This is a genomic window from Arthrobacter sp. Hb9-2 (genome assembly GCF_059091165.1).
Genome location: NZ_JBNHGJ010000034.1, coordinates 1 through 53,683, shown reverse-complemented (window position 1 = coordinate 53,683; position 53,683 = coordinate 1). Strand labels below are relative to the sequence as shown.

Annotated in this window: 53 protein-coding genes; 33 read left to right on the top strand and 20 right to left on the bottom strand. The window is 64.5% G+C overall.

All coding sequences use genetic code 11. The features are described 5' to 3' along the window. Positions 1–554, bottom strand: a 554-nt coding sequence (locus AC5RV1_RS17200) for an MFS transporter (protein WP_493995389.1), incomplete at its 3' end; no start/stop codon positions are given. A 110-nt stretch (positions 555–664) separates the two neighbouring features. Here AC5RV1_RS17200 and AC5RV1_RS17195 point away from each other — a divergent pair. Together AC5RV1_RS17195 and AC5RV1_RS17190 are read left to right on the top strand one after the other, a co-directional pair. Continuing rightward, positions 665–1,684 carry a LysR family transcriptional regulator gene (locus AC5RV1_RS17195; protein ID WP_493995388.1) on the top strand — a complete coding sequence of 340 codons (1,020 nt, stop codon included), beginning with the start codon at positions 665–667 and terminating at the stop codon, positions 1,682–1,684. Between the two features lie 16 nt (positions 1,685–1,700). Then, positions 1,701–2,648, top strand: a complete 948-nt coding sequence (locus AC5RV1_RS17190; RefSeq protein WP_493995387.1) for an N-acetylglucosamine kinase — start codon at positions 1,701–1,703, stop codon at positions 2,646–2,648. A gap of 42 nt (positions 2,649–2,690) precedes the next feature. On the opposite strand, the gene AC5RV1_RS17185 is transcribed toward AC5RV1_RS17190, so the two are convergent. Further along, positions 2,691–3,704: a pirin family protein gene (locus AC5RV1_RS17185; protein ID WP_493995386.1), complete on the bottom strand. Its 1,014-nt coding sequence runs from the start codon at positions 3,702–3,704 to the stop codon at positions 2,691–2,693. Positions 3,705–3,937: 233 nt separating this feature from the next. Between AC5RV1_RS17185 and AC5RV1_RS17180 the strand changes: the two genes are divergently transcribed. From AC5RV1_RS17180 to AC5RV1_RS17155, 6 genes are all read left to right on the top strand, one after another. Then, on the top strand, positions 3,938–5,035 hold the full coding sequence (locus tag AC5RV1_RS17180) for an ABC transporter ATP-binding protein (protein ID WP_493995385.1): 1,098 nt from the start codon (positions 3,938–3,940) through the stop codon (positions 5,033–5,035). Then, entirely contained in the window at positions 5,035–5,748 is a 714-nt protein-coding gene (locus tag AC5RV1_RS17175) for an ABC transporter permease (RefSeq protein ID WP_493995384.1), read from the top strand. Before AC5RV1_RS17180 ends, AC5RV1_RS17175 begins: the two co-directional genes overlap by 1 nt. Continuing rightward, complete coding sequence (locus AC5RV1_RS17170) at positions 5,745–6,491, top strand: ABC transporter permease (protein ID WP_493946716.1); 747 nt, start codon at positions 5,745–5,747, stop codon at positions 6,489–6,491. The genes AC5RV1_RS17175 and AC5RV1_RS17170 overlap by 4 nt, the downstream gene beginning before the upstream one ends. Continuing rightward, positions 6,488–7,450: an ABC transporter substrate-binding protein gene (locus AC5RV1_RS17165; protein WP_493995383.1), complete on the top strand. Its 963-nt coding sequence runs from the start codon at positions 6,488–6,490 to the stop codon at positions 7,448–7,450. Before AC5RV1_RS17170 ends, AC5RV1_RS17165 begins: the two co-directional genes overlap by 4 nt. Positions 7,451–7,612: 162 nt before the next feature. Continuing rightward, on the top strand, positions 7,613–8,833 hold the full coding sequence (locus AC5RV1_RS17160) for a pyridoxal phosphate-dependent aminotransferase (protein WP_493995382.1): 1,221 nt from the start codon (positions 7,613–7,615) through the stop codon (positions 8,831–8,833). Positions 8,834–8,885: 52 nt separating this feature from the next. Next, the gene (locus AC5RV1_RS17155) at positions 8,886–9,740 is read left to right on the top strand and encodes a PPK2 family polyphosphate kinase (protein WP_493946714.1); all 855 of its coding nucleotides are present in this window, start codon (positions 8,886–8,888) and stop codon (positions 9,738–9,740) included. Between the two features lie 4 nt (positions 9,741–9,744). On the opposite strand, the gene AC5RV1_RS17150 is transcribed toward AC5RV1_RS17155, so the two are convergent. Continuing rightward, on the bottom strand, positions 9,745–9,963 hold the full coding sequence (locus AC5RV1_RS17150; protein WP_493995381.1) for an exodeoxyribonuclease VII small subunit: 219 nt from the start codon (positions 9,961–9,963) through the stop codon (positions 9,745–9,747). Continuing rightward, complete coding sequence (gene xseA, locus AC5RV1_RS17145; protein WP_493995380.1) at positions 9,956–11,296, bottom strand: exodeoxyribonuclease VII large subunit; 1,341 nt, start codon at positions 11,294–11,296, stop codon at positions 9,956–9,958. The genes AC5RV1_RS17150 and xseA overlap by 8 nt, the downstream gene beginning before the upstream one ends. A 162-nt stretch (positions 11,297–11,458) precedes the next feature. Between xseA and AC5RV1_RS17140 the strand changes: the two genes are divergently transcribed. Both AC5RV1_RS17140 and AC5RV1_RS17135 read left to right on the top strand, forming a co-directional pair. Then, positions 11,459–12,310, top strand: a complete 852-nt coding sequence (locus AC5RV1_RS17140; protein WP_493995379.1) for a hypothetical protein — start codon at positions 11,459–11,461, stop codon at positions 12,308–12,310. A gap of 9 nt (positions 12,311–12,319) precedes the next feature. After that, positions 12,320–13,399 carry a 4-hydroxy-3-methylbut-2-enyl diphosphate reductase gene (locus tag AC5RV1_RS17135; RefSeq protein WP_163162106.1) on the top strand — a complete coding sequence of 360 codons (1,080 nt, stop codon included), beginning with the start codon at positions 12,320–12,322 and terminating at the stop codon, positions 13,397–13,399. A 128-nt stretch (positions 13,400–13,527) separates the two neighbouring features. Here the strand turns inward: AC5RV1_RS17135 and AC5RV1_RS17130 are convergent, their stop codons facing one another. After that, entirely contained in the window at positions 13,528–14,757 is a 1,230-nt protein-coding gene (locus AC5RV1_RS17130; RefSeq protein ID WP_493995378.1) for a DNA recombination protein RmuC, read from the bottom strand. A gap of 100 nt (positions 14,758–14,857) precedes the next feature. Between AC5RV1_RS17130 and ychF the strand changes: the two genes are divergently transcribed. From ychF to AC5RV1_RS17095, 7 genes are all read left to right on the top strand, one after another. Then, positions 14,858–15,943, top strand: coding sequence for a redox-regulated ATPase YchF (gene ychF / locus AC5RV1_RS17125; protein ID WP_163162110.1), 1,086 nt, complete (start codon positions 14,858–14,860; stop codon positions 15,941–15,943). Positions 15,944–16,076: 133 nt separating this feature from the next. Further along, positions 16,077–16,730, top strand: a complete 654-nt coding sequence (locus AC5RV1_RS17120) for an SDR family NAD(P)-dependent oxidoreductase (protein ID WP_493995377.1) — start codon at positions 16,077–16,079, stop codon at positions 16,728–16,730. A gap of 238 nt (positions 16,731–16,968) precedes the next feature. After that, a complete protein-coding gene (locus AC5RV1_RS17115; RefSeq protein WP_493995376.1) occupies positions 16,969–18,732 on the top strand; it encodes an ABC transporter family substrate-binding protein in 1,764 nt (587 codons plus the stop codon). Positions 18,733–19,012: 280 nt separating this feature from the next. Continuing rightward, positions 19,013–20,683: a peptide ABC transporter substrate-binding protein gene (locus AC5RV1_RS17110; protein WP_493995375.1), complete on the top strand. Its 1,671-nt coding sequence runs from the start codon at positions 19,013–19,015 to the stop codon at positions 20,681–20,683. Between the two features lie 129 nt (positions 20,684–20,812). Then, positions 20,813–21,742: an ABC transporter permease gene (locus AC5RV1_RS17105; protein ID WP_256248407.1), complete on the top strand. Its 930-nt coding sequence runs from the start codon at positions 20,813–20,815 to the stop codon at positions 21,740–21,742. Beyond that, on the top strand, positions 21,732–22,682 hold the full coding sequence (locus AC5RV1_RS17100) for an ABC transporter permease (protein ID WP_430225870.1): 951 nt from the start codon (positions 21,732–21,734) through the stop codon (positions 22,680–22,682). Before AC5RV1_RS17105 ends, AC5RV1_RS17100 begins: the two co-directional genes overlap by 11 nt. Positions 22,683–22,693: 11 nt before the next feature. Beyond that, positions 22,694–24,400 (top strand): dipeptide ABC transporter ATP-binding protein, encoded by a 1,707-nt coding sequence (locus tag AC5RV1_RS17095; protein WP_493946707.1) that lies wholly within the window; start codon positions 22,694–22,696, stop codon positions 24,398–24,400. Positions 24,401–24,409: 9 nt separating this feature from the next. Here the strand turns inward: AC5RV1_RS17095 and AC5RV1_RS17090 are convergent, their stop codons facing one another. Then, positions 24,410–25,285 carry an SGNH/GDSL hydrolase family protein gene (locus tag AC5RV1_RS17090; protein ID WP_493995374.1) on the bottom strand — a complete coding sequence of 292 codons (876 nt, stop codon included), beginning with the start codon at positions 25,283–25,285 and terminating at the stop codon, positions 24,410–24,412. Positions 25,286–25,555: 270 nt separating this feature from the next. Here AC5RV1_RS17090 and typA point away from each other — a divergent pair, with 270 nt between their 5' ends. Next, positions 25,556–27,484, top strand: a complete 1,929-nt coding sequence (gene typA, locus AC5RV1_RS17085) for a translational GTPase TypA (RefSeq protein WP_256248410.1) — start codon at positions 25,556–25,558, stop codon at positions 27,482–27,484. A 104-nt stretch (positions 27,485–27,588) separates the two neighbouring features. Here the strand turns inward: typA and AC5RV1_RS17080 are convergent, their stop codons facing one another. Then, a complete protein-coding gene (locus AC5RV1_RS17080) occupies positions 27,589–27,840 on the bottom strand; it encodes a putative acetyltransferase (protein ID WP_493995373.1) in 252 nt (83 codons plus the stop codon). A gap of 147 nt (positions 27,841–27,987) precedes the next feature. On the opposite strand from AC5RV1_RS17080, the gene fdxA reads away from it, so the two are divergent. The 3 genes from fdxA (at position 27,988) to AC5RV1_RS17065 (ending at position 30,992) form a co-directional block, all read left to right on the top strand. Continuing rightward, entirely contained in the window at positions 27,988–28,314 is a 327-nt protein-coding gene (gene fdxA, locus AC5RV1_RS17075) for a ferredoxin (protein ID WP_050685972.1), read from the top strand. A 14-nt stretch (positions 28,315–28,328) separates the two neighbouring features. Then, positions 28,329–29,477, top strand: a complete 1,149-nt coding sequence (gene dapC, locus AC5RV1_RS17070; protein ID WP_493995372.1) for a succinyldiaminopimelate transaminase — start codon at positions 28,329–28,331, stop codon at positions 29,475–29,477. A gap of 228 nt (positions 29,478–29,705) precedes the next feature. Continuing rightward, complete coding sequence (locus tag AC5RV1_RS17065) at positions 29,706–30,992, top strand: citrate synthase (protein WP_163162134.1); 1,287 nt, start codon at positions 29,706–29,708, stop codon at positions 30,990–30,992. An 80-nt stretch (positions 30,993–31,072) separates the two neighbouring features. Here the strand turns inward: AC5RV1_RS17065 and galE are convergent, their stop codons facing one another. Next, positions 31,073–32,086: a UDP-glucose 4-epimerase GalE gene (gene galE, locus AC5RV1_RS17060; RefSeq protein ID WP_493946703.1), complete on the bottom strand. Its 1,014-nt coding sequence runs from the start codon at positions 32,084–32,086 to the stop codon at positions 31,073–31,075. Positions 32,087–32,214: 128 nt separating this feature from the next. On the opposite strand from galE, the gene AC5RV1_RS17055 reads away from it, so the two are divergent. Next, positions 32,215–32,823: a TetR/AcrR family transcriptional regulator gene (locus AC5RV1_RS17055; RefSeq protein ID WP_493995371.1), complete on the top strand. Its 609-nt coding sequence runs from the start codon at positions 32,215–32,217 to the stop codon at positions 32,821–32,823. Between the two features lie 99 nt (positions 32,824–32,922). Next, on the top strand, positions 32,923–33,534 hold the full coding sequence (locus tag AC5RV1_RS17050; protein WP_493946701.1) for a hypothetical protein: 612 nt from the start codon (positions 32,923–32,925) through the stop codon (positions 33,532–33,534). Positions 33,535–33,548: 14 nt separating this feature from the next. Here AC5RV1_RS17050 and AC5RV1_RS17045 read toward each other — a convergent pair whose 3' ends face one another. Further along, positions 33,549–34,406 carry a transglycosylase SLT domain-containing protein gene (locus tag AC5RV1_RS17045; RefSeq protein ID WP_493995370.1) on the bottom strand — a complete coding sequence of 286 codons (858 nt, stop codon included), beginning with the start codon at positions 34,404–34,406 and terminating at the stop codon, positions 33,549–33,551. Between the two features lie 5 nt (positions 34,407–34,411). After that, a complete protein-coding gene (gene dapD, locus AC5RV1_RS17040; protein WP_493995369.1) occupies positions 34,412–35,449 on the bottom strand; it encodes a 2,3,4,5-tetrahydropyridine-2,6-dicarboxylate N-succinyltransferase in 1,038 nt (345 codons plus the stop codon). A 50-nt stretch (positions 35,450–35,499) separates the two neighbouring features. On the opposite strand from dapD, the gene dapE reads away from it, so the two are divergent. After that, positions 35,500–36,636: a succinyl-diaminopimelate desuccinylase gene (gene dapE, locus AC5RV1_RS17035; RefSeq protein ID WP_493995368.1), complete on the top strand. Its 1,137-nt coding sequence runs from the start codon at positions 35,500–35,502 to the stop codon at positions 36,634–36,636. Positions 36,637–36,689: 53 nt separating this feature from the next. On the opposite strand, the gene AC5RV1_RS17030 is transcribed toward dapE, so the two are convergent. The 4 genes from AC5RV1_RS17030 to AC5RV1_RS17015 form a co-directional block, all read right to left on the bottom strand. Then, positions 36,690–37,529, bottom strand: coding sequence for an amino acid ABC transporter permease (locus AC5RV1_RS17030; protein WP_493995367.1), 840 nt, complete (start codon positions 37,527–37,529; stop codon positions 36,690–36,692). Then, the gene (locus AC5RV1_RS17025) at positions 37,526–38,176 is read right to left on the bottom strand and encodes an amino acid ABC transporter permease (RefSeq protein ID WP_163162150.1); all 651 of its coding nucleotides are present in this window, start codon (positions 38,174–38,176) and stop codon (positions 37,526–37,528) included. Before AC5RV1_RS17025 ends, AC5RV1_RS17030 begins: the two co-directional genes overlap by 4 nt. 85 nt (positions 38,177–38,261) lie before the next feature. Then, the gene (locus AC5RV1_RS17020; RefSeq protein WP_493946696.1) at positions 38,262–39,149 is read right to left on the bottom strand and encodes a glutamate ABC transporter substrate-binding protein; all 888 of its coding nucleotides are present in this window, start codon (positions 39,147–39,149) and stop codon (positions 38,262–38,264) included. A 69-nt stretch (positions 39,150–39,218) separates the two neighbouring features. Beyond that, a complete protein-coding gene (locus AC5RV1_RS17015) occupies positions 39,219–39,974 on the bottom strand; it encodes an amino acid ABC transporter ATP-binding protein (protein WP_493946695.1) in 756 nt (251 codons plus the stop codon). Between the two features lie 104 nt (positions 39,975–40,078). Here AC5RV1_RS17015 and AC5RV1_RS17010 point away from each other — a divergent pair, with 104 nt between their 5' ends. The 4 genes from AC5RV1_RS17010 (at position 40,079) to AC5RV1_RS16995 (ending at position 42,984) form a co-directional block, all read left to right on the top strand. Further along, complete coding sequence (locus tag AC5RV1_RS17010; protein ID WP_493946694.1) at positions 40,079–40,861, top strand: LOG family protein; 783 nt, start codon at positions 40,079–40,081, stop codon at positions 40,859–40,861. A gap of 31 nt (positions 40,862–40,892) precedes the next feature. Further along, on the top strand, positions 40,893–41,339 hold the full coding sequence (locus tag AC5RV1_RS17005; protein WP_493995366.1) for a DivIVA domain-containing protein: 447 nt from the start codon (positions 40,893–40,895) through the stop codon (positions 41,337–41,339). After that, positions 41,336–42,583: a hypothetical protein gene (locus tag AC5RV1_RS17000; protein ID WP_493995365.1), complete on the top strand. Its 1,248-nt coding sequence runs from the start codon at positions 41,336–41,338 to the stop codon at positions 42,581–42,583. Before AC5RV1_RS17005 ends, AC5RV1_RS17000 begins: the two co-directional genes overlap by 4 nt. A 233-nt stretch (positions 42,584–42,816) precedes the next feature. Then, complete coding sequence (locus AC5RV1_RS16995) at positions 42,817–42,984, top strand: DUF3117 domain-containing protein (RefSeq protein ID WP_009357720.1); 168 nt, start codon at positions 42,817–42,819, stop codon at positions 42,982–42,984. A gap of 45 nt (positions 42,985–43,029) precedes the next feature. Here AC5RV1_RS16995 and AC5RV1_RS16990 read toward each other — a convergent pair whose 3' ends face one another. Beyond that, positions 43,030–43,662: an O-methyltransferase gene (locus AC5RV1_RS16990; RefSeq protein WP_493946691.1), complete on the bottom strand. Its 633-nt coding sequence runs from the start codon at positions 43,660–43,662 to the stop codon at positions 43,030–43,032. A 229-nt stretch (positions 43,663–43,891) separates the two neighbouring features. Here AC5RV1_RS16990 and sigE point away from each other — a divergent pair, with 229 nt between their 5' ends. The 3 genes from sigE to AC5RV1_RS16975 all read left to right on the top strand — a co-directional run bounded on the left by sigE (position 43,892) and on the right by AC5RV1_RS16975 (position 45,860). Next, positions 43,892–44,506: an RNA polymerase sigma factor SigE gene (sigE, locus tag AC5RV1_RS16985; protein WP_163162164.1), complete on the top strand. Its 615-nt coding sequence runs from the start codon at positions 43,892–43,894 to the stop codon at positions 44,504–44,506. A gap of 7 nt (positions 44,507–44,513) precedes the next feature. Beyond that, on the top strand, positions 44,514–45,380 hold the full coding sequence (locus AC5RV1_RS16980) for an anti-sigma factor (protein WP_493946690.1): 867 nt from the start codon (positions 44,514–44,516) through the stop codon (positions 45,378–45,380). Positions 45,381–45,449: 69 nt separating this feature from the next. After that, on the top strand, positions 45,450–45,860 hold the full coding sequence (locus AC5RV1_RS16975) for a twin-arginine translocase TatA/TatE family subunit (RefSeq protein WP_163162166.1): 411 nt from the start codon (positions 45,450–45,452) through the stop codon (positions 45,858–45,860). 31 nt (positions 45,861–45,891) lie between these two features. On the opposite strand, the gene AC5RV1_RS16970 is transcribed toward AC5RV1_RS16975, so the two are convergent. Genes AC5RV1_RS16970 through AC5RV1_RS16960 form a run of 3 tightly spaced genes read right to left on the bottom strand, consistent with a single transcriptional unit; the run spans position 45,892 to position 48,999 of the window. After that, positions 45,892–47,022: an Mrp/NBP35 family ATP-binding protein gene (locus tag AC5RV1_RS16970; RefSeq protein WP_493995390.1), complete on the bottom strand. Its 1,131-nt coding sequence runs from the start codon at positions 47,020–47,022 to the stop codon at positions 45,892–45,894. 11 nt (positions 47,023–47,033) lie between these two features. Next, positions 47,034–47,732, bottom strand: a complete 699-nt coding sequence (locus AC5RV1_RS16965) for a DUF1003 domain-containing protein (RefSeq protein WP_493995364.1) — start codon at positions 47,730–47,732, stop codon at positions 47,034–47,036. Beyond that, positions 47,716–48,999, bottom strand: coding sequence for a magnesium transporter MgtE N-terminal domain-containing protein (locus tag AC5RV1_RS16960; protein WP_493946688.1), 1,284 nt, complete (start codon positions 48,997–48,999; stop codon positions 47,716–47,718). Before AC5RV1_RS16960 ends, AC5RV1_RS16965 begins: the two co-directional genes overlap by 17 nt. A 77-nt stretch (positions 49,000–49,076) precedes the next feature. On the opposite strand from AC5RV1_RS16960, the gene AC5RV1_RS16955 reads away from it, so the two are divergent. Then, positions 49,077–50,015: a YflT domain-containing protein gene (locus AC5RV1_RS16955; RefSeq protein WP_493946687.1), complete on the top strand. Its 939-nt coding sequence runs from the start codon at positions 49,077–49,079 to the stop codon at positions 50,013–50,015. A 69-nt stretch (positions 50,016–50,084) separates the two neighbouring features. Here AC5RV1_RS16955 and AC5RV1_RS16950 read toward each other — a convergent pair whose 3' ends face one another. Beyond that, positions 50,085–51,665 carry an aminopeptidase P family protein gene (locus AC5RV1_RS16950; protein ID WP_493995363.1) on the bottom strand — a complete coding sequence of 527 codons (1,581 nt, stop codon included), beginning with the start codon at positions 51,663–51,665 and terminating at the stop codon, positions 50,085–50,087. 79 nt (positions 51,666–51,744) lie between these two features. On the opposite strand from AC5RV1_RS16950, the gene AC5RV1_RS16945 reads away from it, so the two are divergent. Next, positions 51,745–52,593, top strand: coding sequence for a PHP domain-containing protein (locus AC5RV1_RS16945; RefSeq protein WP_493995362.1), 849 nt, complete (start codon positions 51,745–51,747; stop codon positions 52,591–52,593). Between the two features lie 61 nt (positions 52,594–52,654). Here AC5RV1_RS16945 and AC5RV1_RS16940 read toward each other — a convergent pair whose 3' ends face one another. Beyond that, a complete protein-coding gene (locus AC5RV1_RS16940; protein ID WP_493946684.1) occupies positions 52,655–53,527 on the bottom strand; it encodes a DNA-methyltransferase in 873 nt (290 codons plus the stop codon). Between the last annotated feature and the right edge of the window lie 156 nt (positions 53,528–53,683).

Here is a 53,683-nt window from a genome sequence, read left to right as displayed (position 1 = left end):
GCGGCACGCCAGCCCCACAACTCCCCGGCAGGTCCGGCCACCAGGCGGCCGGCCAGGCCGCCAAGCGTGGTGCCTGCGACGTAACTTCCCGCTGCCACTGCGGCATGGGCCTTGGTAACCTCCTCGTTGAGGTAGGCGATGGCAATGGCCGGGATCCCTCCAAGCGCCATACCTTCGAGGAGCCGCAGGCCCAGCAGCATGGCGAAGCTGGTGGACAGGGGCACCAGCAGGCCCAGCACTGTTGCCACGGAGATTCCCCACATCATGGCCTTGACCCTGCCTATCCTGTCCGCAAGGAAGGACCACGGGATCACCGTTACGGCCAGTCCTACCGTAGCCAGGGAGATGGTCAGCGCGGCCTCTGCGGCGGTGACCCGCAAGTCCGAGGCAAGGATCGGCAGGACGGCCTGGGTGGAATACAGCTGGGCAAAAGTCGCTACCCCGGCGAAGGCCAGGCCGGCAATGATCCGGCCGTACGCCGTGGAGCCTTTCGCATGCCCCTCCCAGGTTGGCGGGGACGTCTGGTGACCCGGCAGCGGGAGATTGTGTGGCATGTGGCAAGCGTAGACCCGGCCCAATGACTGCCTCCAATGCATCTTTTATGCCAGACTCATATCAAATTTGGAACAATGTCCATCTCCCAGCTTTGGAACAGGAAGGACGCATGGAGCCCGACCACAAGCAGTTGGCGCAGCTTCTTCCGCTCTTGCCGCTGCTGGCTGAACTGGGCCGGACCGAACATGTCACCGAAACCGCCGAACTCCTTGGAGTACCCCAGTCCACGGTGAGCAGGGCACTGGCGCGGGCCAGCGCCGCCGTCGGAACCGAACTCCTGGTCAGGGACGGCAGGGGAGTGCGCCTCACCCCGGCCGCCCGGTCCCTGCTGCCCTACATCGAGCGGGCCTTGACGGAGTTCCAGGCCGGTCTGGACCTGGTCCGCAACGAGTCCGATGTTGTCCGCGGCAAAATCTCCGTCTCGTTCCAGCACACCTTTGGTGAGTCCACGCTCCCGCTCCTCATCAGTGCCTTCCGCAGCCGCCACCCGGGCGCCGTGTTTACGCTGAGCCAGGGAGCACGCGACTCCTGCCTGGCCGAGCTCGCGGCGGGCGGGTCCGACCTGGCGCTGACCGCGCCGGTGGCAACGCCCGGCAGGAACCTTCTCTCCGCCCCGCTCTACCGGGAACCCCTGCGCCTGGTGGTCCACCATACCCATGCGCTCGCGGGCAAAGCCGTGGCGTCCGTAGCGGACATCCGCTCCGAACCGTTTGTGGCACTCGGCCCCGGTTACGGCATGCGCTCGCTGACCGATGCCCTGTTCCGTGAGGCCGGATACCGTCCCCGCATCGCCTTCGAAAGCCAGGACTCCCATACCGTCAGGGGCCTCGTCTCGGCCGGACTCGGCGTCAGTATCCTGCCACCGGGCGGGGATGCCCCCGGGCGGGACGTCACCGCGGAAACGGGCAACCTGGGCTGGGTGGAAGTGCCCCTGGACTCGGCTTTGGCCTTCCGCGAGGTCGGACTGAGCTGGCGGCAGCGTAAAGCTGAGGTTGAACCGGCTGCCGTCCGGCTGTTCCGCGCCATGGTCCTCACGGACGGGCCGGAGCTCCTGGCCGGGCTGGTGGAACGGCGGTCCCGGCTGGCAACTCCCAGTGACGAAGGACCCGAAACGTCAATACCCCTGTGACCAGTACCCTTGTGACGTGACGAACGCCGAGAATCCCTCTGCCCTGCCCGCCAAGACGCTGAACCCGCCGACGAATCCGCCCGCTGGCGTCATCATCGGCCTGGACATCGGCGGCACGAAAACGCACGGCATCCGCTTTGAAAACGGGGTCCCGGTGGCCGACGAGTCTGCGGGGAGTTCGAACGTCCAAAACGTCACCCGTGATGAGGCTGCCCGCAACCTGGCCAGCCTCTTTGGCAGGATCGGCGGGGGAACGGTGTCCCACGTGTACGCCGGATCCGGCGGCATTGACACCGAAGAGGATGCCGCAGCCCTTGCCGGGCTGATCGAACCGCACGTTCCCGGCGCGCACATCACGGTGGTGCATGACTCCCGGCTGCTCCTCGCTGCAGGCCATGCCGGTACAGGCGTGGCGGTGATCGCCGGCACCGGTTCAGCAGCCTGGGGCAGGAACGCCGACGGCGCCGAGGCCAGGGCGGGAGGCTGGGGTTACCTGCTGGGTGACGAAGGCAGCGGTTATTGGCTGGGACGGGAGGCTGTGCGCTATAGCCTCCGGCGGATGAACCAGGGCCTTCCAGTGGACCAGCTGACGGCCGCCCTGCTGGCGTCCTGCGGAGTGGACCATCCGAACCGCCTCATCGCCCAGTTCCACTCACCGGACACCGGACGCCGTTTCTGGGCGCAGCAGGCCCGGCACGTAGTGGAGGCGGCAGCAGCGGGCCATCCGGCAAGCCAGGAACTGCTGCAGCAGGCAGGCCAGGACCTGGCCGGGTTGGCCGTGCAGGTGCTGCACCAGCTGGACATCCCAGGGCCGGTCATCCTGGGCGGCGGGCTGGGCATGAACGTGGTGCCCCTCCAGGACTCCTTCCGCCGGCACCTTGCGGAAGCCGGGGTGACCGATGTCCGGGTCCTGGACCAGGAACCCGTCTTCGGTGTGCTGCAGTTGCTAACAGAACGGGCCTGACGCGCAGCGCGAGCAGGGACACGCCCTCGCCGGATGGGGTCCCTACACAGACCGCTTCCGCGGAGTAAGCCGTACGGCCGGCAGCGGGGGAGCAGGGATGCGTCCGGCCTCCGGGCCGGCGTCAGGACCGTGCCCGGGGACCAGGCCGTAGCGGGCTTCTGCCATCTCCTCGTCAGGGAGAACTGCCTGCGCTTCCCAGGCGTCCCGGGCCTGCTCGACTTCATCGTGCGTACGTCCCACGAAGTTCCACCACATCAGCAGCTCCTCCTGGAAGGGCTCGCCGCCGATCAGGAGGAAACGCGTCCCGGGCTTCGCCTGGACCTGAAGTTCCCGCCGGCCGATGCCAAGGTAGCCCAGCGGCCCGGGAGGAAGTTCCTGCCCATCCAGCGTCAGCCCCCCGTCGAGCACCAGGATGCCGTGTTCGAAGTGCTCGTTGAGGGGGAGTACGGCACTGCCTTCGCAGGAAACATCCGCTCCCACAATCGGGGAATACATCGTTGCCGGCGAGACCGCACCGCCGAGTTCGCCCACCATCACGGTGGCGGTAAAACCTTCGCCGGCCGCTGTGGGAAGGTCGCGGTGCTGCTCGAACGCCGGCTGCCGGTGCCGTTCCCCATCCGGAAGGGCCACCCAGAGCTGAAGGCCGCGCTGCAGGGGCAGTTCGCCCCCCGGCGGAAGCACTGCGAACTCAGAATGGGAAACCCCGTGCCCCGCAGTCATGATGTTCAGCTCGCCGGGCCGCACCACCACATCGCTGCCCACACTGTCCCGGTGCCGGATGGTCCCGGCCAGCGGCCAGGTCACCGTTTGCAGCCCGATATGCGGGTGTGGAAGCACGGACATCGCGGTACGGTCCGGGCCGAAGCTGTCCAGGAAGCACCACGCGCCGATGGTTGGGAGCCCGCGCTGGGGCAGCGTCCGCTGGACATTCATGGCACGCACCCCACCCAGCGGTACTTCACGTTCAGGCCACAGCTGCAGGCAGGGGCCGGAGCTCCCTTCCGGCTTTGCCGGTGGGCACACTTCCTGTTGCGGGGAAACTTCCAAGTTGGTCACCTCCCCACTTTAGGCCCGGATACCACCCCGCGGTATGTCCATCCCCGCCCCGGCCCAACACCTACCCATCCGGCCGGGAACCGGTACCGAATGATTACAGTTAGGGATTCCTTTGCCGGAATTGGGGTGTACTGCAGGTGTTGCCGCGTCCGGTTTGGGCTACCGTAACTATCAGCGTGCTGTGACAATTCGCGTTGCTTTCCGAAGCCGTCCAACAGAACAGGTAAGTCCGCATGGACCAGGCCATGATCGAGTTTCAGAGCGTCACCAAGCAGTACCAGGGCGGGCAGCCGGCCGTGGACCAGCTCACCATGTCCATTAGCCCAGGTTCCATCACCGTATTTGTGGGGCCCTCCGGCTGCGGCAAGACCACGTCGCTGCGCATGATCAACCGCATGGTCGAGCCCACCTCAGGCGTCATCACGGTAGCGGGCAAGGACGTCACCACCGTCCCGGCGCCGGAACTCCGCCGTTCCATGGGGTATGTGATGCAGTCCTCCGGACTTTTGCCGCACCGCTCGGTGCTGGACAACATCGCCACCGTGCCCAGGCTCAACGGTGTCTCCAAGTCCGCCGCCAGGGAACGCGCCCAGGAACTGCTCGACGTCGTTGGCCTGGCCCCTTCCTTGGGGAAGCGCTACCCGTCACAGCTTTCGGGCGGCCAGCAACAGCGCGTGGGCGTAGCCCGGGCCCTCGCCGCAGACCCGCCTGTCCTCCTGATGGATGAACCGTTCAGCGCCGTGGATCCCGTGGTCCGTGACGAGCTTCAGCAGGAACTCCTGAGGCTCCAGAAAGACCTGGCCAAAACCATCGTCTTTGTTACCCACGACATCGACGAGGCCACAACACTGGGCGACAAGGTGGCCGTTTTCGCCACCGGCGGCAAGCTCGCGCAGTACGCCACTCCGGAGGAGATCCTGAGGGCGCCTGCGAACGACTTCGTGGCCTCCTTCGTGGGTCGCGACCGTGGTTTCCGCCACCTCGGATTTACGGCGTCCGACGGCGTCGCCGTCCATCAGGTGCCGACGGTGGTCCGCGATCCCGGCGGCAGCCTGGATTCCAATCCCGCCGCCGGCTGGCAGCTCGTGGTGGATGCCGACGGGCGTCCGCTCGGCTGGACGGGCCCCGGAACCGCTGCCGGACTGATTCCCGGCGGATCACTCTTCCGCCCCGGCGAGAGCCTTCGCCGCGCCCTTGATGCGGCCTTGTCCTCGCCGTCCGGCCTCGGCGTTGCCGTGGATTCGGACGGCCGGGTACTCGGCGTCGTCAGGGGTGGCGAAGTCCTGGCCCTCATCGAAGAGGCCCGCCAGGTACGGCAGGCTGCGCTCTGATGGAGTGGTTCCTGGCCAACAGCGGCATGGTCCTGGAACGGGCCGGCCAGCATATGGTGCTGGCCCTGGTGCCCATGGTGCTGGGACTGGTGGTGGCCATCCCGCTGGCCCAGCTGGCGCGGCAGCATCCAGTGCTTCGCTCGGTAGTGCTCACGGCGTCGTCGCTGCTCTACACCATTCCCTCGCTGGCCCTGTTTATCATTCTGCCCACGATCCTGGGGACCAGGATCCTGGATCCGCTCAACGTGGTGGTGGCCCTCACCATTTACGCGGTTGCCCTACTGGTGCGGGCTGCCCTTGATGCCTTCGACTCAGTGGACGGGGACGTCAGCCAAGCAGCCGTGGCCATGGGGTACAAGCCGCTTGCACGCTTCCTGCACGTGGACCTCCCGTTGTCCCTGCCCGTGCTCTTTGCCGGCCTGCGGGTTGTTTCCGTCAGCAATATCTCGCTTGTGAGTGTGGCCGCCCTGCTCGGAGTCGGCAACCTGGGCATGCTCTTCACCTCGGGGCTGCAGCGGGGCTTCGTGACGGAAATTGTGGTGGGCATCCTTGCCATCCTGGTCCTCGCACTGCTGATGGACGCCATCCTGGTCCTGCTGGAGCGGCTGCTGACACCGTGGGAGCGGGCCGGCCGGCGGGGCCACCGTGGGCGGAACACCACCGGCAGGACTGATCCCGGCAGGAGCCTTGCGCCAGCGGGAGGATCGACATGAGCAACGTCTTCTCCGAGACCTTCGCCTGGCTGGCCGACCCGCTGCGCTGGACCGGGAGCGCCGGCATTCCCGCACGGTTGGTCGAGCACCTGCAATACACGGGGCTCGTGATGCTGATCGCCACCGCAATCGCCGTCCCCGTCGGCCTCTACGTCGGCCACACCGGACGGGGGAGAGTGGCCATCGTGGCCCTTGCCGGTGCCCTGCGCGCCCTGCCCACACTCGGCCTGCTAACTTTGTTTGTCCTGCTTGCCGGAATCGGTCTGATGCCTCCCGTCTGGGCGCTGGTGATCCTCACCGTGCCGCCCCTGCTGGCCGGAACCTATGCCGGCATCTCCAGTGTGGACCGCAACGTGGTGGACGCCGCCCGCGCCATGGGAATGACCGAACTTCAGGTCCTGTTCCGGGCAGAACTGCCCAACGCCCTGACGGTGATGTTCGGCGGCTTCCGGACCGGTGTGCTCCAGGTGATCGCCACCGTCTCCGTGGTGGCCTACATCAACCTGGGCGGCCTGGGCCGGTACCTTTTCGACGGACTCGTCCTCAGTGACTTCCCGCAAATGCTGGGTGGATCGCTGCTGATCGCCGCGCTGGCCATCGGCGTCGATCTTGTCCTCGCCCTTATCCAGAGGCTGTTCCTGTCACCAGGGGCCTCGAAACAGTCCCACCGCGGTCAGCAGGCTGCGGTCGATCTCACCGTCCCCGTTGTTGCGGAGACTGTGGCACAAGGAGGTAAGTCATGAAAGAAAGCCGACCACAAGGCTTTGGCAGGCGGGCGTTCGGCGGCGTGGCCGCCGGAATCGGCCTGGCCATGGCCCTGTCCGCCTGTGGCGGATCGTCAGATCCGCTGAGCAACGCCCCGGCAACCAGCGGCACTGCGTCGGGGGGAGCCACCTCGCTGGTGATCGGTTCGGCGGACTTCCCGGAGAGCCAAATCATCGCTGAGCTGTATGCAGGGGCGCTCACGGCGGCCGGCGTCACCGCCACCACCAAGCCGAACATTGGCTCCCGCGAGGTGTATTTCACGGCCGTCCAGGACGGGTCGGTGGACGTAATTCCGGACTACACCGGCAACCTGCTGCTGCACGTGGACAAGGAGGCAAAGGAGGTCTCGGCGGAGGACATCGCCAAGGCCCTGCCGGAGAAGCTTCCGGACGGCCTCGCCGTCCTGGAGCCGGCCAAAGCCGAAAACAAGGACGCCATGGTGGTCACCAAGGCAACCGCGGAGAAGTACCAGCTGAAGTCCATCGAGGACCTGGCCAAGGTCTGCAGCGAGATTGTGGTGGGAGCCCCGGCCACCTTCGCTGAGCGCGCCTACGGGCTGCCGGGCCTGAAGAACAACTACAACTGCGAGCCCAAGAAGCTGGAACCCTTCAGCGACGGCGGTGGTCCGGTGACGCTCAAGGCCCTGCTCGAAGACCAGGTGCAGGTGGCGGACATCTACACCACCACCCCGTCCATCACGGACAACGACCTTGTGGTCCTGGAGGACCCGAAGAACAACTTCATTGCCCAGCAGGTTATCCCGCTGTACAACGAGGCCAAGATGACGGATAAGGCGAAAGAAGCACTTAACTCTGTGTCGCGGATCCTCACCACTGAGGACCTGATCAACCTCAACCGTGCTGTCAGCGGCGACCAGAAGCAGGGCGCCAAGGAGGCGGCCGAGGCCTGGCTCAAGGACAAGGGCATCGTCAAGTAGGAGCCTGCTTACCTGCTGTGCCAGTACGACGGCGGTTGCCGGACTTTTCCACGTCCGGCAGCCGCCGTCGTGATGCCTGGGTCATTTTCTGCCAACTACGCCCGACACGGGTGTGGCTGATGTCTCAGCGGAAGCGCATCCCTCCTGTGGCATATTTAGTGGATGGCAGAATTCAAGCAGTCCACGAAGCTCAACAACGTCCTTTACGACATCCGTGGACCGATCCTCCAGGCCGCCCAGCAGATGGAGGCGGAGGGGCACCGGATCCTGAAGCTGAACATCGGAAACCCGGCCCCGTTTGGATTCGAAGCGCCCGACGCCATCCTGGTGGACATGATTCGCCACCTGCCGCACGCCCAGGGCTACAGCGACTCCCGCGGCATATTTTCCGCCCGTACCGCCGTCTCGCAGTATTACCAGACCCGCGGGATCCAGAACATCCACGTCGACGATATTTACCTGGGCAACGGCGTCAGTGAACTCATCACCATGTCCTTGATGGCCTTGCTCAACGACGGTGACGAGGTCCTGATCCCCACGCCTGACTACCCCTTGTGGACCGCATCCGTGGCACTCGCCAGCGGTAAGCCGGTCCACTACCTCTGCGACGAGGATTCCGGCTGGCAGCCTGACCTTGAGGACATGGAAGCCAAAATTACGCCGCGGACCAAGGGCATCGTGGTCATCAACCCGAACAACCCCACCGGCGCCGTCTACCCTGACGAAACGCTGAAGAAGATTGTGGCCCTTGCCGAGAAGCACGGACTAGTGATTTTCGCGGACGAGATTTACGAGAAGATCCTGTACGAGGACGCAGTCCATGTGAACCTCGCCAAGCTCACTGGCGACCACGTCCTGTGCCTTACCTTCAGCGGCTTGTCCAAGGCTTACCGCGTGTGCGGCTACCGCGCAGGCTGGATGGCCATCTCCGGCCCCAAGAAGGACGCAGCCGATTACCTTGAGGGCATCAGCCTCCTGGCCAACATGCGCCTCTGCGCAAACGTGCCCGCCCAGCACGCCATCCAGACGGCGCTGGGCGGCTACCAGAGCATCAACGACCTGATCCTGCCGGGCGGGCGGCTGCTGGAGCAGCGCAACAAGGCCTACGACATGTTGAACGCCATCCCCGGCGTCAGTACCCAGCAGGCACGCGGCGCCCTTTACCTCTTCCCTCGGCTGGACCCCGAGGTCTACCACATCCGGGACGATGAGAAGTTTGTCCTGGACCTCCTTCGGGAGCAGAAGATCCTGGTTTCCCACGGCCGCGCCTTCAACTGGGTACGCCCGGACCATTTCCGGATGGTCACCCTGCCCAACGTCAAGGACATCGAAGAGGCAGTCGGGCGGATGGGGGACTTCCTAAGCAGGTATCAAGGGAACTAGCCTGTGGACACGGGCGATTCGGTCCCGTGAACCTTCGCGGAAAGGATTCCCCATGGCCGGCGTCGTCCAATTCGACCAGCACCCCTCCGAGACCCTTCGGGCGGGGGAGGGGTTCTCGCTGGCAAACGTTGATCCAGACTCCACGCCCGGCTACAGCGGCAGCAAGGTAGACGGAAAGGCCCTCCTGGCGGACCTGGATGACGAGCTGGGCGAGTTGCAGGAGAAGCTTTTCGCGGAGTCACGCTTTGGCGGACGGAAGCGGATCCTGCTGATCCTGCAGGCGATGGACACGGCAGGCAAGGGCGGAATCGTAAACCACGTCATGGCCGCCACCGACCCCCAGGGCATCCAGTTCAAGGCTTTCAAGGCTCCGACGGATGAGGAGAAGTCCTATGACTTCCTGTGGCGGATCCAGAAGGAAGTGCCAGCTGCCGGCATGATGGGCGTTTTCGACCGCTCCCATTATGAGGACGTGCTGATCCACCGCGTCCACGGCTGGGCCAGCCCCGACGAGATCAAACGCCGCTATGTGGCAATCAATGAGTTTGAGGGACGTCTTGCGGACTCGGGGACCAAAGTCGTCAAGGTGATGCTCCACATCAGCGGGGAAGAGCAGAAGGCGCGGCTGCTGGCCCGGCTGGACGACCCGGCCAAGCACTGGAAGTACAGCCGGGGCGACCTCGATGAGCGGGCGTTCTGGGAGGACTATATGGATGCGTACCAGGCGGCCATCGATGAAACGAGCACTCCGGACGCGCCCTGGCACGTGGTTCCGGCCAACAAGAAGTGGTACGCCCGGATCGCAGTGCAGCAGCTGCTCCTGGGGGCACTGGCCGGGCTGAACCTTGAGTGGCCCAAGGCCGAGTTCGACGTCGCAACCGAGCGGGAGCTGATCCTCCGTTCCTGAGGCTTTACAGCGGTTGGTCGCGGGCAGCGGCCAGCCGTTTCCTGGCGCCTTCCAGCCATTCCTCGCACCGTGCGGCCAACGCTTCGCCCCGCTCCCACAGCGCCAGGGATTCCTCCAGGCTGGCGCCACCTGCCTCGAGCCTGCCCACCACTGCGGTGAGCTGCTCGCGGGCTTCCTCATAGCTCAGCGCTGCGACGTCGTTTCCTGGCTTTTGCTCAGTCATTGGGTTCTCCGGTTTCCGATATGTGCTGTTCAAGCCTGCCCGTGGACGTGGCGCCGAAACGGCCTTCCGCCACCCGGACCGAGAGCGGCGTTCCCGCCGGCGCCTCCGCCGGGCGGCGCACCACGGCGTGCCCCGAGTTGGTGGAGCGTGCTGCCAGTGCATCGGCGAGTTCGACGACGGCGTACCCCCGGTCGAGCGTCTTCTGCGGAGACAGCGCACGTACCTGGGCCTTCAGGTGCTCCAGCTGGTCGGCAGCCCGCACCACGGTGGAGCTCACCGCCGCGGAGGACCTTCGGAGCAACCGCTCAATCTCCTCGGAGCGGTTGGTCACCATGCCTTCGGGTGCAGCCATCACGGGCCTTGAGTGAAGGGAAGCCAGGCGGTCCGATTCCCTGTCCACGAGGCGCTCCATGCACCGGCGCAGTTGCTCGCGGGCCTGGCGGACCCCTGCCAGTTCTTCGGAGACTTCCGGCACGATGCGCTTGGCGGCGTCTGTTGGAGTGGATGCGCGCAGGTCGGCAACATCATCCAGCAGGGGCCTGTCCGCCTCGTGGCCGATGGCACTCACCACGGGAGTGGAGGCCGCTGCCACAGCCCGGATCAGTTCTTCGCTGTTGAAGGGCAGGAGGTCTTCCAGGGCGCCCCCGCCGCGGGCGATGACAATAACGTCCACCACCGGTAAGGCGTCCAGGTCCCGCAACGCGCGCACCACTTGGGAGACAGCTGTATTTCCCTGGACGGCAACCTCCCGGATTTCAAACTCCACCGCGGGCCAGCGGAGGGCAGCGTTCCGGAGGATGTCCTTTTTGGCATCGGAGTCGCGGCCGGTGATGAGTCCTATGCGATGCGGCAACAGGGGCAGCGGCTTCTTGCGGGAGTCGGCAAAGAGGCCTTCGGCGGCGAGGGCCTGGCGAAGCCGCTCGATCCGGGCTAGGAGGTCGCCCAGGCCCACCGGCCTGATATCCCTGACCAGCATGTTCAGCCGGCCCGTTTTGATCCAGAACTCGGGCTTCAGCAGGGCCACCACGCGGGAACCGCGTTCCAGCGGCAGGTTCTGGCGTTCCAGCACTTTGGTCCACACCGAGGCCGGCAGCGAAACCTCCGCGTCAACATCCCGCAAGGTCAGGTACGCGTTGCTTCCGCGGCGGTTCAGTTCGATGACCTGGCCTTCGACCCAGGCCGACGGCGTGCGGTCGATGTGGGCTTTCAGCTTCTGCGAGAGGAGCTGCAGCGGCCATGGGTTGTCAGGGGTGGTTTCCGCTGCCGTCGCCGGAAGGGTGGTGGGTGCCGCCAGTTGCTGGCCGGGGACCGGGAGTGAGGCCTGTTCAGACATGCGAAGTCCCTTGCGGGGCTGGAGCTGAGGGCATGGGGTCCTTCGTCTGTTGTGCGGCGGTCATTCAACCTTATCCATAAGCTGTAGCATCCGGGACTGACAGTGGCCGGCCAGGATGCCCGCCTAGGATGGGTTGACCGCCATCGACCTGAAGGACCTGCTGTGCGCACTTTTGTTTCCGCTGCCGCCACCGTGCTGGCCGTACTGCTCGCTGCTGTGGCAGTTCCGGCCATCTGGCTGGACCGGAGCATTGTCCAGGAGCTAGGCTTCGTGGAACTGGCGGCGCCGCTGGGCAGGAATCCCGAGTTCCAGCAAGGACTGGCAGCGGCCGCCATTGGCACGATCGATACCAGCGCCGTCCCGGGCTTCCTCTCGGACCTCGTCCGGCCGGTCCTGGAAGACGCCGCCGCGTCCCTGACAGGTCTTCCCGGCTACCCCGCTGCCTGGGAAGAAGCACTCCGGAAAAGCCACCGCCTCAGTTTCGCGGGGACGGGCGACAACAGTCCTGAAGCTACCGCTGCCTCAACCCTGACCCTCGACGTCGCCCCACTTGTGGCGCTGGGTTCCGAGGAAATCTCACGTGCCACCAGGCTTCCCCTGGACCCGCCGGAGCAGACGCTGATTAACGTGGGCCAGCCGGAGCACAAGGAATGGATTGAGCGACTTAGCACCTATGCTCCCTCCGGCTACCTGCTGGCCGGGGGATCTGCGGTGGCGCTGCTCCTGGCGCTCGTTGCCGCCCGCCGGCGCTGGACGGTGCTGGTGGCCGCCGGAGTTGGCGCGTTATTGCTGGCAGCTCTCTGGACGTTGGGCGCGCAGGCAGGTTCCGCGGCGGTGTTGGCCACGGAAACCGGTAACGAGGTGGCCAACATTTTCAGGGATGAGTTCGTCGCGGCGGCCTCCGCCGACTTCCAGATATGGACCTGGGCAGCGGCAATCACCGGCGGGGTACTGGTGCTGGTGGGAATTGTGGCCGGCCTCATACCGAGAAAGCGGGCGCGGGCAACCCGGTAGAATCGAGTAATGACCCCCTCAGCTGTTTCCCTTTCGATGCCCACAATCCCGCGTAGGCGCCGCTCTCCCGAGGAAGTAGCTGCTGCAGCCCCCGTATCCGGAACCAAGAAGGTGCTGCTCGCTGCTCCCCGCGGATACTGCGCCGGTGTTGACCGTGCCGTCATCGCCGTTGAGAAGGCCCTGGAACACTATGGCCCTCCGGTGTATGTGCGGAAGCAGATTGTGCACAACGTCCATGTGGTCAGCTCCCTGGAGGAAAAAGGCGCCATCTTCGTTGACGAGACGGACGAAGTGCCGGAGGGCGCGCTGGTGATTTTTTCTGCCCACGGCGTATCGCCTGCGGTGGTCCAGTCCGCTGAGGACCGCGGCCTGCGCACCATTGACGCCACCTGCCCGCTGGTGACCAAGGTCCACAAGGAAGCCGTGCGGTTCGCGAAGGACGATTTCGACATCCTGTTGATCGGCCACGATGGCCACGAGGAAGTTGAAGGCACGGCAGGCGAAGCTCCGGAACACATCCAGATCATCAACGGTCCGCACGAAGTGGACAAGGTGACGGTGCGGGACCCGGAGAAGGTCATCTGGCTGTCACAGACCACCCTCAGCGTTGACGAGACCATGGAAACGGTCCGCCTGTTGAAGGATCGGTTTCCCACCCTGCAGGACCCGCCCAGCGACGACATCTGCTATGCCACCACCAACCGCCAGGTGGCGATCAAGAAGATTTCCCCCCAGGCAGACCTGGTAATCGTGGTGGGCTCGGCCAATTCCTCAAACTCCGTGAGGCTGGTGGAGGTTGCCCTCGAGTACGGTGCCAAGGCCTCCTACCGGGTGGATTTTGCCAATGAAGTTGATGAGGCCTGGTTTGAGGGCGTCGCAACGGTTGGCGTAACGTCCGGGGCCTCCGTACCTGAGGTGCTGGTGCAGGACGTGCTGCGCCTGCTGGCCGATTACGGCTACGGCACCGTTGAGGAAGTCGTCACGGCCGAAGAGGATCTCCTGTTCTCGTTGCCCAAGGAGCTTCGGGCGACCCTGAAGCAGGCCGGCGATGTCAGCCGTGCACTGGGCGGACGCCGGCCGCGGAGCTAAGAACGCCGGCGTCGAAGCTGGGAGCAAAGTGAGTGGGCCTGGCAGCTGCGGCTGCCAGGCCCTTTCCTTACCCCGGATTCCTGACCTCGGGAGTTCTTACCCCGTAGTTCTTGTCCCGAAGGCTGCCCTCAGGCGGCCTCGTCCTCGCTCTGGAGTTCGGGGGCGGCCAGGGCGCGCGGTGTGACCTCCACAACCGGAGGGGTCTTCAGGCCCGATTCCTCCAGGCTGTTCAACTTCCTGGCAGTGGGAAGGATGCGCGCTTCCAGCGTGCCCACCATGGAGTTGTAGCGGTCCACGGATGACTTCAGCGAAGACCCCAGCTTGCTGACATTTTCGCCCAAAGTTCCCATCCGGTCGTACAGCTGCCTCGCAAGGTCGAACAGTTCACGGGCGCTGTCCGTCAGGACGTCCTGCCGCCAGGTGAAGGCCACAGATTTCAGCACAGCCAGCAGCGTGCTCGGAGACGCCAGGACCACGTTCCTCGAGAGGGCATGGTCGAGGAGTTCGGCATCAGCCATGAGTGCTGCGGCCAGAATCGATTCTGCCGGGATGAAGCAAATCACCAGCTCTGGCGAGTTGCCGGGGATGTCCCAGTATTTCTTGCTGCTCAATGAGTCCACATGGGCCCGCAGGGCCTTTGCGTGGGCAGCCAGGAGCCCCTGCTGGGAGCGGCGGTCTGCGCTCAGGGGCAGCCCGGGCTGCCCCGTCCGGGAATCCATGGACGCGCCGAGTTCCTGCGCCTCCAGGTAGGCCGACAGGGGGACCTTTGCATCAACAACCAGCTGCTTCTCGCCGGGCAGCTGGACCACAAGGTCCGGGCGGACGGAAGACTCGCCACCGGCACTGTGAACCTGTTCGATGAAGTCGACGTGGCGGAGCATCCCGGAGGCCTCCACCACGCGCCGCAATTGGACCTCTCCCCACTGCCCGCGCGCACTGTTGGACCGCAGGGCGGACTCCAGGGCATGGGTGGACCGGATCAACTGCTCATCCGAAAGCCGGGCTTCCTGCAGTTGCTGGGCCAGCTGGCCATACTGTTCCAGCCTGTCACGTTCCAGGAGCGCCACCTGCTGCTGCACTGCCGTCAGTTTCTCGGCCACGGGCGCCAGCGCACGGAGCACGCTGCCGTCCTGGGACCGTGATTCCCCCAACTCCCGGTTCTGTGCAGCCAAAAGGCGGCGTTCGGCGTCGGCCGCGGCAAACTGTGCGCTCACCTCCGAAAGCCGCGACGAAACGGCGTCGAAGTCCTCTTCCACGGCGCGGCTGTTCTTCCGCAGCGCGAAGTAGGTGGCTGCAGCGCCCGCAAGGGCCCCCAGCAACAGCATGAACAAAGCCAGTATCAGCGCAAAAGCATCCATGTGCTCACTGTCGCACGGGGCTGTGACATTTCCCGGAAGCGACATTTCAGCCCGCCGGCCCGGAACCCCTTGGCGCCTGCTGCGGGTAGAATCAATGCTCGTGGCTCTTACTATTGGCATCGTCGGACTGCCCAATGTCGGCAAATCAACTCTTTTCAACGCACTGACCCGCAACCAGGTGCTGGCGGCGAACTACCCGTTCGCCACCATCGAGCCCAATGTCGGCGTCGTGAACCTGCCCGACCCCCGCCTTCAGAAGCTGGCTGAGATCTTCGGTTCGCAGCGCCTCCTGCCGGCGCCGGTGTCGTTCGTGGACATCGCCGGAATCGTCAAGGGCGCATCCGAGGGTGAAGGCCTGGGCAACAAGTTCCTGGCCAACATCCGCGAGGCCGAAGCTATCGCCCAGGTGGTGCGCGTGTTCGATGACCCCGATGTTATCCACGTCGATGGGAAAGTGGACCCGCGCTCCGACATGGAAACCATCAACACCGAGCTCATCCTGGCCGACCTGCAAACCATCGAGAACGCCATTCCGCGGATCGAAAAGGAAGTCAAGATCAAGAAGCGGGAAGCTGCGGAGCTTGCCGCCATCAAGGCAGCCCAGGTGGTTCTGGAACGCGGCGACACCATCTTCTCTTCCATTAAGAGCGACAAGCTGGAAATGGAACACCTCAAGGAGCTCGGCCTCCTGACGGCAAAGCCGTTCATCTACGTCTTCAACGCCGACGAAGCCATCCTGGGCAGTCCCGAAAAGCAGGAGGAACTGCGGGCCATGGTTGCCCCGGCGGACGCCGTTTTCCTCGACGCCAAGCTCGAAGCCGACCTCGTGGAACTTGACGAGGAAGAGGCCCGCGAAATGCTGGAAATGAACGGCCAGGACGAATCCGGACTGGACCAGCTGGCGCGCGTCGGCTTCCACACGCTGGGGCTGCAGACTTACCTCACGGCCGGCCCCAAGGAAACCCGTGCCTGGACCATCCGCCAGGGTGATACTGCACCGCAGGCAGCAGGGGTAATCCACTCCGACTTCCAGCGCGGCTTCATCAAGGCCGAGGTAGTTTCCTTCAATGACCTCGTCGAAGCAGGGTCCATGGCAGAGGCCAAGTCCCGGGGTAAGGTCAGGATCGAAGGCAAGGAATATGTCATGGCCGACGGCGATGTGGTGGAGTTCCGCTTCAACGTCTAGCCCACAGAATTTTTAGAGGGGCCCATCTGCTTCCGCAGATGGGCCCGTCTCTGTTGGTGCGATGGGAGCATTCCGTGGGTTCTAAAACCGGCCCATGCTGGGCTACCTGCAGCACGTGACCTAGGATCTACCCATGACCACTCTTCAGGGTGCGGTCGTTCTGGTAGTCGGCGCCACCGGCGGACTCGGTTCGCGCATCGCCGCTCAGCTGGAGAGTAAAGGCGCCATCGTCGCTCGGTCGTCAAAGTCTGCTGGGCATGATCTGCGCGCACCGTCCGTGATCCAGGAGGTGCTGGACGATACGAATGCGCAGTACGGACGCCTCGACGGGCTGGTGGTTGCGTCCGGGGTCGTCGCCTTCGGCGCCGCATCAGACCTTGACCCCGCCACAGTGGACGAACTCTTCGCTGTGAACACGACCAGTCCGATCCAGCTCATCACTCAGAGCCAGCCCTACCTCGCGGCCTCGGCTCGTGAGGGCCGGGAGCCCTTCGTTGTCACACTGAGCGGCGTTGTCGCCGAGGCACCCGTCGCCGGTCTGGCGGCATACTCGGCGTCGAAGGCTGGGCTCGCGGCCTTCGTTGTCGCAGCGGCGCGCGAGTATCGCCGCGCGGGCATCCGAATTGTGGACGCCCGCCCAGGCCACACTGGCACCGCTCTGTCCGATCATCCGATCGCCGGGTCAGCGCCGAAGTTCGGTGCGGGGCTGGATCCGGACCTGGTTGCAGGGCGGATTATCACCGCGATCGTCGATGGCGAGAAGGATCTGCCCAGCACCGCCTTCTAGTCTCGGCCGAGCCCTTTAACGGAGCGCAAAAGAAGCTCATGGACCCCGAAGCCGTGGACCCGGAGAAACGGCGGGAGCACCGCCGTCGTGCTGTAGCCCTGCTGGGCCCAGGACAGGGGGCAACACGGCTGCTGCGGACGGCACCGGCAAACAAGGTGCCTCACGCACTATCCTGAGTACAGGGCGTGATCCTGCGAAGTCCAGGAGCCCCTCCCGCAGAAGGAAAACAGGAGGCGGCATGCCGCTCAGGCGTTTGATGCAGTTCATCACCGCAGCGGTAGCTGCAGCCGTAGTACTTTCGGGCTGCTCGGGCGGGGGAGGCCCCACTCCCGTGGTGGTGGGAGAGTCGAAACGGGGTGGCAGCGCCACCGTTGCCGAGGTCAACGCCTTCTCGTCCTTCAACCCGTACAGCACTGATGGCAACACGGACATCAACTCCAAGGTCGGGCACATCACGCACTCAGGGTTCTACTACCTGGATGACTCGTCCACCGTGGTGCGCAATGAAAAGTTCGGCCGCTTCGAAAAGGTGTCCGACCAGCCGCTCAAGGTGAGGTACACCGTGAACGAGGGCGTTACGTGGTCTGACGGCGAAGCGATCGACGCCGGCGACCTCCTGTTGAGCTGGGCTGCCGGCTCCGGATACTTCGACGACGCCGATCCCATCGCCGGAACCGGAACCACGTATTTTTCCACCGCCGCGGATACCAGCGGGCTGGCGGGAACCGTTCTGCCCGAGATCGGTGCGGACGGGCGTTCCATCACCCTTCAGTACGAGGTGCCGTACGCCGACTGGGAAGTAGCGTTCGACGTCGGCCTGCCGGCGCACGTTGTGGCCGCGAAAAGCGGCCTGAACGATGAGGAAGACCTCATCAACCTGGTCAAGGACTCACCTCGCGGGGACGTCGAAGAACCGGCGCTCAAGACGGCCCTGAAGCAGGTCAGCGACTTCTGGAACTCCGGATTCGACACCAAGGGTCTTCCCGATGACCCCTCGCTCTACCTCTCCAGCGGACCGTATATCGTCCGGGACATCGTCCCCGAGGTCTCCATGAGGCTGGTCCGCAACCGCGACTACGTCTGGGGCCAGGAACCGTGGCTTGATGAAATCAACATCCGGTTCACCGGCGCGTTGCCAGCTGCTTTGGATGCACTGCGGAACGGCCAGGCGGATATCATTTCGCCCCAGCCCTCTGGCGGCACCGACAATCTGTTCACGGGCCTCGTTGAACAGGGCATCACCGTTGCGCGTTATAACCAGTCCGGGTATGACCACCTGGACCTCAGCTTTTCCGGGCCCTTCGCCCGGGACGGCGTCCGGGAGGCGTTCCTGAAGACCGTTCCGCGGCAAGCCATTGTGGATGCCGTCGTCGGGGACCTGCTGCCGGATGCAAAGCCCCTCGACTCGCATGTGTTCCTGCCGGGACAGCCAAAATACGAAGACACCGCGAAGAACAACGGGTCCGCGAATTATGCCGAGGTGGACATCGAGGGTGCCAAAGCGCTCCTGGATGGTGAAACTCCCACCGTCCGGATCCTCTACAACCGCGATAACCCCAACCGCGCCCAGGCTTTTGCCCTGATCCGGGACTCTGCAGCCCTGGCCGGCTTCCAGGTTGTCGACGCCGGACAAGGCAACGCCGCTTGGGCCAGGGCCCTGGGCGGCGGCGGGTACGACGCAGCGCTGCTCGGCTGGATCGGCACCGGGGTGGGCGTCAGCCGCGTTCCGCAGATCTTCCGCACCGGCGCCGGTAGCAATTTCAACGGATTCTCGGACGGCGACGCCGACAAGGCGATGGAAGAACTCGCCGGGACCACTGACCTGGCCAAACAGGACGAGCTCCTCGCGGAAATCGATAAGCAGGTATGGGAGAACGCTTACGGCCTCCCGCTGTACCAGACCGTGGGCACAACAGCCTTCAGTGACCGGATTGCCGGCGTTAAGCCAAGCCCCGGCCCCTTGGGCGTCTGGTGGAATGTCTGGGACTGGCGGCTGGCCTAGAAGCCGCCTGAATGCCTTGCCGCATGCCACGTGGCAGGGTTCACATTACCGATTCGCAGTTACGCCTACCGGCGAGTAGCATGTGACTTGCACAACTTCCGTTGACCGACTAGGCGTTCAGTTCAAGCCGGTCACGGTTTGGCAACGGAGTACCAGCATCTGGACTTTGTGCGGTTAGGCTACTCGTATATGTAGGTTGCGTCACAGTTGAAAGCTGCGTCTCGCCTGCGGGGAAGCACAAGATTCCCCTCGTTTTCTCCCACAACTCATAGGAGGCGGAATGCGTTTTGCGCGCACTTCCAAAGCACTGGGCATCGTGGCAATCGCCGCACTCGCCCTGACCGGCTGCGGCGCTGGAGGCGGCAGCAATGACGGTGCCAGCCAGTCGGCCGGCGACCCCAATAAGGTCATCACCGCCTACAGCAACGAACCACAGAACCCGCTGCTGCCGGCAAACACCAACGAAGTTTATGGCGGCCGCGTCGTCGAACTTCTCTTCGAAGGCCTGACCAGCTATGACCCCAGTGGGCAGTCAGTCAACGCCCTGGCCGAGTCCATCGAATCCCCGGACGGCCAGAACTACACCATCAAGGTGAAGAGCGGCACCAAATTCACCAACGGTGAGGAAGTTACCGCCAAGAGCTTCGTCGACGCCTGGAACTTTGCTGCACTGAGCACCAATGCCCAGGCCAACAGCAGCTTCTTTGAGTCGATTGAGGGCTACGACGCTGTCAGCGCCACCAAGAAGGAAGGCGAGACCGAGGTCCCCGCCCCCACCTCCCAGACCCTTTCGGGCCTGGTCCTCAAGGACGACACGACCATTGAGGTCAAGCTGACCCAGCCTGAGGCCGACTGGCCGCTGCGCCTTGGCTACACCGCCTTTATGCCGCTTCCCTCCCAGGCGATCTCCGATCCGAAGGCCTACGGCGAGAACCCGGTAGGCAACGGTCCGTACAAGATGGCCAAGGAAGGCGCCTGGCAGCACGACAGCCAGATTGAACTCGTCAAAAACGAGGACTACGCCGGCCCCCGTGTAGCGAAGAACGGCGGCGTAACCTTCAAGTTCTACACCGATCCGGCTCCCGCCTACACCGACATCCAGGCCAACAACCTGGACGTTACCGACGTCCTTCCGACCAACGCCTTGAAGACGTACACCACGGACTTCCCGGAGAACCACCTGAACAAGCCGTACGCCGGCAACTCCACCCTGAACATCCCGGGCTACCTGCCCGAGTTCCAGGGCGAGGCAGGCAAGCTGCGCCGTCAGGCCATCTCCATGGCCATCAACCGTGACGAGATCACCAAGGTGATCTTCAGTGGCACCCGCATCCCGGCCAAGGACTTCACCTCCCCGGCAGTGGATGGCTACAACGACAACGTCGAGGGTTCCGAGGTCCTGAAGTTTGACGCGGCAAAGGCAAAGGAAGCCTGGGACAAGGCCAATGCCATCAGCCCCTGGCCCGCAGACAAGACCCTCCAGCTCGCCTACAACACTGACGGCGGCAACAAGGAATGGATCGACGCTGTTGCCAACAACCTGAAGAACAACCTGGGCATCCAGGCCGAGGGACAGCCGTTCGCCAAGTTCGCTGAAATCCTTGACCTTCGCAAGGCGCAGACCCTTCCCGGCTTCACCCGGGCAGGCTGGCAGGCCGACTACCCGTCGCTCTACAACTTCCTCGGCCCGCTCCTGAAGACCGGTGCCAGCGCCAACTACGAGGGCTACTCGAACCCCGAATTCGACAAGCTCCTCGACGAAGGACTGGGTGCCAAGTCCACGGACGACGCCAACGCAAAGTTCACCGAGGCCCAGGAGATCCTGTTCCAGGACCTGCCCAACCTCCCGCTGTGGTACTCCGCCCGCCAGGTCGTGTGGAGCCAGAACGTGACTAACGTGGACAGCGGCTGGAACGGTGTCATTCAGTACTACAACATCACCGCGAAGTAGTTCTGAGACCGTCCAACTCAACTAGCTAGTGGGGGCCCGGCAACAGCCGGGCCCCCATAGCCTTGATACCGGCAGGAAGCTGTCCCACATGAATTTCCCAACATCTCCAAAGTCCTCGGAGGGTCTGCTGTGATCCAGTTCATTCTCCGGCGGCTGCTCCAAGTCATCCCTGTTTTCCTGGGCACAACCCTGCTGGTGTACTTCATGGTGTTTGCCCTTCCAGGGGATCCCATCAGGGCACTCTTCGGAGACCGCCCGCCGAGCGAGGCTGTCATCGCGGCGCTCCGCCAGCAGTACAACCTCGACCAGCCGTTCTGGGTCCAGTACGGCCTGTTCCTCAAGAACCTCTTTACGTTCAACCTGGGCGTCGACTTCACCGGCCAGCCCATCGCGGCAACCCTTGGCCGGGTCTTCCCCGTCACCGTGATGCTCGCCATCGAAGCGCTGGTTATCCAGGCTGTGTTCGGCATCGGCTTCGGCCTCATCGCCGGCCTGCGCAAAGGCAAAATCTTCGATTCATCAGTGCTGCTCGCCTCGCTCGTTGTCATCGCCATTCCCATCTTCGTCCTCGGCTTCGTGCTGCAGCTGGTGTTCGGCGTATACCTTGGCTGGGCCAAACCCACGGTGGGCACGGACGTCAGCTGGGGTACTTTGCTGCTTCCGGCCTTCGCGCTGGCGCTGGTGTCCTTCGCCTACGTGCTCCGCCTCACCCGGGCATCGGTAATTGAAAACTCAACGGCTGATTACGTCCGTACCGCGACTGCAAAGGGGCTGTCCCGGCCGCGGGTAGTGATGGCGCACATCCTCCGCAACTCGATGATTCCCGTTGTTACGTACCTGGGCGCCAGCCTCGGTGGTTTGATGGGCGGCGCCATTGTTACCGAAGGCATCTTCAACGTTCCCGGCGTGGGGCAGAAGCTCTACCAGGCAATTCTCCGCAGCGAAGGCCCAACCGTCGTCGCCATCGTGAGTGTGCTGGTGCTGGTCTTCGTTATCGCCAACCTGCTGGTTGATTTGCTGTACGCCTGGCTTGATCCGAGGATTCGCTATGAAAAGTAACCAAGACACCACGCATTTCGTTGCCCCCATCGAGGAAACCCCTCTGCTGGCAACGGATGCTGTTAAGACGGACCAAGCCCCGCTGAGCCTGTGGGCAGACGCCTGGCGCAAGCTCCGCCGTCGTCCGCTGTTCATCGTCTCGGCAGTGATGATCCTGGTCATCCTGGTTGTGGCGTTCTTCCCAGGCCTGTTCACCCAGACGGCCCCCAACGACAACTGCCAGTTGGCCAACTCGGACGGCGCACCTTCCCCTGGCCACCCGTTCGGGTTCACCTTCCAGGGCTGCGACGTGTACGCCCGCGTCATCTACGGCACGCAGGCTTCCGTGATGGTTGGTGTCTTCGCCGTCATCGGTGTGCTCATCATCGGTGTGACCCTCGGCGCGCTTGCCGGTTTCTACGGCGGGTGGGTCGATTCCGTCATCGCCCGACTCGGCGATATCTTCTTCGCACTTCCGCTGGTGCTCGGCGCCCTGGTTGTCACCCAGTTGCCGTTCTTCCGCGAAAACAAGAGCGTGTGGACGGTCATCATGATCATCGTGCTGCTCGCGTGGCCGCAGATGGCACGGTTGACCCGCGGGGCGGTGATCGAAGTCCGGAATGCGGACTTCATCACGGCGGCCCGTTCGCTGGGCGTGTCCAGGATCCAGAGCCTTATCAAGCATGTCCTGCCCAACGCCCTTGCCCCCATCATCGTGCTGGCCACCATGGAACTCGGGGTGTTCATCGTGCTGGAGGCGACGTTGTCGTTCCTCGGCATTGGGCTCCCCGGCAGCATCATGTCCTGGGGCAATGACATCTCTGCGGCGCAGTCGTCCATCCGCACCAACCCAGCAGTACTGCTGTACCCGGCTGCCGCACTGTCCATCACCGTCCTGAGCTTCATCATGCTGGGCGACGCCCTGCGTGATGCTCTTGACCCGAAGAGCCGCCAGCGATGAAGGAGGCACACGTGACTACATCCGATGTCACTATCACTGAAGCCGGAATACCCGCAGACCGGCCGCTGCTGGAAATCCGCGACCTCGCCATCACGTTCAACACCAGCAACGGCGAAGTCAACGCTGTCCGGAACGCGCACCTGACCATCATGCCGGGTGAAACCGTGGCCATCGTGGGCGAGTCGGGGTCCGGAAAGTCGACCACCGCCCTGGCTGCCATTGGCTTGCTGCCCGGCAACGGGCGGGTCTCCGGCGGACAGATCCTGCTGGACGGCGAAGACATCTCGCACGCGCCCGAAAAGCGGATGATCGAACTGCGCGGCAACACCATCGGCATGGTGCCCCAGGACCCGATGTCCAACCTGAACCCGGTATGGAAGATCGGCTACCAGGTCAAGGAAACGCTGCAGGCGAACGGGCGTCCCAGTGGCCCCGAGGACATCGCCAAGGTCTTGTCCGAAGCCGGGCTGCCGGACTCCCACCGGCGCGCCAAGCAGTACCCCCACGAGTTCTCCGGCGGTATGCGCCAACGGGCCCTGATCGCGATCGGCCTGTCCTGCCAGCCCAGGCTGCTGATCGCTGATGAACCCACGTCAGCGCTGGACGTCACGGTGCAGCGGCAGATCCTGGACCACCTCGAAGGCATGACCTCCGAACTGGGCACAGCTGTCCTGCTGATCACCCACGACCTGGGCCTCGCGGCTGAACGCGCGGACAAGGTTGTGGTGATGTACCGCGGACAGGTAGTGGAGTCGGGGCCGTCGCTGGAGCTGCTGCAGAACCCGCAGCACCCCTACACCAAGCGGCTCGTTGAGTCTGCGCCCTCCTTGGCAAGCAGAAGGATCCAGGTTGCCAAGGAACAGGGCCTGGAAGCGGCCGATCTGCTCGCTCCGGCCGCGGAGGCACTTGCTGCCGACAACGTCCTGCAAATCCAGGACCTGCGGAAGGTGTACAAGCTTCGGCAGGGCCTGGGGAAATCATCGGACTTCGCGGCCGTGGACGGCGTAAGCTTCGACGTCCTCCGGGGAACCACGACGGCGATCGTGGGAGAGTCGGGCTCCGGCAAGTCCACCGTGGCCAAGATGGTGCTCCAGCTGGAGAAGCCCACCGACGGCAGGATCCTTTTCGACGGCGTGGACACCTCGCTGCTGAAGCCTTCGGAGCTGTTCAAGTTCCGGCGCCGGGTCCAGCCCATCTTCCAGGATCCCTACGGCTCCCTGGACCCCATGTACAACATCTTCCGGACCATCGAGGAGCCGTTGCGGGTCCACAAAATCGGGAACAAGGCCAGCCGGGAGAAAAAGGTCCGTGAACTGCTGGACCAGGTGGCGCTGCCGCAATCCACCATGCAGCGGTACCCGAATGAGCTCTCTGGCGGGCAGCGGCAGCGCGTCGCCATTGCGCGGGCACTCGCCCTGGATCCTGAAGTCATCATCTGTGATGAAGCAGTTTCCGCCCTCGACGTGCTGGTCCAGGCCCAGGTACTGAATCTGCTGGCAGACCTTCAGTCCAACCTTGGGCTGACCTACCTCTTCATCACCCACGACCTCGCGGTGGTGCGGCAGATCGCGGACCACGTCTGCGTGATGGAGAAGGGGCGTCTGGTGGAGACCGGATCAACGGACAACGTCTTCGACGCGCCGCAGCAGGAGTACACACAGGCACTGCTTAACGCCATCCCCGGCGCAAAGCTGATGCTGCCGCCGGAAGTCGCTTAGCAGCCCTTCCTATTCACCGGTTGGAGCCGGAGCCTGCTGGCTCCGGCTCCAACTGCTTTCACCCTGCCCCATTGCCGGCTTCCGCTCGAGGCCCAGGTCGCGCAGCCTGCGCTCCAGGAGCGCACCCAGGGCCTGCCGGCCGCTGGGATTCATGTGCACGGCGTCGGCGAGGTCCTTGGCCAGGCCGTACTTGGTGAGCCAGTCGCCCACGGAAACGAAGGGCAGGCCATGCGCGGCGGCCACCGATCCCAGCAAAGCATCAACTTCCGTGCGGCGGCCGCCCCCGTTATTTTCGCCCCGGGCCAGGGTTCCTATCATCGCCATCGGGGTTCCCGGATAGCGTGCCTGCAACTCTGCAATTAACCGGCCGGCATTGCCGGCGATCTGGCTGTCGGATGCCCCGCTGGCAGCGTCATTGCCGCCGCCCTGGATAACGATCAGCGCGGGGGTACCGGAAGGAATTAGCCAGTCACCCCGCAGGAGGGCGTCGATGTAGTTGCCTGTCTTCCCGTTGGCTGTCACGAATCCGGTGCCGCCCTTCCCGCCGAAGTACACCTTGTACCCCGCATCAGAGAGGCCTTGGCGGGGCCAGCCGTCTGCCGGTTCCGACTGCGAATCCCCGATCAGGAGGACGGTTTTGCTGATATCGGGGACAACGGCTTCGAACCGCCCATTAGCGGGGTTCAGGACGGGGAAGCCGGCACGCAACTGCCCGCCGGCTGCTCCTTCGGGACCGGCGGCCGCAGCGGCCGGGGGAGGATTTTCAAGGGCTTGCCCGGACAGGCCGCAGCCGGCGAGGGCCAGGACACCAGATAAGGCAATAACCGCGATGCCGCCGTACGCAGCAGAACGGGTCTGGGCCAACGCAGGCGGGGCTTTGCGCATCTGGTGTCTTTCGGGCTTGCACGGTCTGTCAGAGCAATCATGTGGCATGCCAACCTGTAAGGCCAGTGATATTGCCCACAATTTCTGGCGCGGCGCACCGCCGGGGCGCCCGGGGGTTCGCACGCCGCCGGAAAAATTTAGGCCAATAAATGGCACAGCGGCTAGACTTGGGGAAGGTGCCCTGTGCTAAGGGCCTGATCTGTCGTGCGTTCCAGTTGGAAATGTCGCGATACAACAGCTGACTTTCACCACTGAATCGAGCCATTACGCATGTCTGAAACCACCACCAACACCGCGGTAGCCACTGCATCCCGCAGTGACCTCCGCAACGTCGCGATTGTGGCCCACGTTGACCACGGCAAGACCACCCTGGTCGACGCCATGCTCAAGCAGACCAACTCCTTTGCCGAGCACAACCACCTCGAAGACCGCGTGATGGACTCCGGTGACCTCGAGCGCGAAAAGGGCATCACCATCCTGGCCAAGAACACCACGGTGGCCTACAACGGTCCGTCCTCCAACGGCCAGACCATCACCATCAACGTTATCGACACCCCCGGCCACGCCGACTTCGGCGGCGAGGTGGAGCGCGGCCTGTCCATGGTTGACGGCGTCGTCCTCCTCGTTGACGCTTCCGAAGGTCCGCTGCCGCAGACCCGCTTTGTGCTCCGCAAGGCTCTGGCCGCCCATCTGCCCGTCATCCTGCTGGTGAACAAGACGGACCGTCCCGATGCCCGCATTGAGGAAGTCGTCCACGAGTCCATGGACCTCCTCCTGGGCCTGGCCTCCGACCTGGCCGACGAAGTTCCGGATCTCGACCTGGACAAGATCCTTGAGGTTCCCGTTGTCTACGCTGCCGCCAAGGTTGGCCGCGCGTCCCTGGAGCAGCCCGCCGACGGCACCGCCCCGGAGAACGAGGACCTGGAGCCGCTCTTCAAGACCATCATTGAGCACATTCCGGCTCCCACCTACAACCCGGAAGGTGTGCTGCAGGCACACGTCACCAACCTGGACGCCTCGCCCTTCCTGGGCCGCCTGGCACTGCTGCGCATCTACAACGGCACCCTGCGCAAGGGCCAGACCGTTGCCTGGGCACGTGCCAACGGTGAGCTCAAGAACGTCAAGATCACTGAACTGCTGGCCACGAAGGCCCTGGACCGTGTTCCGGCCGAATCTGCCGGACCCGGTGAGATCGTCGCCGTCGCCGGTATTGAGGACATCACCATCGGTGAGACCCTGACCGACGCCGAGAACCCGCAGCCGCTGCCGCTGATCACCGTGGACGATCCCGCGATCTCCATGACCATCGGCATCAACACCTCGCCGCTGGCCGGCAAGGTCAAGGGCGCCAAGGTCACGGCCCGCCAGGTGAAGGACCGCCTGGACAAGGAACTGATCGGTAACGTCTCCATCAAGGTTCTCCCCACCGAGCGTCCCGACGCCTGGGAAGTACAGGGCCGTGGCGAGCTGGCCCTGGCCATCCTCGTTGAGCAGATGCGCCGCGAAGGCTTCGAGCTGACCGTGGGCAAGCCGCAGGTTGTCACCAAGACCATCGACGGCAAGATCCACGAGCCCATGGAGCACATGACCATTGACGTGCCCGAAGAGTACCTCGGCGCCGTCACGCAGCTCATGGCCGCACGCAAGGGCCGCATGACCAACATGGCCAACCACGGCACCGGTTGGTGCCGGATGGAATTCATCGTTCCCGCCCGTGGCCTGATCGGCTTCCGCACTAAGTTCCTCACGGACACCCGCGGCGCCGGCATCGCAGCCTCGATCTCAGAGGGCTACGAGCCGTGGGCCGGCCCTATCGAGTACCGCACCAACGGTTCCATGGTCGCCGACCGCGCCGGTGTTGTAACGCCGTTCGCCATGATCAACCTCCAGGAGCGCGGTTCCTTCTTCGTGAAGCCCACCTCTGAGGTTTACGAGGGCATGATTGTCGGCGAGAACTCCCGCGCAGACGACATGGACGTCAACATCACCAAGGAAAAGAAGCTCACCAACATGCGTGCAGCCTCCTCCGACACCTTCGAGAACCTGACGCCCCCGCGCGACCTCACCCTCGAAGAGTGCCTCGAATTCGCCCGTGAGGACGAATGCGTCGAGGTGACCCCGGAGTCCATCCGCATCCGCAAGGTGATCCTGGACACCAACGAGCGCGCCAAGGCCAACCGCGCCCGCGCGAAGGTCTAGCAACAACGGCCTGAGGGCCAATGAAACTGCCGGGACGGCAGGCGGATTTCCCGCCGTCGTCCCGGCTTTTTCTTTGCCTCCTGCGGGGTGGGCGCAGCCGGCCCTTATGGCGCGGCTTGCCGGCGCAAGCGCGGCTCCGGTGCCGGTGGGACTTCCTTGGCTGCGACGACCTCGTCCAGGGGGATGACGACGTCGGCCTGCCGCGTACGGACGGTGCAGGCACCGGCGTCGCACATCACCAGGTGCCCCAAGGCGTCCGTGAAGCCGCCGTCGATGCGGTAGCGCACCACCACCCGGGTGCCAGGCGCGGCGGCGGCAAGGAATCCGGCAGGTGTGGGGGCGGGCAGGTTCACCACTTCATACTAAAGGGCTTCACACAAGGCCACCGGCTAGGTTCGCGGGAACGGGCCGGGAGATAATAGGCTCAGATGTCAGGGTCCGGCCATAGTTGCCGGATGCAAGAACCGGCGGGTTGCCGGAACCAACGTGGAGAGGCCAGGGACGTGACGTACGTAATCGCGCAGCCGTGTGTAGATGTCAAGGACAAGGCATGTATTGAGGAATGCCCCGTCGACTGCATCTACGAAGGTGAGCGTTCGCTGTACATCCATCCGGACGAATGCGTCGACTGCGGGGCATGCGAGCCCGTCTGCCCCGTCGAGGCCATCTACTACGAGGATGACACCCCGGATGAGTGGGCCGACTACTACAAGGCCAACGTGGAGTTCTTTGACGACCTCGGTTCTCCCGGCGGAGCCGCCAAGGTCGGCAACACCGGCAAGGACCACCCCATGATCGCCGCGCTGCCGCCGCAGAACCAAGACCACTGACGCAGGCAGGATTGGTGACCGCAGCAGTGAATACGTTCGGCCTTGACCTGCCCGACTACCCGTGGGAGGCCATGGCGCCGTATCTCGCCACGGCTTCCGCGCATCCGGACGGAGCGGTCAATCTGTCCATCGGCACGCCGGTGGATCCCACTCCAGCCTTGATCCAGGACGCCTTGAAGGCCGCCGCGGATGCCCCCGGGTACCCTACCGTCCACGGCACTCCCGCACTCCGGGAAGCCATCGCCGGATGGTTTGTGCGCCGCCGCGGCGTGGCCGGTCTTGATCCCCGTAACATCATGCCGACGGTGGGCTCCAAGGAACTCGTGGCCTGGCTGCCGCTGTTGCTGGGTCTGAGGCCAGGCGACGTCGTCGTGCGCCCCAAGGTTGCCTACCCCACATACGATATCGGTGCCACCCTCGCTGGCGTTACCTCCGTTGCAACCGACAACCTGGACGAGCTCGACGACGCCACCCGCTCCCGCGTCCGGCTGATCTGGGTCAATTCACCCGGCAACCCGACCGGCAGCGTGCGGGGAATCGACTCTTTGAAGGCGCTGGTGGCGCAGGCCCGGGACATCGGCGCAGTAGTGGCCTCCGACGAATGCTATGCCGAACTTGGCTGGGGCGACTGGGACGTCCAGCGCGGCGGCCATGCAGTTCCGAGCATCCTTGACCCCCGGGTTGCGGGCGGATCCCACCAGGGCCTGCTTGCTGTGTACTCGCTGAGCAAGCAATCCAACGTGGCAGGCTACCGGGCGGCGTTTGTGGCCGGTGATCCGGACCTGATGCCCAACCTGGTGAACAGCCGCAAACACGCGGGCATGATCGTGCCCTATCCGGTGCAGGAGGCCATGCGGGTGGCACTGGGCGACGACACACACGTTGAAGCCCAGAAGGACCTGTACCGCGGACGCCGCGAACGGCTGGTTCCGGCGCTGCTGGGCTTTGGGCTGGAAATCAAGGAATCCGACGCCGGGTTGTACCTCTGGTCGACGGCGGGGGAGGGAACCTGGGACACTGTGGCGCGTTTGGCAGAGCGCGGCATCGTGGTGGGCCCCGGCGTCTTCTACGGCGAGGCCGGCAACGGCTATATCCGGGTCGCCCTCACCGGAACCGACGAACGGATCGACGCCGCTGTCGCCCGGCTGGCCGCCACATCGTAACAATGCTGTGACTCGCGCCACATCGGGCTGGTTTTAGGCCACTTTTGAACGTCGCGGATTAGTGGCACCCGCCAAGGAGCGGTAGCTTTTTAAGTGACTATCAATGGTGGCTTTCTACAAGAAGGCAGCCCGGGTGTTGGAACCTGTGTTCTCAGGCTTCGTGCGCGGCTCACCTGATGTTGGATCAAGCTTTCGACAGAGGCCCAGACGCCTCATGAAGGGGACTCCATGACTGAGACCAACAATGCTGCGACCCTGCACCACGCAGGAGGCGAGCTCAAGCTGCCGCGCATCCAGGTTGTTGAAGGAAACGAGGGCTACGACGTTTCCAAACTGCTGAAGCAGACGGGCGCAGTCACCTTTGACCCCGGCTTCATGAACACAGCAGCCACAACTTCGGCTATCACCTACATCGACGGCGATGCGGGCATCCTGCGTTACCGCGGATACCCCATCGAGCAGCTGGCACAGCACTCCAGCTTCCTTGAGGTGTCCTACCTGCTGATCTATGGCAACCTGCCCACTCCCACCGAACTGGACGAATTCGACCAGAAGATCCGCCGGCACACGCTGCTGCACGAAGAGCTCAAGGGCTTCTTCGGCGGGTTCCCCCGCGACGCGCACCCCATGCCCGTCCTGTCCTCGGCCGTTTCCGCGCTGTCCACGTTCTACCAGGACTCACTGGATCCCTTCAACGCCGAGCAGGTGGAAGTTTCCACCATCCGCCTGATGGCAAAGCTCCCGGTTATCGCGGCCTATGCCCACAAGAAGTCCATCGGCCAGCCCATGCTGTACCCGGACAACTCGCACAACCTCGTGGAGAACTTCCTCCGTCTCAGCTTCGGCCTTCCGGCCGAGCAGTACGAGGTGGACCCGGTTGTCGCGAAGGCCCTGGACCTGCTGCTCATCCTGCACGCGGACCACGAGCAGAACTGCTCCACCTCCACCGTGCGCCTGGTGGGGTCCTCCAACGCCAACCTGTTCGCGTCCGTCTCAGCCGGCATCAATGCGTTGTTCGGGCCTGCCCATGGTGGCGCCAACGAGGCTGTGCTGAAGATGCTCCGCCAGATCCAGGCCGAGGGCACCAAGCCCGAGGACTACATGGAGAAGGTCAAGAACAAGGAAGACGGCGTCCGGCTTATGGGCTTCGGGCACCGCGTGTACAAGAACTACGATCCGCGCGCCAAGATCGTCAAGGCCACCGCCCACGAGATCCTCACCAAGCTCGGCGGCAACGATGAACTGCTGGACATCGCGCTGCGCCTGGAAGAGAAGGCGCTGAACGATGACTACTTCATCCAGCGCAAGCTCTACCCCAACGTGGACTTCTACACCGGCCTCATTTACAAGGCCATGGGCTTCCCCGAGAAGATGTTTACGGTGCTCTTCGCCATCGGCCGCCTCCCCGGCTGGATCGCGCAGTGGCGCGAAATGATCAGCGACCCGAACACCAAGATCGGCCGCCCGCGGCAGCTCTACATCGGCGAGCCGGAGCGCGACTACCCCGTCCGCTGACATAGCAGCCTGAATTACGACGGCGGCCGCCCACCTCCAGGAGGTGGGCGGCCGCTTTCTTGTAATGGGACCACGTTGCCTCAGGAGTTGTAGCCCTGGGGGTTGTTTTTCTGCCAGCGCCAGTGGTCCTCGCACATTTCATCCACTGTCTTGGTGGTGGACCAGCTGAGGTCTGCCAAGGCGGAGGTGGCGTCGGCCCAGAACGCCGGCAGGTCGCCGGCGCGGCGGCCCGTGATTTCGTACGGGATTGGCTTGCCCACTGCCTTCTCGAAGGAGCGCAGGACCTCCAGCACCGAGGAGCCCTTGCCGGAACCGAGGTTCCAGCGGAAGACGCCGGCGCGGTCCGCCACGTGGTTCAGTGCGGCCACGTGGCCTTCAGCGAGGTCGACGACGTGGATGTAGTCGCGCAGGCAGGTGCCGTCCGGGGTGTCATAGTCGCCGCCGAAGACCATAAGCTTTTCGCGCCGGCCTACCGCTACCTGGGCGATGAACGGCACCAGGTTGTTCGGGATACCCTGGGGATCCTCGCCTATCCGTCCGGAGGGGTGGGCTCCCACAGGGTTGAAGTAGCGCAGCAGGGCTATATGCCAGCGGCTGTCCGCTGAACCCAGGTCCGAGAGGATGTCCTCGATCTGTTCCTTGGTGCGGCCGTAAGGGTTGTTGGCCCCGATCTCCATCTTTTCCACGTAGGGGATGGGGTTATGCTCGCCGTAGACGGTGGCTGAGGAGCTGAAGACGATGGAGCGGACGTTGTGCCGGTCCATGACCCGGATGAGGTTCAGGGTGCCCACCAGGTTGTTGTAATAGTAGTTGAGCGGCTCGCGCACTGACTCGCCCACGGCCTTCAGCCCGGCGAAGTGGATCACCGCGTCGATGGTGTCGCCGGCAAACACTTTTTCCACGGCGGCCTCGTCCACGAGGTCGACGTTGTGGAACTCCGCTGTCTTGCCGGTGAGTTCCGCAACCCGCCGGAGCGACTCTTCGCTGGAGTTCACGAGGTTGTCGATGACCACCACATCATGGCCGGCTTCCTGCAGGGACAGAACAGTGTGGGACCCGATGTAGCCGGTTCCCCCTGTGACCAGTATTTTCATGCCTCCAACGCTATCCCAACTGGGCGGGCTGCCGCCGATGTGTCCCGGATAACGGGCAGCAGGCCGGGGTTTACGGAACTGGCGGCGGGCCGGATTCTCTATTCAGCACAGATGTGTTAAAAAATGGAGTGCCTAAAATTGTCAATGCCGAAGCCCGGCGCCAGGACGTGGTTGAAGCGGTCTGGCGGATCATCGCAGTGGACGGGCTGGAAAAGGCGTCGCTCCGGGAAGTGGCAGACGAGGCGGGGCTGGCCGTGGGGTCCGTAAGGCACTACTTCGCGGGAAGCGAGGAGCTGCTCACGCATTCCTTTGCGACCGTCGTCGACCGTATCGTTGCCAGGCTGGTTGAAGCCCTGCCCGCCTTGGAGAAGAACCCGCCCGCAAGCCCTGAACACCGGGAAGCGGTTTTAACACTCTTGGGCGAACTGCTGCCGCTGGATGAACGGCGGGCTGTGGAGGCCTGTGTCTGGATGGCCTTTCGGAACGCCGCCAGGATCAGACCCTTCCTTGCAGCGGAGGCAGATCGCAGCCACCGGGAAGTCGCGGCCTTGATGGGACGCACCATCACCACCCTGATGCCCGCCGGTGAACCCGAGGAAGCACTGGTGGTGGAGGCTGAAAGACTCCTGGCGACCCTCGACGGACTATGTATGCATGCCCTGCTCCAGCCGGCCTGGATGACGGCCGGCATCTGCAGGGAGGTGTTGGAGCGGCACCTTGACGGGCTTGCGGCGTGACTGCCGTTAACGTCATCGAACATGGGGAATAGACTGATAACCGGGGGCGTGACACCGGATCAACAGGCCCGGTCACAACGCGCCAGGGAAGGATTTCGGATGCACCAAACAGGCGGTTCCGGCTGGCAGATCACCACCGACACGTCCGGACCGATGATGATCGCCCTGTACGTCCGCGATGCAGCCGGGCTGGACGGCGCCGGCCATCCGGCCCTGTCGCATGCCGCGCCCAAAATCCGCCCTGCAGACCATTCCCACCTCACTGCCGATGTTGGTGGCCTGAGCGGGCTTAAGACGGAGTGGGAGGCCTGGTGGGCGCAGTTACTGAAGGCCCATCCCCAGACGTCGCCGGAACTGTCGCCGCCTGATTTTGAGGCCTTTGGCAATTCGCCGGCGCTGCAGCGTGTACTGCAGGCGCACTTCGGCTCTGCCCTCACCTGGGCGCGGGAGCGCAGGAGCGAATACGCCGAGCTGGAAGCAGAGCGGGCTGCCATCGGTACAGACCAGCTGCTGGAGGACATGGTTGATGACAGGCTGTTGGAGGTAGGGCGGGACGCCCGCGACTTCAAGTTGACCATCATCGAGCTGCCTCTGAATGAGCAGCGGGCCTGGTACCTCGAGCCGGACAAAATCATCATGAGCCACGAGCTGATGGGCCAGCCCGAGCTGTTCCGCAGCTATGTCCAACCGGTGGTGGAGATCCTGGCTTAGGACGGCCAGCCGGTTCAGCCCTCGACGCCAACCGGTGACACAGTGATCCGGACCTGGCCGTCAGAGCCTGATGATTCCTGCCAGCCGTTCCGCTGTCCACGGTCCCAGGTCCGTCCAGCCACCTGTACCTGCGTCACTTCATACCCCTTGGCGTTTGCCACGGCCCACTGGGCAACCGACCAGGCCTGGCTGCCGGTGGCTTCCACCACCAGCGTCTGGCCTTCCACAGCCGTGGCCAACGGCCCGTAGGCCTGGGCCAGTCCCGCCGAAACGGCGCCAGGGTCTCCGGCAGCCGATGCGGAGCGGAGTGTGCATTGAACGGCTTCGGGCGTCTGGCCGGACAGTCCGGAGGCAAAAAAGCGCCCCATCTGCTCATGCTGCGCATAGGCGGTGGGGAAAGCGGACCGCTGGACCCGCTGCGCCGCTTCGGTGATCTCCATCGACTCATAGCCCGAGATTTGGACCAAAGCGTCGTAAAAGGCGTTTGCTGCATAGTACGGGTCCATGACCTGCGCCTCGCTGCCCCAGCCCTGGGACGGGCGCTGCTGGAACAGCCCCCGCGAATCAGGGCCTGCCTGGTCTCCGTGGTCGATGTTTCGCAGCTTGGACTCCTGCATTGCGGTGGCCAGCGCTATGGTCGCGGCCCGCGGCGGGAGCCCCCGCTGGACAGCGACGGCGGTGATCAGGGAAGCGTATACCGCCTGGTCGGGTGCCAGCTCTGCCGTTCCTCCGCCCACGACGGCGATGCAGCGTTCCGAAACAAGGGTTTCGGAACGCTGCACAAAAAACACCGCCGCATAGACGCCGCCGATCACCAGTGCGAGGGTGAGCAGCAGCACCAGGAGCCTGCGCAGGCCTCGGCTTCGTGCCATAGGGATCAGTTGGCGTGCAGGGCGTCGTTCAGTTCCACGGTCTGGCCCGCACGGGGAAGGACCTCCACAGCACCGTTGGTGGAGTTGCGGCGGAACAGCAGGTTGGGGACGCCGGAGAGCTCCGCGGCCTTAACGATCTTGGTGGTGTCTTCGCCCACCTCGTCCTTGGGACCAGGTACGCGCACCCGGGTTCCTGCCGTGACATAGAGACCGGCTTCCACCACCGAGTCGTCGCCGATGCTGATGCCGACGCCGGAGTTCGCGCCGAGCAGTACGCGCTCACCGATGGTGATCTTCTCTTTGCCGCCGCCGGACAGCGTGCCCATGATGGACGCTCCGCCGCCGACGTCGCTGCCGTCACCGGTCACTACACCCGCGGAAATCCGGCCTTCGACCATGGAAGTGCCCAGCGTGCCCGCGTTGAAATTGACGAAGCCTTCGTGCATGACCGTAGTGCCTTCGGCGAGGTGTGCACCCAGGCGCACGCGGTCGGCGTCGGCGATCCTGACGCCCGTGGGGACCACGTAGTCCACCATGCGGGGGAACTTGTCGATGCCGTACACGGTGACTGCCCCGCGCCGGCGCAGCCGGGCGCGGGTCAGTTCGAAGCCCTCCACCGCGGCGGGTCCGAAGTTGGTCCACACAACGTTCGGCAGCTTGCCGAAGATGCCGTCCAGGTTGATGGTGTTCGGCCGGACCAGGCGGTGCGAGAGCAGGTGCAGGCGAAGGTAGGCGTCCGCGGTGTCGGCCGGGGCTTCATCGAGGTTGATCTGCACAAAGACCACCTTCTGCTCCGTGCCGCGGTCCTCATCGGTGCCGGCTTCGGCGATCCGGGTGAGAACGTCATCCGCGTTCTCCACTGCACGCAGGTTTTCGGCGGCTACACCCAGGGCCGGGGCCGGGAACCAGACGTCCAGGACGGTGGCATCATCTGCGTTGCCCTTGGCGGACGCAATGGTGGCCACGCCGAAGCCGTAGGCGGAGCGTTCTTCGGTGGGGGCGTTCTGGGTTTCGGGCACAGCGGAGGAAGCAGTTTCAGTCATGGCCCCAGTCTATCGATGGCGGGGGACCTGCTCCGAACTAGACTGGCTCCGTGACTGCCGAAACCGCCCCCGGACCTTCCACCCTTCCGCTCGACCTGCGCCAGGACGTTGCGCTCCTGACCGCCGCCATCATGGACATCAACAGCGTGTCCGGAAATGAGACCGCGTTGGCCGATGCCGTGGAAGCGGCCCTGCTGACCATTCCGGGCCTGCACGTTGTCCGCGACGGCGACTCGATCATTGCCCGCACGGAGCTGGGGAACGCCGAACGCGTCATCCTGGCAGGCCACCTCGATACCGTTCCGCTGCCCCTGACTGAAGGGTCCAGGGGTACGGTTCCATCCAGCTGGGAATCCGGGGTGCCCGGGGAGGGCGTGCTGTACGGCCGCGGTGCCACCGACATGAAGGGCGGCGTCGCGGTTCAGCTGGCGCTTGCCGCCACAATGTTCGACGGCGGGGCGGCGCCCAAGCGGGACGTCACCTTTGTTTTCTACGACCACGAGGAAGTGGAGGCCGTGAAGAGCGGCCTGGGCCGGCTGGTGCGCAACCATGGCAACCTGCTTGGCGGCGACTTCGCCATCCTGCTGGAACCGACCGACGGCACGGTGGAGGGCGGCTGCAACGGGACAAGCCGGTTTGAGGCAACAACAGTGGGCGAGGCAGCGCACTCGGCCCGGGCATGGATGGGCAGCAACGCCATCCATGCAGCGGCACCCATCCTGGCCAGGCTGGCGGCCTACGAACCTGGCACTGTCAACGTGGACGGGCTGGAATACCGCGAGAGCCTCAACGCGGTAAAAATCAACGGTGGCACCGCCGGCAATGTTATTCCAGACCGGTGCGTGGTGGAGATCAACTACCGCTTTGCACCGGACAAGACCCCCGACCAGGCAGAAGCGGTGGTGCGGGAACTTCTTAAAGGCTTCGACGTCGTCCGCACCGACGCTGCCGCCGGTGCACGCCCGGGGCTCCAGCACCCCGCGGCCGCTTCCTTCGTTGCCGCCGTCGGAGCCGAGCCAAAGCCCAAATACGGCTGGACCGACGTCGCGCGGTTCAGTGCACTGGGGATCCCGGCGGTGAACTTCGGGCCGGGGGATGCCCTGCTGGCCCATAAGGACAACGAGCACGTCCATGCCGACGCCATTCGTAAGTGCCTGCACGCGCTGCAGGACTGGCTGGCAGCCTGACTTAAATGGCAGTGGCCCGGACCAAAGGTCCGGGCCACTGTTGCAGGAAGGTATCAGGGGACGGGTGCTTCGGCTTTTTCGGGTTCGGCCTTGGCCACGCCGCCTGCCGCCTTCTTGGATCCGCGGCGCTCGATCCACACTGCGATGCGTGAAACGCAGATGTTGATGGCAATGTAGATCGCCGCTGCCACGAAGAAGATGGGGAACAGGAACTGTGTACCCAGGAAGTCAGCCATCACCTGCACGGCACGCAGCAGCTCGCCGTACGCCACGATATAGCCGAGTGAAGTGTCCTTCAGGAGGACCACCATCTGGGCTACGAGCGAGGGCATCATGCGCCGGATGGCCTGCGGCAGCTCGATCAGCATGCGGGACTTGAAGCTGGTCAGGCCAATGGCCAGGCCGGCTTCCCGCTGCCCCTTGGGAAGCGACTGGATGCCCGCACGGATGATTTCCGCGAACACTGCCGAGTTGTAAAGCACCAGGCCGGTGACAACGGCAATGAACGGCGAGGTTCCGAACCCCAGCAGGATGAAGAGCATCATCAGGACTACCGGCATGCCGCGGAGGAACTCCAGCAGCACCCGGACAGGGACGCGGATGAAGGCTGCATCCGAGATGCGCAACAGGCACAGCAGGAGGCCGAGCGGGAAGGCGATCACTGCTGCCAAAGCCGCGGCGCTGAGGGTTGCGCTCAATCCGTTGCCCAGGAGTGTCCACACGTCTGCACGGGTGAAGATGGCCCACCGGCGCCCTTCAAAAATGCCCTGCTGGGCAAAGGTCATGATGATCCAGGCAAGCAGGCCCAGGATCAGCAGGGAACCGACGATCGAACCAATCAGGGATATCCGCCGGGCCTTCGGGCCGGGAACGTCATAAAGTACCGAGGTCATCGGGCAATCGCCACCTTTCGTTCCACCGTGCTGGCGAGGATGCCCAGCGGAACGGTGAGGAGCAGATAGAAGAACGCAACGCCCAGCAGCACGGGGATCACGGCGTCACCGTTGGCGTTGGCCAACTGGCGGCCGTAGCCGAACAGTTCCAGGACGAAGAACGCGCCGGCCACCGAAGAGTTCTTTACCAAAGCGATCAGGATGTTGATCAACGGCGGGACCACCGTCCGAAGGGCCTGCGGGAGGATGATGAGGTTCAGGACCTGCCCGAAGTTCATGCCGATGCTGCGGGCGGCTTCGGCCTGGCCAACGGGAACACTGTTGACACCCGAGCGGACAGCTTCGGCGATGAACGCTGCGGTGTAGGTACTGAGGGCAATGATGGCTGCAACCTCAAACTGCTCGAAGGTAACGCCGAGCCGGGGGAGAACGATCGCTGCGAAGAAGAAGGCGATGGTCAGCGGGGTGTTCCGGAGAACCTCCACGTAGACCATGCTGAACCCGCGGAGTGCTGCTACGGGGGAGACCCTGGCTGCCGCCAGCAGCGTGCCAAGAACCAGGGCGATGACTCCGGAAACGGCGGAAAGGAAAAGCGTGCGGAGAAAACCGTTCCAGTACAGGGGCAGGTTTTCAAGAATGACGTCCATAAAATCCTTTGGATGTGGGCGTGGACGGGAGCGGAGACGGTGGTTGCCGGGGCTGCGGAACAGCCCCGGCAACTAGCGGCGTTACCTAGTAACGGTCGAGCTCGGGCAGCTCAGGGGCAGTCTTTATGACTGAACCTGCGGTATCTTCCCATGCCTTCTTGTAGGACCCGTCCTCCTGGAACGCTTCGAGCTGGTCGTTGATCCAGTTGCGGAACTCGGTGTCGTCCTTCTTCAGGCCGATGCCGTAGGGCTCCTTCGTAAAGGTCTCGTCCGAAGCGAGCTTGAAGGCGTCCGGCTCCTTGTCCACGAAACCGGCCAGGATCACGTTGTCGGTGGTGACTGCTTCAACCTGCTTGTTGCGAAGGGGCTCCAGGCAGGCGGAGTAGGTGGCTGCAGGGACGAGCTCTGCACCGTACTTGTCCACAATCGTCGCGGCGGGGGTCGAGCCAGTGACCGAGCAGACCTTCTTGCCCTTGACGTCCTCGGGGGTCTTGATGGTGTCGTTGTCCTTGTTCACCATCAGTGCCTGGCCGGCTTCGTAGTACGGTCCGGCAAAGCTGACAACCTGCTTGCGCTTGTCGTTGATGGTGTACGTGGCGATCACCAGGTCAACCTTGCCCTGCTCGATGAACGGCTCGCGGTTGGCTGACACCGTCTCGGACCATTCGATCTTGTCGGCAGCGATGCCCAGCTTGGCGGCGATCAGCTTGCCGATTTCGACGTCGAAGCCCACCGGCTTGCCGTCCAGGCCCACCTGGCCGAAGAGCGGCTGGTCGTACTTGGTACCGATCTTGATGGTTCCGGCCGAGGCGAGCTTTTCCATGGTGGTGCCGGCGGCGAAGGTGGGTGCTGCTTCAACTGAGGGGTCGCTGGTGGTACCGGCTCCGCCTCCGCCACATGCGCTCAGGGACAGGGCGAGGGCAGCGGTAGCCGCCACGAAGAATGACTTCCGCCGGGTCATAAATGCCTTCATGACATTCCTTTCATTGGTGGCCGTGGGTCACGGCCTGGGTGCGAACTTGTGTGTTTGTTCGTAGGTGAATCAGTGGGTGAGGAGCTTGGAGAGGAAATCCTTGGCGCGGTCGCTCTTGGGATTGGTGAAGAACTCCTCAGGGGTGGCGTCCTCAACGATCTGGCCGTCCGCCATAAAGACCACCCGGTCGGCGGCTTTGCGGGCGAAGCCCATCTCGTGCGTGACCACGATCATGGTCATGCCCTCCTTGGCCAGCTGGATCATAACGTCCAGGACCTCGTTGATCATCTCGGGGTCCAGTGCCGACGTCGGCTCGTCGAAAAGCATGACCTTGGGTTTCATCGCCAGGGCGCGGGCGATGGCAACGCGTTGCTGCTGGCCACCGGACAGCTGTGCGGGAAGCTTCGGAGCCTGGTGTCCGACGCCAACCCGTTCAAGCAGCGCCATGGCGTCCTTGTCCGCGGTTGACTTTGCAACGCCCTTGACCTTGATGGGACCAAGGGTGACGTTTTCGAGGATGGTTTTGTGCGCGAAGAGATTGAATGACTGGAAGACCATTCCGACGTCGGCCCGGAGCTGTGCCAGTTCCTTGCCTTCCGCGGGGAGGACTTTTCCATCAATGCTGATAGTGCCGCCTTCAATCGTTTCGAGGCGGTTGATGGCGCGGCACAGCGTGGACTTACCGGAGCCAGACGGCCCGATGACCACGACAACCTCGCCTTTGCGGACCTGCAGGTTGATGTCCTTTAAAACGTGCAGCTGGCCGTAATGCTTATTTACGGCGTTCAGGGAGACGAGGGCATCGCCGGGCACATGAGTAGTCATAGGAAGAATCTAGCGAACAACGCCGTCTTATGATGCGAATCACCCCAAGTTCCTGCGGATCGTGATTCAAGAGATACCTCCCGCAGGCAGGTTAGCCTTGGGGAATGAGCATCAGTGCAGATCCGGCCAAAAACTCCCAGCCGCGCCGTAAAGGACCCCTTGAACTTCGCCGTAAGCAGGCGTCCGTGGAGATGTCCGACCAGCATTTGCTTGATACCAAAGGCCCTGGCCAGTTCGTGCACACTGACCCATGGCGCGTGCTCAGGATCCAAAGCGAGTTCGTCGAGGGGTTCGGGGCGTTGGCTGACCTCGGCCCGGCCGTCAGCGTCTTCGGTTCAGCCCGGACCAAGCCGGGCAGCCCCTACTATGAGATGGGCGTTGAGGTGGGGCGGAAGCTGGCCGAGGCCGGCGTCGCGGTGATCACCGGAGGCGGACCGGGGTCCATGGAAGCCGCCAACCGCGGCGCCGTTGAAGGTAACGGCGTATCCGTCGGACTCGGCATTGAGCTCCCTTTCGAGCAGGGCCTGAACCAATGGGTGGACCTGGGGATTAACTTCCGGTACTTCTTTGCCCGCAAAACCATGTTCGTAAAGTACGCGCAGGGATTCATCGTCCTGCCTGGCGGCCTTGGCACGCTGGATGAACTCTTCGAAGCCATGGTCCTGGTGCAGACCAGGAAGGTGACGTCCTTCCCGATCGTGCTGCTCGGCGTCGACTTCTGGGGCCCGATGATCGATTGGATCAGGGGCACGCTCGTGGCTGAGAGGATGGTCTCGGAAAAGGACCTGGACCTGATCCAAGTGGTGGATGACCCGGCGGAAGCGGTGGACCGGGTGCTCCACGTGGCCGTCACGCCCTCCCTGAACGGCGAACAGCGCCCGGAATAACAAAGGCGGCCACGTCTGGCACGATGGGATAGTGACTTTTTTTCTGGTCTTCCTTGCCGTTGCCCTGATCGGCGCTGTCCTCTGGGCCGGTGCAGGGGGCCGTTCCGGCAAGCCCGGCGGCCGCGCCCTGCCTGCCCTGCTGGACGCCGGCCTTGACCAGCCTCCCGCCAACCTTCCCCCGGTCCTCCTGCCAGCCAATGCGGCGCCACAGGACGTGGACCGCGTGCGGTTTTCGCTGGGCCTCCGGGGCTACCGGATGGACCAGGTGGACCAGGTGCTCGATGAGTTGAGGGACCAGCTTGCGGCAAGCCGGCAGGAAGTTGAGATCCTGAAGGCCAGGCTGGAGGCCATGGAAGATGCAGGGCCCGCCGCTGGAACGGCGGCGGAGCCCGCGGCTGGGACAGGTGCACAGGCGGAACCGCCGGCGGCGGAAATCCATGGGCATGCCGGCGCAGGGGCCGGGGAGGTCCGGGAGTGAGCACTGCCACCCGGCGGGGAACGGGCGTTTCAGCGTCGGTCCAGGCGCTCGCCGTCCGCTTCGGCGCAACCGTCCGCGGCTGGCCCTGGTGGTTGCAGGTCTCGGCCGTCTACATCGCGGCCAGGTCCGTCAGCGCCGCGATTTTTATGGCTGCCGCCTTGCACCAAGGGCCCAACCCCTGGTTCCCGGCCAAGCCCGACTACTGGAACTTCATCAACATCTGGGACGCGCGGTGGTACGGCAGGGTTATCGCCACCGGTTATCCCGCCACCCTTCCGGTCGATGACGCAGGCAATGTCCAGGAGAATACGTGGGCCTTTTATCCCCTGTACCCGTCGCTGGCAGGAGGGCTCAGCAGACTGACGGGGTTGGCCCCTGCTGCTTCGCTGACCATTATCGCCATGCTGTCCGGTTTGGCTGCCGCCCTGGTGGTCTATGCGCTTTTCCGGCATAAGGCAGCACACGGGCCGGCACTGTGGGCAGTGACGTTCTTCGCCACCTTCCCTGTGTCCGCGGTGCTCCAGGTGCCATATGCCGAACCGTTGTCCCTGTTGCTGCTCGCGGCCGCATTGCTGCTGGTAGTCCGGCGGCAGTACCTGTGGGCGATCCCCGTGGTGGTGATGCTGTGCCTCTCGCGTCCGGTGGGCGTTCCATTCGCGGCCATGCTGGGGCTCCTCCTGGTCCACCGGCTGGTGCAGCGCCTGGGCGGCCGGGAACCGGATCCGCACTCCGTCCGGGACCTGGCGGCCCTTACTGCTCTAACGGCAGTGGCAGGCCTCGCGGCGCTGGCGTGGCCGGCGGCCGCCTGGGCGGCAACGGGGGACATCCAGGCCTATACCAAGACTGAAACAGTATGGCGGGGCCAGGATCTGGTGCCGTTCAAGCCCTGGTTCGACACCGGCGTCGACCTCTTCGGCCCGGTGCTCGGAGTGGTGGCGCCTTTCGTTTTCGTGGCGCTCTTCGGCGCGATGCTGTACCTTCCGCCGATAGTTCGGCTCGGGGCCGAACTTCGGCTGTGGTGCGCCTGCTACATGGGCTACCTGGTGATGTTCCTCCACCCGCAGACCAGTACTTTCCGTATGCTGCTGCCGCTTTTCCCACTGGCGCTGGGTGCCGCGCTCCTGTCACGGTCCCGGGCTTACCGCGGAACTGTCGTGGTGATGTTCGTGTTGTTGCAGATCGTGTGGATTGTCTGGCTGTGGGCGTGGGCGCAGCTGCCAGGCGGCGGGGATTATCCACCGTAGAAATCCCGGCTTCTGTGCAGGTCAGACTGCAAATTGGACCCGCCCATAAATGTCCATCGATTAGCTACGGGCGGGTAATTCCGCGATAATGGTAGGTAAGCAAGGACAATAAGCATTCAGAATACGCGCAGCCCCGGCGGTGTCCATCCACTCCGCCATGGCAGCTTGATCTACATGCGGACACAGCCCACCCGGGCTGATCAGTCCTGGGACTAAATGGAGGGGAATTCCTCATGGCGGCTATGAAACCACGCACCGGCGACGGCCCAATGGAAGTCACCAAGGAGGGCCGCAGCCTGATCATGCGCGTCCCGCTCGAAGGCGGCGGGCGCCTGGTGGTCGAACTGAATGCAGCCGAAGCGGCCAACCTCAAGGAATGCCTGGTCGGCGTTACCGAATAATTGTGCCGGACAGGGTCCGCTAGCCTTCGGGCTGCGGATCCTGTCTTATTTTTTGACCGCCACGAGCAGGCCGTCGCCGGTGGGAAGCATGGCGGAGGCCAGCCTCTCGTCGTCGCGAATGCTCTTCCCCACCTGGCGCAGGACCACCGTGGTGGCCTCGCGGCCCGCAGGGTTGGCTACCTTGTCCTTGTCCAGTGCATCGTTGATGATCAGCAGCCCGGCGGGTTTCAGGAGCCGGATGGCCTGCTCCACATAACCGGGAAGTCCCGGCTTGTCAGCGTCGATGAACACCAGGTCGTACGCGCTGTCCGTGAGGCGCGGCAGGACGTCCCCTGCGCGGCCGGAGATGGTGCGGGTGCGGTTGGCCGGGCTGCCGGCCTCCGAGAAGGCTTCCCGTGCGGCTTTGAGGTGTTCGACGTCCACGTCAATGGTGGTGAGGACAGCGTGCGGACCGAGGCCGCGGAGCAGGCAGACACCCGAGACGCCTGCACCGGTTCCGATTTCGACGGCGGTCTGCGCCTTCGACGCGGCAGCGAGGACGGTGAGGACGGCGCCCACGCCGGGCCCGATGGGGGTCACGCCCAATTCAAAGGAACGTTCCCGGGCCCGCAGCATGACCTCATCCTCAGCGGGCAGATCTTCTGCATAGGACCAGCTGGTGGACTTGTCGGCGCTCATGGGTTTTCGCTTTCTGGGCGGCAGGGGGATTGTCCTCTACAGCCTACTGTGTCGTTCGGCAACAGCCGGGAAGGCGGGCTGTTGCGCCCACGGCTGAAGTTACCCGGCAGTCAGGAAATTCCCAGCCAAGTTTGAAATGATTATTATCTGGTCATCCATAGGGTGGGCGGCGCCGAATTAGAGATGTCAACAGTATCCGGGCGTAAGCATTCCACGAGGGGAGTGGACGATGTCATCATCAGTTGTGGCACCTGTCCCTGCAGCAAACAAGCCTGAGTCCGAGTGGGTGCGCCCTACTTGGGAAGAAGTGGTGACTAACCACTCCGCGAAGGTTTACCGGCTGGCTTACCGCCTGACCGGAAACAAGTACGACGCCGAAGACCTCACCCAGGAGGTGTTTGTCCGCGTTTTCCGTTCGCTGGAAAATTTCAAGCCCGGAACGCTGGACGGCTGGCTGCACCGCATCACCACGAATCTCTTCCTTGACCAGGCGCGGCGGAAAACACGCATCCGGTTTGACGCCCTCGCGGAGGACGCTGAGTCGAGGATCCCCGGGCGGGAACCTGGCCCGGAGCAGAGCTTCGAGCTGAACAACCTGGACCTTGATGTCCAGGCCGCCCTCGAGGAACTCCCGCCGGACTTCCGTGCAGCTGTGGTTCTTTGTGATCTTGAAGGCCTGTCCTACGACGAAGTTGCCGAGGCCCTGGGCGTCAAGCTCGGCACGGTGCGCTCCCGCATCCACCGTGGCCGCACCATGCTCCGCGAAAAGCTGGCCCACCGTGACCCGCGACCGCAGCAGTCCAGGCCCAAGCTGTCCTTGCCGCGCATCGCCGGCATCCTCTGAACGGCACATGAGGCCCCAGTTTCCGCTCAGCCGCAGGCATCAGCGCACCGCCAGCCATATCCAGTCCTGCCATGAATGTGCTTCAGCCCTGCACCGGGAGCGGCAGTACTTGGAGCGGCTGCGGGATGCGCCCATCCCGCCGGCCAGCGATGACCTGACCGCCCGGCTGCTGGCCAGGACCCAGGAGTTGGCAGCCCGGCCGCCGGTTCCTGCCCCGCATCACCAGGGATCCAGGGCAGCGGTCCGGGTGCTCGCCATGACGGCAGGGGGCACCGTTGCCGCAGCGGGTGTGCTGGCTGCCGGCGCTTTTGCTGTGGCCGGTGAGCCGCTTCAGGCAGATGGTGCTGCAGCCGGAGCCACGCTCTCGCAGGTCTCCGCCCAGACGCCGGCTGACGGGAGGACCCTGAGCGTGGACAGGTTGTCGGGCCTGCGGTCGGAAGGCTGGGTGTGCCCCGAGCTCGGGGCCATGGGATTCCACCTCGAGTCGGCGAAAGCCGTGATGCTCGAGGGCCGCCCCGCCGTCGAACTGAAGCTCTCCGACGGGACCCATTACGCGACCATCACGGAACGGCATAACCCCGGGGGCGCAGAAGAGGAACCTGGTTCGGGGCAGGCCGGCCCGACGTTGCAGATCCTGGCGTCCTCGCCGTGGTCCGCAACCTTTCGGACGCAGGGCCGCACCTTCACCTACGTCTCCGACCTCCCCGCGGAACAGGCCGACGACGCCATGCCCATCCTTCAGCGCCTCAGCGAAAAGGCGGGCCAAGGTGTCGCAGCCGAAGCGCCGGCGGAACCTCCTGCGCAGCATCCTGAACCCGTGGTACAGCGCCTGCAGCGCGGCGTAAACAAGATCGTGGCCCTTTTTACGCAGTAAAGCGGACAGTTTCCACCGCCCGTGGGCGGGAATCGTCACTGGCAGCCCGGAGAGGGTAATCTTCCTAAAGTGTTTGGAATCAACGGCCCGGAGTTCTTTCTTCTGCTGATCATTGGCGTCCTCGTGATCGGTCCCCAACGGCTGCCCGAATACACCCAGAAACTGGCCAACTTGGTCAAGGAAGTCCGCCGCATGGCTTCCGGCGCCCGGGAGCAGATCAAGGAAGAAGTGGGAATCGACATCGATGATGTCGACTGGAAGAAGTACGACCCCCGCCAGTACGATCCCCGGCGCATCATCAAAGAGGCACTCCTGGACGATGACGCCAAGCCCGTCAGCGCCGGTGCGCCTGCCGCCGTCGCAGCCGTCTCCGGCGCCGCCGCCGTAGCGGTGGCTGATGCCGCTCCGAAGCGGCCTGAGAGGGTGCTTCAGTCGCTTCCGCCGGGCGAAGCTGCCCCCTTCGATACGGAAGCCACCTAGCCACCCGACATGGGGAGGCCTTGGCAGGAACTCAGCGGGGCTGCAGCCCAAGCTTCATGCCGGCCAGACCCCGAGGTTTTGCTGCCAGCCTGCCGGCGATGTCCGAGAGCGCTTGTGCCGCCGGCGTTCCGGCCTGGCCGAGGACGATGGGTACTCCCATGTCGCCGCCCTCGCGCAGTTGGATGTCCAGCGGGATCTGCCCCAGCAGCGGCACGTCGGTGCCCACAGTGGCTGTCAGCCGTTCCGCGAGGACCGCCCCGCCGCCGCTTCCAAACAGCTCCATCCTGCCGCCGTCGGGCATTTCCAGGTAGGACATGTTCTCGATCACCCCGGCCACGGACTGCCCGGTCTGGGTTGCGATGGCGCCGGCCCTCTCGGCGACGTCGGCCGCGGCAGCCTGCGGCGTAGTAACCACCAGGATCTCCGCCTTGGGCAGCAGTTGCGCGACGGAGATGGCGATGTCTCCGGTGCCGGGCGGCAGGTCCAGGAACAGGGCGTCCAGGTCGCCGAAGTAAACATCCGTCAGGAACTGCTCAAGGGCCCGGTGCAGCATGGGTCCGCGCCACGCTACAGGCTGGTTGCCGCTCACGAACATCCCGATGGAGATCACCTTCACGCCGTATGCAACCGGGGGAAGGATCATGTCGTCCACCCGCGTGGGCGCCTGGCTGATGCCCATCAGGCCGGGAACCGAGAAGCCATAGACGTCGGCGTCCACAATTCCGACCCGCAGCCCTTGTGCAGCGAGGGCGCAGGCAAGGTTGACAGTCACGGAGGACTTTCCCACGCCGCCCTTGCCGCTGGCCACCGCGTAGACCCTGGTAAGGGAGCCGGGCTCGTTGAACGGGATGCCGCGCTGGCCGCCGGCCCCGCGGAGCAGCTCCTTGAGGGCATCACGCTGCTCCTGCGTCATCACCTTCAGTTCGACGTCGACGGCGGCCACTCCCGGAACTGCCAGCAGCGACTTCGTCGCATCGGCTGTGATGGTGTCCCGGAGCGGGCAGCCGGCGATAGTGAGCAGGACAACCAGGGTGGCCCTGCCGTCGTCGGAAACGTCGACGGACTCCACCATGCCCAACTCAGTGATGGGACGGCGGAGTTCGGGATCGATGACCGTGGCCAGGGCGGCATTGACTGCCCCGGCCAGCGAGGTGTTATTGATGGGTGTGCTCCTTAGCGGTCCTGGGTGGAGTGCCCCGGCTTCAACCGGGGAATCTGTTGGGTGCGGGGGTTCCGCTGCCTGTCACGCTGTTCCTTGAGTTTCTCCCGCACCTTGTCGCGCGGGGACTCATGTTGCCCCTGCCCCGACGGATCATGCGTCCGGAGCTCTTCCTGGGCTTCCAGCACGTCTTCCAACAGCGAGCGCAGCTCGGCGCGGACGTAGTCGCGCGTTGCCACCTCACGCAGCGCGATCCGCAACGATGCCAGTTCCCGGGTCAGGTATTCGGTATCGGACAGGTTGCGTTCAGCACGCTGGCGGTCCTGCTGGAGGGAGACGCGATCACGGTCGTCCTGGCGGTTCTGGGCCAGCAGCAGCAGCGGTGCCGCATAGGACGCCTGCAGGGACAGCATCAGGGTCAGCAGGGTGAAACCGAGGTCCCGGGAGTCGAACTGCCAAGCCAGCGGTGCCCATGTGTTCCAGGCCAGCCAGACGACGACGAAGACCGTCATGTAGACGAGGAACTGCGGCGTACCCATGAAACGGGCGAAGCCTTCGGTGGCGTGGCCGAAGGCATCCGGATCAGGGGAGAACTTGGGCAGGATCCGCTGGCGGCCGCTCAGCGGCGTGTCGAGGCTGCCCTTCGCCGCCGCCTTGGCGGGGTTCCGCAGGTTGGGGTTCTTGGGAGCGCCAATGTCAGCCAATGCGGCCACCGAGCCTTCTTATCGGGGCTTCGCCGTCATGGGCTCGCCAGTCGTCCGGCAACAGATGATCCAGAACGTCATCAACAGTCACCGCCCCCACAAGCCGGCCGGCGTCGTTGACCACCGGAAGGGAGTTCAGGTTATAGGTAGCCAGGGTCCGTGCCACTTCGCTGATGTGGGCCTGGTCGGACAGCGGCTCAAGGTTCTTGTCCACCAGGTTTCCCAGCGGTTCGAACGGCGGGTATCGAAGCAACTGCTGGATGTGGACCACGCCAAGGAAGCGCCCGGTAGGTGTCTCCAGCGGAGGCCTGGTAATAAAAATGGACGATGCAAGCGCGGGGGAGAGCTCCTCGCGCCGGACATGCGCCAGTGCCTCGGCCACCGTGGCCTCAGGCGGCAGGATGACCGGGACCGGCGTCATGAGGCCGCCGGCAGTGTCCTCGTCGTATTCCAGCAGGCGCCGCACATCCTCAGCGCCCTCGGGCTCCATCAGCTGGAGCAGTTCCTCCGCCTGGGCCGAAGGGAGCTCGCCGAGGAGGTCGGCGGCGTCGTCAGGGTCCATTTCCTCCAGGACATCGGCGGCGCGCTGCACGTCCAGGGCGGAGAGGATCTCCACCTGGTCATCCTCGGGCAGCTCCTGGAGGACGTCGGCCAGGCGCTCGTCCTGCAGCTCACTGGCCACCTCGAAGCGGCGCTTGTCGCTCATCTCCTGGAGAGCTTCGGCGAAGTCCGCGGGCTTGAGGTCTTCGTGGTTCGCGACGAACTGGGTGGCTGCCTGGGGCTCGGTGCGGGGCCCCTGCAGAGCGTCAGCCCAGTCGATGATGAGGGTTTCGTTCCGGCGGAGCCTGCTCAACGGCGAGAGGGAATGGCCCCGCCGGACAAAAAGCTTGCTGACGAACCAGTCGCGGGAGCGGTGCTGGTCCATGGCGATGTCTTCGATAGTGGCGTCGCCGCTGCCGTCCCGGAGTGTGACACGGCGGTCGAACATCTCCGCCACCACCAGGGTTTCGGCGCCGCGCTGCTCGAAGCGGCGCAGGTTGACCAGGCCGGTGCAGATGATCTGGGTCTGGTCTATGGAGGTGATCCGCGTCATGGGCACGAAGACCCGTTTCTTTCCGGGAACCTCCACCACGATGCCCACCACGTGCGGGGCACCCTGGGTGCCGCGGGAGAGCACAACAACATCGCGCAGCCGGCCCAGCCGGTCGCCCAGAGGGTCGAAGACGTCCAGGCCCAGCAGGCGCGCCACGAAGACGCGGGTAGGAGTTGTGCTCACTCCTACAGGCTACCGAGTCTGCTCTCTTTTAGCTGAATTTACAGGCAGCACACATAGTCATGGGCAAGAATGGGACTATGGCAAACATTTTTGGCGCTCCCAAGGCTGGCGGGCCCAACGGCGTGGACGAAGCCCGCGCGGTTCCCACCGGCGACACCGTCGGCTCCTACACGTCCTATCTGGACGCCCAGAAGGCTGTGGACTACCTCGCGGACCAGCAGTTCCCGGTCCACATGGTATCCATCGTGGGCAACGAACTGAAGATGGTGGAGCGGGTCACGGGGCGCCTGAGCTACCCGCGCGTGGCTCTGTCCGGGGCGCTGAGCGGTATGTGGTTTGGCCTTTTCGTGGGTGTGATGCTCTCCTTCTTTGCGCCCTCACCGGGGTACTTCTCCATCCTGGCATCCGTACTGATGGGTGCTGCCTTCTTTATGCTCTTCGGCATTGTCACCTACGCCATGCAGCGCGGGAAGCGGGACTTCACGTCCACCAGCCAGGTGGTGGCCACCAGCTACGACGTCGTCGTGTCGCCGGAAGCTGCCCACGAGGCGCGCCGGCTGCTGCAGCAGCTGCCGATGACCCGCTCCGACGCCGCCGCGGGCAACGGCCCCTACACGCAGCGGGACTACCCGAACCAGCCCTACCAGCAGCCCGGCCAGGGTCCTGCCCGCCCTTCCGGCTGGAACGATCCGTACGGCCAGTCTGCCGGCAACCAGGTGCAGGAAAACCCCGCTTACGGCGCGCCCGCCGGGCAACAGGCCGACGCCGGGGCGCAGCAGCAGCCCGCGCCGACACCGGCGCGCGCGGTGCGGTATCCCGACCTTCCAGATGGCCGGCCCCAGTACGGCGTCCGGGTTCCCCAGGGTCCTGAAGCCGGGGCCGGCGCGGCGGCGGGCGAACAGCAAACGCCGGCGCAGCAGTCTGCAGGACAGCCCGGCGACGGGCAGCCGGGGGGACAGCGGCCCGTGGATCGGCGCCCTGGTGACGATCAGCGCCCGGACGACTCACGGCAGTAGTCTGGGGCGAAAAGCCGAAAGCAAAAATCGGGGCCACCGGAATTCCGGTGGCCCCGATTCTTTGTCTGCTTAGTTGGAGGCATCGGCTTCGCGGTAGATGCCTGCCATCCAGTTTTCCACGTCATCCGCCTTGCGCGGCAGCGCGGCACTGAGGTTCACGGGACCCTCTGCCGTCATCAGGATGTCATCCTCGATCCGCACGCCGATCCCGCGGTATTCGGCCGGGATGGCAAGGTCCTCTTCCTTGAAGTACAGGCCCGGTTCGATGGTGAACACCATGCCTTCGGTGAGGATGCCGTCCAGGTACAGCTCGCGTTTGGCCTGTGCGCAGTCGTGCACATCGAGTCCCAGGTGGTGGCTGGTTCCGTGCGGCATCCAGCGGCGGTGCTGCTGGCCCTCCGGGCTGATGGCCTCTTCGACGCTGACGGGCAGGAGGCCCCATTCGGCGAGGCGCTCCGCGAGGACGGTGGTGGCGGCGGTGTGGATGTCACGGAAGCGGGTGCCGGGCTGTGCCGCGGCGAACCCCGCGTCTGCGGCGTCCAGCACAGCCTCGTACACCTTGCGCTGGATTTCCGAGAACACTCCCGTGGCCGGCAGGGTACGGGTGATGTCAGCGGTGTACAGCGAGTCTGCTTCCACGCCCGCGTCCAGCAGCAGGAGCTCCCCGGCATTAATCTTTCCGGTGTTGCGGGTCCAATGCAGGACGGTGGCGTTGTTGCCCGAGGCCGCGATGGTGTCGTAGCCCAGCTCGTTGCCCACCTCGCGGGCCCGGGCGAAGAATGCACCCTCCACAACGCGTTCACCGCGGGCGTGCGTCAGTGCCCGGGGGAGGGCCTTCACAACCTCTTCGAAACCTTCCACGGTGGCGGCGACTGCGAGCTTCAACTGCTCGATTTCCCACTCATCCTTGAGCAGGCGAAGCTCGGATAGGGCTTCGCTGAGTTTTTCGTCGAGCGCGTCCAGGACTGCAAGGTCCAGGTTGTCGGGGTCCTTCGCCGTGTTGTACCGGGCGGTGTCCACAAGGGCGTCGATGTTGTCGTCCACCTTGCGCACCAGACGGATGGAGATGCCGCCGATTTCAGGGGCGCCCACGTCCTTGGTGATGGCGGTCTCGAGCTGGTCGATGTGTGCCGTCGCCAGGCCGAGGCGGGCCTCGAACTCGGCCAGCGTAGGACGGGCACCGATCCAGAACTCGCCTGAGCGTGCATCGGCGTAGAACTGTTCGGTATCGCGCCCGGCGAGCGGCCGGAAGTAGAGCGTGGCGCGGTGGTTGCCGCCGTCGTCGCCCTTTCCTTCGTCGACGGGCTCCAGGATCAGGACGGCGTCCGGCTCGTGGTCAAGGCCAAGCCCGGTGAGGTGCGCAAAGCCCGAGTGCGGGCGGAAGCGGTAGTCGCAGTCGTTGGAGCGGACCTTCAGCGGGCCGGCCGGCATGACCAGGCGTTCGCCTTTGAACTGGTCCGAGATGGCCTTGCGCCGGGTTGCGGCGTGGCTGGCAACGGCGTCGCGCGCCGGGAGGTCCTGGCTGGACGGCGCCCAGTTGCTGGCCATAAAGGCCTCAAAGGCGTCGGAACTGGGCCGCTGGGAGCGGTTGTTGACCCGCTCTTCCAAGGGCTGGGAAGCAGAATCTGGGGTGTTATCGGCAGAGTTCACGGCACCATCGTCTCACCAGCACGAAGCCTTGTGCGAATACCGCATGAACGGAGGATGCGCGGTCTACTAGGCTGGGAACGTGAGGATAGACCTGCATGCGCACTCCAACGTCTCCGACGGCACGGAAAAGCCCGCCGACGTGATGGCGTCCGCTGCCCGCGCTGGGCTGGACGTGGTGGCGCTGACCGACCACGATTCCACCGCAGGCTGGGTGGAAGCCTCCACTGCGGCAGTGGACCACGGCGTTGCACTGGTGCCCGGCATGGAGGTCTCATGCCGGACCGAACAGGGCATCAGTGTCCACCTCCTGAGCTACCTGCACGACCCCGAACATGCCGGGCTGCTGGAGGAGATCACCAAGGCCAAGGATGCCCGGCACACCCGCGCCGAGCGGATGGTCACCCTCCTCGCCGAGGACTACCCGCTCACTTGGGACGACGTCATCCATCACGTTGCTCCGGGTGCCACGCTGGGGCGTCCGCATATCGCCGACGCGCTGGTGGCCGCCGGGGTGGTGGAGGACCGGTCGGAGGCGTTCGCGTCCATCCTCACCTCCCGTTCCCGCTACTTCATCCAGCATTACGCGCCGGACCCTGCCACCGCCGTCGAACTGGTCCGCGCGGCAGGAGGCGTCCCCGTGTTTGCCCATCCGGTAGCCTCCTCGCGGGGCCGCATTGTGGGGGAGCGCGTCTACCAGGAGATGATCGACGCCGGACTGGCCGGCTTGGAGATCGACCACCGCGACAATCCGGAGGAGGGCCGCGACTTCCTGCGCCGGCTCGCCGCAAGGCATGACCTGCTGATCACCGGCTCGTCCGACTACCACGGCACCGGCAAACCCAACCTGCTGGGGGAAAACCTGACGGGGGCGGACGTCCTGGCCCGGATTGAGGACATGGCCACCGGGACCGCCGTCGTCCGTCCCTGAACACGGCACGTAGGTAGCGCCACGTGTCGTTGTGGGAGCTCAAAACGACACTTGGCGCTACCTAGTTGGGAGGGAAAGACGTGAACTCGGCGTGGGCACCCAGTCGCTTGGCCATGATGTCAATAGCCGGCTGGTTTTGGTCCACGCACACGAACTTCCGGCCGAGTTTCGCCGAGACGGCGCCGAGCGTGCCGGAACCCGCAAAGAAGTCCAGGCACCAATCTCCGGGCCGGCTTGACGCAGCCACGACGCGCCGGACAAGCCCTTCGGGCTTCTGCGTGGGGTAGCCGGTCTTTTCCTTGCCGGTGGGGGAGACGATGGTGTGCCACCACACGTCGGTGGGCAGCTTGCCCAGCTCGCGCTTGGCGGGCGTGACCAGCCCGGGCGCCATGTAGGGTTCCCGGTCCACCTCGGCGCTGTCGAAGTGGTACTTGGCCGGGTTTTTCACGTAGACCAGGATGTTGTCGTGCTTGGTGGGCCAGCGGTTTTTTGCCCGCGCGCCGTAGTCATAGGCCCAGATGATCTCGTTCAGGAAACACTCGCGGCCGAAGATGGCGTCCAGCATCACCTTGGCGTAGTGCACCTCGCGGTAGTCCAGGTGCAGGTAAAGCGTGCCGTCCTCGGCCAGCAGGCGCCAGGCCTCGACGAGCCGTGGTTCCAGGAAGGACCAGTAGTCGCTGAACGCGTCGTCGTAGCGGTGCAGCGCTCCCTTGATCGTGTCGTAGGAGCGCCCCTTGAAACCTACGCGGTCGCCTGTGCCGTCGGCGTTGGCCACCATGGTGGTCTGCTGGCGCAGCTGGGCCCTGCCGGTGTTGAACGGCGGATCCACGTATATCAGTGTGAAGGCGCCGTCCGGCAGCGAGGGGAGGAACTCCGCGTTGTCAGCGTGTACCACCAGGCTGCTGCCGTCCGGCGCCCAGACAGTGTCAGTCATTGAGGGGGTTAGGCCTCGGTGCTGCCAGGCTGTGCCGCTGTGTCGCTGCCGGCCACTACCTCGCCGTTGCGGCGGCGGGTGCGCGTGCGGGAACGGCGGGCACGTGAGGGCTGCTCGCCCTCTGATGCGGGTGAGGCCGCGGCAGGGGATTCGGCG

Coding starts and splice junctions, on each gene's coding strand:
- AC5RV1_RS17195 (WP_493995388.1), top strand. CDS start 665: ATGGAGCCCGACCACAAGCAGTTGGCGCAGCTTCTTCCGCTCTTGCCG.
- AC5RV1_RS17180 (WP_493995385.1), top strand. CDS start 3,938: ATGGACCAGGCCATGATCGAGTTTCAGAGCGTCACCAAGCAGTACCAG.
- AC5RV1_RS17175 (WP_493995384.1), top strand. CDS start 5,035: ATGGAGTGGTTCCTGGCCAACAGCGGCATGGTCCTGGAACGGGCCGGC.
- AC5RV1_RS17170 (WP_493946716.1), top strand. CDS start 5,745: ATGAGCAACGTCTTCTCCGAGACCTTCGCCTGGCTGGCCGACCCGCTG.
- AC5RV1_RS17165 (WP_493995383.1), top strand. CDS start 6,488: ATGAAAGAAAGCCGACCACAAGGCTTTGGCAGGCGGGCGTTCGGCGGC.
- AC5RV1_RS17160 (WP_493995382.1), top strand. CDS start 7,613: ATGGCAGAATTCAAGCAGTCCACGAAGCTCAACAACGTCCTTTACGAC.
- AC5RV1_RS17155 (WP_493946714.1), top strand. CDS start 8,886: ATGGCCGGCGTCGTCCAATTCGACCAGCACCCCTCCGAGACCCTTCGG.
- AC5RV1_RS17150 (WP_493995381.1), bottom strand. CDS start 9,963: ATGACTGAGCAAAAGCCAGGAAACGACGTCGCAGCGCTGAGCTATGAG.
- xseA (WP_493995380.1), bottom strand. CDS start 11,296: ATGTCTGAACAGGCCTCACTCCCGGTCCCCGGCCAGCAACTGGCGGCA.
- AC5RV1_RS17135 (WP_163162106.1), top strand. CDS start 12,320: ATGACCCCCTCAGCTGTTTCCCTTTCGATGCCCACAATCCCGCGTAGG.
- AC5RV1_RS17130 (WP_493995378.1), bottom strand. CDS start 14,757: ATGGATGCTTTTGCGCTGATACTGGCTTTGTTCATGCTGTTGCTGGGG.
- AC5RV1_RS17120 (WP_493995377.1), top strand. CDS start 16,077: ATGACCACTCTTCAGGGTGCGGTCGTTCTGGTAGTCGGCGCCACCGGC.
- AC5RV1_RS17115 (WP_493995376.1), top strand. CDS start 16,969: ATGCCGCTCAGGCGTTTGATGCAGTTCATCACCGCAGCGGTAGCTGCA.
- AC5RV1_RS17110 (WP_493995375.1), top strand. CDS start 19,013: ATGCGTTTTGCGCGCACTTCCAAAGCACTGGGCATCGTGGCAATCGCC.
- AC5RV1_RS17100 (WP_430225870.1), top strand. CDS start 21,732: ATGAAAAGTAACCAAGACACCACGCATTTCGTTGCCCCCATCGAGGAA.
- AC5RV1_RS17090 (WP_493995374.1), bottom strand. CDS start 25,285: ATGCGCAAAGCCCCGCCTGCGTTGGCCCAGACCCGTTCTGCTGCGTAC.
- typA (WP_256248410.1), top strand. CDS start 25,556: ATGTCTGAAACCACCACCAACACCGCGGTAGCCACTGCATCCCGCAGT.
- AC5RV1_RS17065 (WP_163162134.1), top strand. CDS start 29,706: ATGACTGAGACCAACAATGCTGCGACCCTGCACCACGCAGGAGGCGAG.
- galE (WP_493946703.1), bottom strand. CDS start 32,086: ATGAAAATACTGGTCACAGGGGGAACCGGCTACATCGGGTCCCACACT.
- AC5RV1_RS17050 (WP_493946701.1), top strand. CDS start 32,923: ATGCACCAAACAGGCGGTTCCGGCTGGCAGATCACCACCGACACGTCC.
- AC5RV1_RS17045 (WP_493995370.1), bottom strand. CDS start 34,406: ATGGCACGAAGCCGAGGCCTGCGCAGGCTCCTGGTGCTGCTGCTCACC.
- dapD (WP_493995369.1), bottom strand. CDS start 35,449: ATGACTGAAACTGCTTCCTCCGCTGTGCCCGAAACCCAGAACGCCCCC.
- AC5RV1_RS17030 (WP_493995367.1), bottom strand. CDS start 37,529: ATGACCTCGGTACTTTATGACGTTCCCGGCCCGAAGGCCCGGCGGATA.
- AC5RV1_RS17025 (WP_163162150.1), bottom strand. CDS start 38,176: ATGGACGTCATTCTTGAAAACCTGCCCCTGTACTGGAACGGTTTTCTC.
- AC5RV1_RS17020 (WP_493946696.1), bottom strand. CDS start 39,149: ATGAAGGCATTTATGACCCGGCGGAAGTCATTCTTCGTGGCGGCTACC.
- AC5RV1_RS17015 (WP_493946695.1), bottom strand. CDS start 39,974: ATGACTACTCATGTGCCCGGCGATGCCCTCGTCTCCCTGAACGCCGTA.
- AC5RV1_RS17010 (WP_493946694.1), top strand. CDS start 40,079: ATGAGCATCAGTGCAGATCCGGCCAAAAACTCCCAGCCGCGCCGTAAA.
- AC5RV1_RS16995 (WP_009357720.1), top strand. CDS start 42,817: ATGGCGGCTATGAAACCACGCACCGGCGACGGCCCAATGGAAGTCACC.
- AC5RV1_RS16990 (WP_493946691.1), bottom strand. CDS start 43,662: ATGAGCGCCGACAAGTCCACCAGCTGGTCCTATGCAGAAGATCTGCCC.
- sigE (WP_163162164.1), top strand. CDS start 43,892: ATGTCATCATCAGTTGTGGCACCTGTCCCTGCAGCAAACAAGCCTGAG.
- AC5RV1_RS16980 (WP_493946690.1), top strand. CDS start 44,514: ATGAGGCCCCAGTTTCCGCTCAGCCGCAGGCATCAGCGCACCGCCAGC.
- AC5RV1_RS16955 (WP_493946687.1), top strand. CDS start 49,077: ATGGCAAACATTTTTGGCGCTCCCAAGGCTGGCGGGCCCAACGGCGTG.
- AC5RV1_RS16940 (WP_493946684.1), bottom strand. CDS start 53,527: ATGACTGACACTGTCTGGGCGCCGGACGGCAGCAGCCTGGTGGTACAC.